At 70.5% G+C, this 56,945-nt stretch carries 55 protein-coding genes, 1 pseudogene and 1 riboswitch (2 of these 57 running past the window's edge); of the genes and pseudogenes, 39 read left to right on the plus strand and 17 right to left on the minus strand.

Features of this window, described 5'->3' with window-relative positions; all coding sequences use genetic code 11:
* Positions 1-164, minus strand: partial view of a DUF4326 domain-containing protein gene (locus ACICHK_RS28305; protein WP_151472149.1) — the beginning only. The gene continues 178 nt to the left of window position 1, outside the view; the window shows 164 of its 342 coding nt (coding positions 1-164); the start codon lies at positions 162-164; its stop codon lies beyond the left edge, outside the window.
* 329 nt (positions 165-493) lie between these two features.
* On the opposite strand from ACICHK_RS28305, the gene ACICHK_RS28310 reads away from it, so the two are divergent.
* Complete coding sequence (locus ACICHK_RS28310; RefSeq protein ID WP_406839059.1) at positions 494-1,912, plus strand: sugar porter family MFS transporter; 1,419 nt, start codon at positions 494-496, stop codon at positions 1,910-1,912.
* Between the two features lie 188 nt (positions 1,913-2,100).
* Here the strand turns inward: ACICHK_RS28310 and ACICHK_RS28315 are convergent, their stop codons facing one another.
* The gene (locus tag ACICHK_RS28315; protein WP_406839060.1) at positions 2,101-3,069 is read right to left on the minus strand and encodes an LLM class flavin-dependent oxidoreductase; all 969 of its coding nucleotides are present in this window, start codon (positions 3,067-3,069) and stop codon (positions 2,101-2,103) included.
* Positions 3,070-4,020: 951 nt separating this feature from the next.
* Between ACICHK_RS28315 and ftsY the strand changes: the two genes are divergently transcribed.
* Complete coding sequence (gene ftsY, locus ACICHK_RS28320) at positions 4,021-5,223, plus strand: signal recognition particle-docking protein FtsY (RefSeq protein WP_151472152.1); 1,203 nt, start codon at positions 4,021-4,023, stop codon at positions 5,221-5,223.
* 43 nt (positions 5,224-5,266) lie between these two features.
* On the opposite strand, the gene ACICHK_RS28325 is transcribed toward ftsY, so the two are convergent.
* Positions 5,267-5,929 carry a bifunctional DNA primase/polymerase gene (locus ACICHK_RS28325; protein WP_406839061.1) on the minus strand — a complete coding sequence of 221 codons (663 nt, stop codon included), beginning with the start codon at positions 5,927-5,929 and terminating at the stop codon, positions 5,267-5,269.
* A gap of 447 nt (positions 5,930-6,376) precedes the next feature.
* Between ACICHK_RS28325 and ACICHK_RS28330 the strand changes: the two genes are divergently transcribed.
* From ACICHK_RS28330 to ftsH, 6 genes are all read left to right on the plus strand, one after another.
* Positions 6,377-7,852: a hypothetical protein gene (locus ACICHK_RS28330; protein ID WP_406839062.1), complete on the plus strand. Its 1,476-nt coding sequence runs from the start codon at positions 6,377-6,379 to the stop codon at positions 7,850-7,852.
* A 435-nt stretch (positions 7,853-8,287) separates the two neighbouring features.
* Positions 8,288-9,625: an ammonium transporter gene (locus ACICHK_RS28335; RefSeq protein ID WP_406839063.1), complete on the plus strand. Its 1,338-nt coding sequence runs from the start codon at positions 8,288-8,290 to the stop codon at positions 9,623-9,625.
* The gene (locus tag ACICHK_RS28340; protein ID WP_037625082.1) at positions 9,622-9,960 is read left to right on the plus strand and encodes a P-II family nitrogen regulator; all 339 of its coding nucleotides are present in this window, start codon (positions 9,622-9,624) and stop codon (positions 9,958-9,960) included. The genes ACICHK_RS28335 and ACICHK_RS28340 overlap by 4 nt, the downstream gene beginning before the upstream one ends.
* 40 nt (positions 9,961-10,000) lie before the next feature.
* Positions 10,001-12,460, plus strand: coding sequence for a [protein-PII] uridylyltransferase (locus ACICHK_RS28345; protein WP_406839064.1), 2,460 nt, complete (start codon positions 10,001-10,003; stop codon positions 12,458-12,460).
* Between the two features lie 198 nt (positions 12,461-12,658).
* Positions 12,659-14,212, plus strand: coding sequence for a signal recognition particle protein (gene ffh, locus ACICHK_RS28350; RefSeq protein ID WP_151472157.1), 1,554 nt, complete (start codon positions 12,659-12,661; stop codon positions 14,210-14,212).
* A gap of 134 nt (positions 14,213-14,346) precedes the next feature.
* Entirely contained in the window at positions 14,347-16,281 is a 1,935-nt protein-coding gene (gene ftsH, locus ACICHK_RS28355; RefSeq protein ID WP_151472158.1) for an ATP-dependent zinc metalloprotease FtsH, read from the plus strand.
* Positions 16,282-16,510: 229 nt separating this feature from the next.
* On the opposite strand, the gene ACICHK_RS28360 is transcribed toward ftsH, so the two are convergent.
* A complete protein-coding gene (locus tag ACICHK_RS28360) occupies positions 16,511-17,368 on the minus strand; it encodes an SAM-dependent methyltransferase (protein WP_406839065.1) in 858 nt (285 codons plus the stop codon).
* Positions 17,369-17,567: 199 nt separating this feature from the next.
* Between ACICHK_RS28360 and proS the strand changes: the two genes are divergently transcribed.
* The 18 genes and pseudogenes from proS to ACICHK_RS28450 all read left to right on the plus strand — a co-directional run bounded on the left by proS (position 17,568) and on the right by ACICHK_RS28450 (position 32,649).
* Positions 17,568-18,983, plus strand: a complete 1,416-nt coding sequence (proS, locus tag ACICHK_RS28365; RefSeq protein WP_406839066.1) for a proline--tRNA ligase — start codon at positions 17,568-17,570, stop codon at positions 18,981-18,983.
* Between the two features lie 251 nt (positions 18,984-19,234).
* Complete coding sequence (locus ACICHK_RS28370) at positions 19,235-19,831, plus strand: hypothetical protein (RefSeq protein WP_037625093.1); 597 nt, start codon at positions 19,235-19,237, stop codon at positions 19,829-19,831.
* Between the two features lie 403 nt (positions 19,832-20,234).
* Positions 20,235-20,654: a 30S ribosomal protein S16 gene (gene rpsP / locus ACICHK_RS28375; RefSeq protein WP_103548578.1), complete on the plus strand. Its 420-nt coding sequence runs from the start codon at positions 20,235-20,237 to the stop codon at positions 20,652-20,654.
* A 2-nt stretch (positions 20,655-20,656) separates the two neighbouring features.
* Positions 20,657-20,896, plus strand: coding sequence for an RNA-binding protein (locus ACICHK_RS28380; RefSeq protein ID WP_003973401.1), 240 nt, complete (start codon positions 20,657-20,659; stop codon positions 20,894-20,896).
* A 192-nt stretch (positions 20,897-21,088) separates the two neighbouring features.
* Positions 21,089-21,676 (plus strand): ribosome maturation factor RimM, encoded by a 588-nt coding sequence (gene rimM / locus ACICHK_RS28385; RefSeq protein WP_406839067.1) that lies wholly within the window; start codon positions 21,089-21,091, stop codon positions 21,674-21,676.
* Entirely contained in the window at positions 21,676-22,497 is an 822-nt protein-coding gene (gene trmD / locus ACICHK_RS28390) for a tRNA (guanosine(37)-N1)-methyltransferase TrmD (RefSeq protein ID WP_151472162.1), read from the plus strand. Before rimM ends, trmD begins: the two co-directional genes overlap by 1 nt.
* A gap of 131 nt (positions 22,498-22,628) precedes the next feature.
* Positions 22,629-22,979 (plus strand): 50S ribosomal protein L19, encoded by a 351-nt coding sequence (gene rplS / locus ACICHK_RS28395; protein WP_037625104.1) that lies wholly within the window; start codon positions 22,629-22,631, stop codon positions 22,977-22,979.
* 80 nt (positions 22,980-23,059) lie between these two features.
* A complete protein-coding gene (lepB, locus tag ACICHK_RS28400) occupies positions 23,060-23,776 on the plus strand; it encodes a signal peptidase I (RefSeq protein ID WP_406839068.1) in 717 nt (238 codons plus the stop codon).
* A pseudogene (gene lepB, locus ACICHK_RS28405) lies at positions 23,769-24,857 on the plus strand (signal peptidase I); the annotation flags it as partial. The gene lepB (ACICHK_RS28400) and the pseudogene lepB (ACICHK_RS28405), both read left to right, overlap by 8 nt.
* Positions 24,745-25,689 (plus strand): signal peptidase I, encoded by a 945-nt coding sequence (gene lepB, locus ACICHK_RS28410; protein ID WP_406839069.1) that lies wholly within the window; start codon positions 24,745-24,747, stop codon positions 25,687-25,689. The pseudogene lepB (ACICHK_RS28405) and the gene lepB (ACICHK_RS28410), both read left to right, overlap by 113 nt.
* A gap of 155 nt (positions 25,690-25,844) precedes the next feature.
* The gene (gene lepB / locus ACICHK_RS28415) at positions 25,845-26,618 is read left to right on the plus strand and encodes a signal peptidase I (protein WP_406839070.1); all 774 of its coding nucleotides are present in this window, start codon (positions 25,845-25,847) and stop codon (positions 26,616-26,618) included.
* Positions 26,608-27,132, plus strand: a complete 525-nt coding sequence (locus tag ACICHK_RS28420; protein ID WP_406839071.1) for an NUDIX hydrolase — start codon at positions 26,608-26,610, stop codon at positions 27,130-27,132. Before lepB (ACICHK_RS28415) ends, ACICHK_RS28420 begins: the two co-directional genes overlap by 11 nt.
* Positions 27,133-27,187: 55 nt before the next feature.
* Complete coding sequence (locus ACICHK_RS28425) at positions 27,188-27,496, plus strand: DUF2469 domain-containing protein (protein ID WP_003965949.1); 309 nt, start codon at positions 27,188-27,190, stop codon at positions 27,494-27,496.
* A gap of 186 nt (positions 27,497-27,682) precedes the next feature.
* The gene (locus ACICHK_RS28430) at positions 27,683-28,054 is read left to right on the plus strand and encodes a YraN family protein (RefSeq protein WP_406839072.1); all 372 of its coding nucleotides are present in this window, start codon (positions 27,683-27,685) and stop codon (positions 28,052-28,054) included.
* Entirely contained in the window at positions 28,054-29,679 is a 1,626-nt protein-coding gene (locus ACICHK_RS28435; RefSeq protein ID WP_406839073.1) for a YifB family Mg chelatase-like AAA ATPase, read from the plus strand. The genes ACICHK_RS28430 and ACICHK_RS28435 overlap by 1 nt, the downstream gene beginning before the upstream one ends.
* The gene (dprA, locus tag ACICHK_RS28440) at positions 29,676-30,821 is read left to right on the plus strand and encodes a DNA-processing protein DprA (protein ID WP_406839074.1); all 1,146 of its coding nucleotides are present in this window, start codon (positions 29,676-29,678) and stop codon (positions 30,819-30,821) included. The genes ACICHK_RS28435 and dprA overlap by 4 nt, the downstream gene beginning before the upstream one ends.
* A 271-nt stretch (positions 30,822-31,092) precedes the next feature.
* Complete coding sequence (whiG, locus tag ACICHK_RS28445; protein WP_406839075.1) at positions 31,093-31,935, plus strand: RNA polymerase sigma factor WhiG; 843 nt, start codon at positions 31,093-31,095, stop codon at positions 31,933-31,935.
* A gap of 156 nt (positions 31,936-32,091) precedes the next feature.
* Positions 32,092-32,649, plus strand: coding sequence for a TetR/AcrR family transcriptional regulator (locus ACICHK_RS28450; protein ID WP_406841338.1), 558 nt, complete (start codon positions 32,092-32,094; stop codon positions 32,647-32,649).
* Between the two features lie 43 nt (positions 32,650-32,692).
* Here ACICHK_RS28450 and ACICHK_RS28455 read toward each other — a convergent pair whose 3' ends face one another.
* A complete protein-coding gene (locus ACICHK_RS28455; RefSeq protein WP_406839076.1) occupies positions 32,693-33,313 on the minus strand; it encodes a murein hydrolase activator EnvC family protein in 621 nt (206 codons plus the stop codon).
* 269 nt (positions 33,314-33,582) lie between these two features.
* Between ACICHK_RS28455 and rpsB the strand changes: the two genes are divergently transcribed.
* The 7 genes from rpsB (at position 33,583) to ACICHK_RS28490 (ending at position 39,520) form a co-directional block, all read left to right on the plus strand.
* Positions 33,583-34,479 carry a 30S ribosomal protein S2 gene (gene rpsB, locus ACICHK_RS28460; RefSeq protein WP_406839077.1) on the plus strand — a complete coding sequence of 299 codons (897 nt, stop codon included), beginning with the start codon at positions 33,583-33,585 and terminating at the stop codon, positions 34,477-34,479.
* A 96-nt stretch (positions 34,480-34,575) separates the two neighbouring features.
* Positions 34,576-35,412 carry a translation elongation factor Ts gene (tsf, locus tag ACICHK_RS28465; protein ID WP_406839078.1) on the plus strand — a complete coding sequence of 279 codons (837 nt, stop codon included), beginning with the start codon at positions 34,576-34,578 and terminating at the stop codon, positions 35,410-35,412.
* A gap of 183 nt (positions 35,413-35,595) precedes the next feature.
* Positions 35,596-36,366 carry a UMP kinase gene (pyrH, locus tag ACICHK_RS28470; RefSeq protein ID WP_151472173.1) on the plus strand — a complete coding sequence of 257 codons (771 nt, stop codon included), beginning with the start codon at positions 35,596-35,598 and terminating at the stop codon, positions 36,364-36,366.
* A 171-nt stretch (positions 36,367-36,537) separates the two neighbouring features.
* On the plus strand, positions 36,538-37,095 hold the full coding sequence (gene frr, locus ACICHK_RS28475; protein ID WP_151472174.1) for a ribosome recycling factor: 558 nt from the start codon (positions 36,538-36,540) through the stop codon (positions 37,093-37,095).
* Positions 37,095-38,234 (plus strand): phosphatidate cytidylyltransferase, encoded by a 1,140-nt coding sequence (locus ACICHK_RS28480; protein ID WP_151472175.1) that lies wholly within the window; start codon positions 37,095-37,097, stop codon positions 38,232-38,234. Before frr ends, ACICHK_RS28480 begins: the two co-directional genes overlap by 1 nt.
* A gap of 274 nt (positions 38,235-38,508) precedes the next feature.
* The gene (locus tag ACICHK_RS28485) at positions 38,509-38,982 is read left to right on the plus strand and encodes a carboxymuconolactone decarboxylase family protein (RefSeq protein WP_151472176.1); all 474 of its coding nucleotides are present in this window, start codon (positions 38,509-38,511) and stop codon (positions 38,980-38,982) included.
* Between the two features lie 217 nt (positions 38,983-39,199).
* Positions 39,200-39,520 (plus strand): GYD domain-containing protein, encoded by a 321-nt coding sequence (locus tag ACICHK_RS28490; protein WP_406839079.1) that lies wholly within the window; start codon positions 39,200-39,202, stop codon positions 39,518-39,520.
* Positions 39,521-39,830: 310 nt separating this feature from the next.
* Here the strand turns inward: ACICHK_RS28490 and ACICHK_RS28495 are convergent, their stop codons facing one another.
* The 4 genes from ACICHK_RS28495 to ACICHK_RS28510 all read right to left on the minus strand — a co-directional run bounded on the left by ACICHK_RS28495 (position 39,831) and on the right by ACICHK_RS28510 (position 43,973).
* A complete protein-coding gene (locus ACICHK_RS28495) occupies positions 39,831-40,397 on the minus strand; it encodes a hypothetical protein (protein ID WP_406839080.1) in 567 nt (188 codons plus the stop codon).
* Positions 40,398-40,512: 115 nt separating this feature from the next.
* Positions 40,513-42,324 (minus strand): IS481 family transposase, encoded by a 1,812-nt coding sequence (locus ACICHK_RS28500; protein ID WP_406839081.1) that lies wholly within the window; start codon positions 42,322-42,324, stop codon positions 40,513-40,515.
* 587 nt (positions 42,325-42,911) lie between these two features.
* Positions 42,912-43,136 carry a hypothetical protein gene (locus tag ACICHK_RS28505; protein WP_406839082.1) on the minus strand — a complete coding sequence of 75 codons (225 nt, stop codon included), beginning with the start codon at positions 43,134-43,136 and terminating at the stop codon, positions 42,912-42,914.
* Positions 43,137-43,427: 291 nt separating this feature from the next.
* Positions 43,428-43,973: a hypothetical protein gene (locus ACICHK_RS28510; protein ID WP_406839083.1), complete on the minus strand. Its 546-nt coding sequence runs from the start codon at positions 43,971-43,973 to the stop codon at positions 43,428-43,430.
* Positions 43,974-45,110: 1,137 nt separating this feature from the next.
* Between ACICHK_RS28510 and ACICHK_RS28515 the strand changes: the two genes are divergently transcribed.
* Complete coding sequence (locus tag ACICHK_RS28515; protein ID WP_406839084.1) at positions 45,111-45,401, plus strand: hypothetical protein; 291 nt, start codon at positions 45,111-45,113, stop codon at positions 45,399-45,401.
* 196 nt (positions 45,402-45,597) lie between these two features.
* Here ACICHK_RS28515 and ACICHK_RS28520 read toward each other — a convergent pair whose 3' ends face one another.
* The 6 genes from ACICHK_RS28520 to ACICHK_RS28545 all read right to left on the minus strand — a co-directional run bounded on the left by ACICHK_RS28520 (position 45,598) and on the right by ACICHK_RS28545 (position 48,631).
* Positions 45,598-46,032 (minus strand): NUDIX domain-containing protein, encoded by a 435-nt coding sequence (locus ACICHK_RS28520; protein ID WP_406839085.1) that lies wholly within the window; start codon positions 46,030-46,032, stop codon positions 45,598-45,600.
* Positions 46,033-46,556: 524 nt separating this feature from the next.
* Positions 46,557-46,859, minus strand: a complete 303-nt coding sequence (locus ACICHK_RS28525) for a hypothetical protein (RefSeq protein WP_406839086.1) — start codon at positions 46,857-46,859, stop codon at positions 46,557-46,559.
* Entirely contained in the window at positions 46,856-47,599 is a 744-nt protein-coding gene (locus tag ACICHK_RS28530; protein ID WP_406839087.1) for a GntR family transcriptional regulator, read from the minus strand. Before ACICHK_RS28530 ends, ACICHK_RS28525 begins: the two co-directional genes overlap by 4 nt.
* On the minus strand, positions 47,596-47,820 hold the full coding sequence (locus ACICHK_RS28535) for a hypothetical protein (RefSeq protein WP_406839088.1): 225 nt from the start codon (positions 47,818-47,820) through the stop codon (positions 47,596-47,598). Before ACICHK_RS28535 ends, ACICHK_RS28530 begins: the two co-directional genes overlap by 4 nt.
* A gap of 208 nt (positions 47,821-48,028) precedes the next feature.
* Entirely contained in the window at positions 48,029-48,211 is a 183-nt protein-coding gene (locus tag ACICHK_RS28540) for a hypothetical protein (protein WP_406839089.1), read from the minus strand.
* A gap of 141 nt (positions 48,212-48,352) precedes the next feature.
* Positions 48,353-48,631 carry a hypothetical protein gene (locus ACICHK_RS28545; RefSeq protein WP_406839090.1) on the minus strand — a complete coding sequence of 93 codons (279 nt, stop codon included), beginning with the start codon at positions 48,629-48,631 and terminating at the stop codon, positions 48,353-48,355.
* Between the two features lie 78 nt (positions 48,632-48,709).
* Between ACICHK_RS28545 and ACICHK_RS28550 the strand changes: the two genes are divergently transcribed.
* The 5 genes from ACICHK_RS28550 (at position 48,710) to ACICHK_RS28570 (ending at position 54,951) form a co-directional block, all read left to right on the plus strand.
* The gene (locus tag ACICHK_RS28550) at positions 48,710-49,465 is read left to right on the plus strand and encodes a GntR family transcriptional regulator (protein WP_406839091.1); all 756 of its coding nucleotides are present in this window, start codon (positions 48,710-48,712) and stop codon (positions 49,463-49,465) included.
* Positions 49,466-49,703: 238 nt separating this feature from the next.
* Complete coding sequence (gene rlmN, locus ACICHK_RS28555) at positions 49,704-50,810, plus strand: 23S rRNA (adenine(2503)-C(2))-methyltransferase RlmN (protein ID WP_406839092.1); 1,107 nt, start codon at positions 49,704-49,706, stop codon at positions 50,808-50,810.
* 87 nt (positions 50,811-50,897) lie between these two features.
* Positions 50,898-51,003, plus strand: a riboswitch (TPP riboswitch).
* 115 nt (positions 51,004-51,118) lie between these two features.
* On the plus strand, positions 51,119-52,177 hold the full coding sequence (locus ACICHK_RS28560) for a thiamine ABC transporter substrate binding subunit (RefSeq protein ID WP_406841339.1): 1,059 nt from the start codon (positions 51,119-51,121) through the stop codon (positions 52,175-52,177).
* Positions 52,153-53,883 (plus strand): ABC transporter permease, encoded by a 1,731-nt coding sequence (locus ACICHK_RS28565; protein ID WP_406839093.1) that lies wholly within the window; start codon positions 52,153-52,155, stop codon positions 53,881-53,883. Before ACICHK_RS28560 ends, ACICHK_RS28565 begins: the two co-directional genes overlap by 25 nt.
* Entirely contained in the window at positions 53,884-54,951 is a 1,068-nt protein-coding gene (locus ACICHK_RS28570) for an ABC transporter ATP-binding protein (protein ID WP_406839094.1), read from the plus strand. It abuts the gene before it with no gap.
* 72 nt (positions 54,952-55,023) lie between these two features.
* On the opposite strand, the gene ACICHK_RS28575 is transcribed toward ACICHK_RS28570, so the two are convergent.
* Together ACICHK_RS28575 and ACICHK_RS28580 are read right to left on the minus strand one after the other, a co-directional pair.
* Entirely contained in the window at positions 55,024-55,686 is a 663-nt protein-coding gene (locus ACICHK_RS28575) for an LAETG motif-containing sortase-dependent surface protein (protein ID WP_151472181.1), read from the minus strand.
* A 187-nt stretch (positions 55,687-55,873) separates the two neighbouring features.
* Positions 55,874-56,945: the 3' portion of an LOG family protein gene (locus tag ACICHK_RS28580; protein WP_406841340.1), read on the minus strand. It continues 41 nt past the right edge of the window; the window shows 1,072 of its 1,113 coding nt (coding positions 42-1,113); the start codon falls outside the window, past its right edge; its stop codon occupies positions 55,874-55,876.

The following is a 56,945-nucleotide window of genomic DNA, read 5'->3' on the forward strand; positions in this document are numbered from 1 at the left end:
ACCTCCTCCCGGGTGCCGTCGTGGCCCGGACGGAAGGGGCTCGCCAGCGGGGAGCCGGCCAGGTGCCAGCCGCCCCGGTGCATGGCGCGGCCGACGTACACCACATCGGCGTACGCGGGATCGTCGCGGTGACCCTTGAGGTTGACGACCGTGGTGGGCGGCATGACCGGATCCTCGTCGCCCGCGCCGTCCCGGGCAACGCGAACACGGCCGGGTTTCCACGACGGGACGAGGGGTAGCCGGGTGTGCCACGGGGCCTTCGCTGAATCATTCGGGCACTTGATGTTCAACTGTTGAACGCTATCGCGCGGACGTCTCGCCTGAAGTTCATGACTGCCCCGGGTTTGACTTCAAAACTTGAAGACATATTCTCTCCGACGTTGTTTTTGCCTTCAGGTGGTGGCCCACGTGAACCTGTGCGCCACTGGTAACCACCAGCGAAGGCTTTCGCCCCCACCCCCGGCAGCGAGGCCGGTGGCCCGAGGAGTCTTACGTGACCAGCGCATCGCAGGCACCTGTGCCAGAGGCCAGGCCGGTTCATCCCGAGCATCTCGGGCATGTCATCTTCATCGCGGCGGCGGCCGCGATGGGCGGCTTCCTGTTCGGCTACGACAGTGCCGTGATCAATGGCGCGGTCGAGGCCATCAGGGACCGTTACGACATCGGTTCCGCGGCGCTGGCCCAGGTCATCGCCATCGCCCTGATCGGCTGTGCCGTCGGCGCGGCGGCCGCCGGCCGCATGGCCGACCGCATCGGACGCATCCGCTGCATGCAGATCTCCGCGTCCCTCTTCACCGTCAGCGCGATCGGCTCGGCGCTGCCCTTCGCGCTGTGGGACCTCGCCTTCTGGCGCATCATCGGCGGGTTCGCCATCGGCATGGCCTCCGTCATCGGCCCCGCCTACATCGCCGAGGTCTCCCCGCCCGCGTACCGCGGGCGGCTCGGCTCGTTCCAGCAGGCCGCGATCGTCGTCGGCATCGCCATCTCGCAGCTCGTCAACTACGCCATCCTGAACGCCGCCGACGGCGACCAGCGCGGTCAGCTGCTGGGCGTGGAGGCCTGGCAGGTCATGCTCGGCGTCATGGTCATCCCGGCCGTCCTGTACGGGATGCTCTCCTTCGTCATCCCCGAGTCCCCGCGCTTCCTGCTCGAGGTGGGCCGCAGGGACCGCGCCCGGGAAGTGCTCGAGGAGGTCGAGGGCGACAAGATCGACCTGGACGCCCGTGTCGCCGAGATCGAGGCGGCCATGAGGCGCGAGACCAAGTCCACCTTCAAGGACCTGCTCGGCGGCAGCTTCTTCTTCCTGCCGATCGTCTGGATCGGTATCGGACTCTCGGTCTTCCAGCAGTTCGTCGGCATCAACGTCGCGTTCTACTACTCCTCGACGCTGTGGCAGTCGGTCGGCGTCGACCCGACGGACTCGTTCTTCTACTCGTTCACCACGTCGATCATCAACATCATCGGCACCGTGATCGCCATGATCTTCGTGGACCGCATCGGCCGCAAGCCGCTCGCCCTCATCGGCTCGGTGGGTATGGCCATCGGTCTCGGCCTGGAGGCCTGGGCCTTCTCCTACGACCTGGTCGACGGCAAGCTGCCGGCCACCCAGGGCTGGGTCGCCCTGATCGCCGCCCACGTCTTCGTCCTCTTCTTCGCCCTCTCCTGGGGTGTCGTCGTCTGGGTGTTCCTCGGCGAGATGTTCCCGAACCGGATCCGCGCCGCCGCGCTCGGCGTCGCCGCCTCCGCGCAGTGGATCGCCAACTGGGCCATCACCGCGAGCTTCCCGTCGCTGGCCGACTGGAACCTCTCGGCCACCTACGTGATCTACACGTGCTTCGCCGTGCTCTCCATCCCCTTCGTCCTGAAGTTCGTCAAGGAGACGAAGGGCAAGGCCCTGGAGGAGATGGGCTGACCATCCGTGTCACGGGCGGCCCCCCACGGCCGCCCGTGTGGCCGGCGGCTTCCCGCGGCCGCCGTGTCACCGGTGGCTCCCCACGGCCGCCGGTGACTCCCCCCGACTCGGGGAGGAGGGCCAAGTCCCCGCTGCCCTTCTCCCCGTACTCGTGAAGAGGGCGTGCCGCCCCGGCCCGGACCGTCAGGTCACGCGAGCCGGGGCAGCACGCTCTCGCAGAACAGCTGCAGACTCCGCCGGCCCTCTTCCACCGGCATCCCGCCGGCCAGCGGATGCAGGACGAGGTTGTCCAGGCCCTGCTCCACGCACTGGTCGGGCGTGAGGACGCGGTAGACGCCCTCGGCGCGCAGCTCCCCGACCGTCGTGGCCGCCGACCGCACCGCCGAGCGGATGTCGCCGGACTGCCAGGAGGCGTACGTCCGCGCCTCGTGCAGGAAGTGGCGGCCGTATTCGGCCCAGGCCCGGTCCGGGTCCTCGGCGATGTGCAGCAGCGGCGTCTCGGCGCCGGGCATCATGGTCCAGCCCTCGGTGCCGTACTCGATGAGCCGCTCCTTGTAATAGGCCTCCAGCTCGGGCAGGTGCGCGCTCGGGAAGAACGGCAGTCCGAGCCGGGCGGCGCGCCGGGCCGCGGCCCTGGAGGAGCCGCCCACCAGCAGCAGGGGGTGCGGGTCCGAGAACGGGCGCGGGGTGACCCGTACCGTGCGGCCCCGGTAGGTGAACTCCTCGCCGGTCCACGCCTTCAGCACCGTCTCCAGGAGCTCGTCCTGGAGCTTGCCGCGCCGTTTCCAGTCGACGTCGAACTGCGCGTACTCCTCGGGCCGGTAGCCGATGCCGGCCACGGTCACCAGCCGGCCGCCGCTGAGCAGGTCGAGCACGGCGATGTCCTCGGCGAGGCGCAGTGGATCGTGCAGCGGGCCGATGATCGCGGAGACGGTGACCGCGATGCGCCGGGTCGCTCCGAAGACGGCGGCCGCGAAGGCGAAGGGCGAGGGCAGCCAGTTGTTCGCGACCCCGTGGTGTTCCTCGGTCTGCACCGTGGTGATTCCGCGGTCGTCGGCGTACGCGGCCATCTCGACGGCGGCCCGGTAGCGGGCGCCGAGCGAGGCGGGGGTGGCGTCGGGTTCGACGAGGTTGAAGCGCACGACCGTCACGGGCATGGGGAGCCCCCCTTCGTGTGTGGAGGAGGACGGTAACTGACGGAGCGTCAGACAGCCATAGGCGCGCGACCGCCGCGAGGCCGCGACACGGGACGGTTCCCTTCACGGGGCCGGGTCAGAGGCGCGGGCCCTTCGCGGGGCCGGGTCAGAGGCGTGGGCCCTTCGCGGGGCCGGGTCAGAGGCGTGGGCCCTTCGCGCGGCCACGGCGGGCGGACCCGGACGCCACGTGCGTACGGCGTCCGCACCGCGCACGCGCGGCAGGGGCGGCACGGGGGCGACGGTGACGGCGACCGTGCCCCCGGTCCACCGCGCGGACCATGCCCCGCACCGGCCCGCCCTGCCCGGAGGCGCCCCCGTGCCCGCACGGTCGGGTGACGCCGCGCGAAGGCGCCCGCGCTCACCGTGCGGCTGGGTGACGCCGCGCCTTGGAGGTGCCCCCGCACTTGTACCGGTCGGGTGACGCCGCGCGAAGGCGCCCGCGCTCACCGTGCGGCTGGGTGACGCCGCGCCTTGGAGGTGCCCCCGCACTTGTACCGGTCGGGTGACGCCGCGCGAAGGCGCCCGCGCTCACCGTGCGGCTGGGTGACGCCGCGCCTTGGAGGTGCCCCCGCATCTGTACGGGGCCGGGCGATGCCGCGCGGAGGTGCCCCGCACCTGTACGGCCGGGCGATGCCGCGCCCGGAGGTGCCCCCGTGCCCGCACGGCCGGGTGGTGTCCTGCTCGGCGGTGCTCATGACGACCGTGCCCGGGGTGGCGCCGCGCGCACCTCCGCTCGCTTTCTGCCCGCTCGCGTCCTGCGCGGGAGAGCGGTCCCGGGGGAGGTGTCGCGGCTCCGTTCGGAGGCTTCCCGGAGGCGGCCGGCCGGGCGCCGGACCGGCCCGGCCGACGGGGCGCGCGGCCCCGCGCGGACAACGGCTGGCTGGACATGAGGTCACGCATACTGGACCCGTTATGGAAACCATCATCCTTGCTGTAGTCATCGCCGTAGTGGTGATCGCCGCGCTCGGTGGGCTCGTCGTCGGCAGTCGCAAGCGGAAGCAGCTGCCCCCGCCGCCCCCCGCCGCCCCCGACATCACCGCCCCCCCGGCCGAACCGCACGTCGGCGACGAGGCCGAGACGCCGCGCGAAGAACCGCGCCGCCCTCTGGAGGAGGTGGACCTCCCCGACGGCTCGGCCGGCCCGTCGGTCGTCGTCGAGGAACCCCCGGCCGCCCCCCAGATCGAGATCCCGGAACCGACCGCCGGCCGTCTGGTGCGCCTGCGCACCCGGCTCTCCCGCTCGCAGAACGCGCTCGGCAAGGGGCTGCTCACGCTGCTCTCGCGCGAGCACCTCGACGACGAGACCTGGGAGGAGATCGAGGACACCCTGCTCGTCGCCGACGTCGGCGTGCAGCCCACCCAGGAACTGGTCGACAGTCTGCGCGAGCGCGTGAAGGTGCTCGGCACCCGTACCCCGGCGGAGCTGCGCGGCCTGCTCCGCGAGGAGCTGCTCAAGCTGGTCGGCACCGACGTCGACCGCACGGTCAGGACCGAGCCCGAGGACCGCAAGCCGGGCATCGTGATGGTCGTCGGCGTCAACGGCACCGGCAAGACCACCACCACCGGCAAGCTCGCCCGCGTGCTCGTGGCCGACGGCCGCACGGTCGTGCTCGGCGCCGCCGACACCTTCCGCGCCGCCGCCGCCGACCAGCTCCAGACCTGGGGCGAGCGCGTCGGCGCCCACACCGTGCGCGGGCCGGAGGCGGGCGACCCCGCCTCCGTCGCCTTCGACGCGGTGAAGGAGGGCAAGGAGATGGGGGTCGACGTGGTCCTCATCGACACCGCCGGCCGGCTCCACACCAAGACCGGTCTCATGGACGAGCTCGGCAAGGTCAAGCGCGTCGTGGAGAAGCACGCCCCGCTCGACGAGGTGCTGCTCGTCCTCGACGCGACCACCGGCCAGAACGGTCTGGTGCAGGCGCGCGTGTTCGCCGAGGTCGTGGACATCACCGGCATCGTGCTGACCAAGCTCGACGGCACGGCGAAGGGCGGCATCGTCGTCGCGGTGCAGCGCGAGCTGGGCGTCCCGGTCAAGCTGATCGGGCTCGGCGAGGGCGCGGACGACCTGGCGCCGTTCGAGCCGGCCGCGTTCGTCGACGCCCTCATCGGCGACTGACCACCCGTATGAACGCGTAGGCGCACGAGGAAGCGCCGGCGGCTCAGGCCCGTGAGCGGTGCGCCACGTAGGCGAGGGTGCCCAGCAGCAGCCGGGCCGGCGGCGGCTTCGTGGCGGAGTCGAGGACGGGGGAGCGCAGCCAGCGGACCGGGCCGAGGCCCGCGCGGTCGGAGGGAGGGGCGGTGATGTACGTGCCCGGTCCCAGGCCGTGCAGGTCGAGGGAGGCGTCGTCCCAGCCCATGCGGTAGAGCAGCTCGGGAAGTTCGGCGGCGGAACCGGGGGAGACGAAGAAGTGGGCACGGCCGTCCGCGGTGGCCGTGACGGGACCGAGCGGCACACCCATGCGCTCCAGGCGGACGAGCGCGCGGCGTCCGGCCGCCTCGGCCACCTCGATCACGTCGAAGGCCCGGCCGACGGGCAGCATCACCGCGGCGCCGGGGAAGCCGGCCCAGACGCCGGTCGCCTCGTCCAGCGTGGTGCCCGCCGGGATCGTCGGGGCGAAGGCCAGGGGGTGCGCGCCCGGCACCGGGCAGTCGGCCCGGCCGCACGAGCACGCCCCCGCGGCGGCTCGGGCACCCGGGACGACGTCCCATCCCCACAGTCCGGTGAACGCGGCGACGGCGGTGCCCTCCGACGGGCGGCCGCGGCGACGAGCACCGGTCCGGATCTCGCGCATCGCCCGACTACTGCCGATCGTGAAGCCCATGCCCCCTCCAACGGGTCCGATGCGCCCGTGGTTACGTGACGAAACCGGATTGTCACCCTCTGTTCCTGGCTGCCCGGTATCGCGCGATCCAGACGGCGCCTTGCGGTGCGTGGGGTGGTGCACCCGGCTCCGTGCGCCCTGGAGTGCGTTTCTCCGCCCACCCGTGGTCGTCCTGTGTCAAGTGAATCGCGAGAGGGGCGACTGGAGTTCATTCGAAGGGGTGGCGAATGGTGGCGTTTCAGGGATCGCCATGGTTGGACGCGTGATCGTCGGATTACTTTGTGTGCACGAGTCCTGGGGTTTTGTTTACTCGTGAGTATGCCAAGGGCAAGCCGGGTTCCCGTTCGAAGGGTGTGAACTACCGGACACGCGGCCGCATTTACCGGCATTCTGATAGGGCTTGGCGCAGAGCGGCGACAAGTGTTCTCGGGGAGTGGGGGCGTTCCAGTGGGCGGCAACGGCGGAGGCGGGACGAACGCTGACAAGCGCCCCAACGAGCTTCTCGGCTCGTGGTTCGTGCGCAGCGGCTGGTCGAAGGGCGAGCTGGCGCGCCAGGTGAACCGCAGGGCCCGCCAGCTGGGGGCCAACCACATCTCGACGGACACCTCGCGGGTGCGCCGCTGGCTGGACGGGGAGAACCCGCGCGAGCCGATCCCGCGGATCCTGTCCGAGCTGTTCTCCGAGCGGTTCGGCTGTGTCGTCGCCGTGGAGGACCTCGGTCTGCGCGCGGCCCACCAGGCACCCTCCGTGTCCGGCATCGACCTGCCGTGGACCGGCCCCCAGACCGTCGCGCTGATCAGCGAGTACTCGCGCAGCGACCTGATGCTGGCGCGGCGCGGGTTCCTCGGCAGTTCGCTGGGGCTCTCCGCGGGCCCCGCCCTCATCGAACCCATGCAGCGCTGGCTCGTCCCCACGCCCCCGGCGCCGTACGAGACGTCCGAACCGCCGGTCTCGACGCGCCGCGGCGGCAAGCTCTCCCAGCCCGAGCTGGACCTCCTGGAGTCCACCACCGTGATGTTCCGTCAGTGGGACGCCCAGTGCGGCGGCGGACTGCGCCGCAAGGCCGTCGTCGGCCAGTTGCACGAGGTGACGGACCTCCTCCAGGAGCCGCAGCCCGCCGCCACCGCCAGGCGCCTGTTCAAGGTCGCCGCCGAACTGGCCGAACTGGCGGGCTGGATGAGCTACGACGTGGGCCTCCAGCCCACCGCGCAGAAGTACTTCGTGCTCGCCCTGCACGCCTCGAAGGAGGCGGGCGACAAACCGCTCGGCTCGTACATCCTCTCCAGCATGAGCCGTCAGATGATCCACCTCGGGCGGCCCGAGGACGCGCTGGAACTGATCCACCTCGCCCAGTACGGCAGCCGCGACTGCGCGAGCCCGCGCACCCAGTCGATGCTGTATGCGATGGAGGCCCGCGCCTACGCCAACATGGGCCAGCCCGGAAAGTGCAAGCGGGCCGTCCGCATGGCCGAGGACACCTTCGCCGACGTGCACGAGTGGGACGACCCGGACCCCGACTGGATCCGCTTCTTCTCCCAGGCCGAGCTGTACGGCGAGAACTCGCACTCCTACCGCGACCTGGCCTACGTCGCCGGGCGCAGCCCCACGTACGCCTCCATGGCCGAACCCCTGATGCGGGAGGCGGTCGACCGTTTCGGCAAGGACCCCGAGCACCAGCGGTCGTACGCGCTCAACCTCATCGGCATGGCCACCGTGCACCTCCTGCAGCGCGAGCCCGAGCAGGGTGCGGTCCTGGCCAAGGAGGCCCTGAGGGTCGGCAAGAAGGTGCGCTCCGAGCGCGTCAACACTCGTATCCGAAAGACGGTCGACACCGCGGTCCGTGACTTCGGGGACCTCGCCGAGGTCATCGACCTCACCGACCAGCTGGCCGTCGACCTGCCCGAGACCGCCGAGGCGGTCTGACACCCGGCCGCGGAAGCGGCCCCACCCGGTACCCCGGCCACGGTCGGCCGTCCCGAACTGCCCGACTCGGCTCCCCCATGCCAGGTCATCGGACGGCCGGCCGTGGCCGGTTCCGCTGTGCGCGGTCCCGGCCGGCGCCGCTCCCGCGGAGACCACCGGCCGCCGCGGGGACGTCCCCGCGGCGCCAGGACCGGCCCCGCCCCGGACGCCGTGAGCGCCCGGCAGGAGATTGCGTCACGATAACGATCGCTTCGACCGCAATCAGGCAGTTCATGAACGCGTAACACGCGGAGCGCCTTCGTCACTGGTGCGAAACATCGAGGGGCGTCCACGGAAACGGCGCTGCGTCAATCTCATGGCGCATAACCGGCCCACCCCTCACGACCCACTCAGGCTTCGCCCGCACGGGGCCGTACCAACGACGAGGAGACGCCGATGGCACCAGCCATCACCCTTGCCGCAGAGGCACCCAAGCTGTCTGCCGCCAACACAGGGTTCATGCTCATCTGTTCCGCCCTGGTCCTCATCATGACCCCGGGTCTCGCCTTCTTCTACGGAGGCATGGTCCGCGTCAAGAGCACGCTCAACATGCTGATGATGAGCTTCATCAGCATGGGGATCGTCACCATCCTGTGGGTGCTGTACGGCTTCTCCCTCGCCTTCGGCACGGACAAGGGATCGTTCATCGGCTGGACCTCGGACTGGGTCGGCCTCAGCAACATCGGCCTGACCGAGCTCTGGGACGGCTACACCATCCCGGTGTTCGTCTTCATGGTCTTCCAGCTGATGTTCGCGATCATCACGCCCGCCCTGATAAGCGGCGCCCTCGCCGACCGGGTGAAGTTCACGGCGTGGTCGCTGTTCATCACGCTGTGGGCCACGCTCGTCTACTTCCCGGTCGCCCACTGGGTCTGGGGCGCCGGCGGCTGGGCCTTCGAGCTCGGCGTGATCGACTTCGCCGGTGGTACGGCGGTCCACATCAACGCGGGCGCCGCGGCGCTCGGCGTGATCCTGGTCATCGGCAAGCGCGTCGGCTTCAAGAAGGACCCGATGCGCCCGCACAGCCTCCCGCTGGTGATGCTCGGCTCCGGTCTGCTGTGGTTCGGCTGGTTCGGATTCAACGCCGGCTCGTGGCTCGGCAACGACGACGGCGTCGGCGCGCTGATGTTCGTCAACACCCAGATCGCCACCGCGGCCGCCATGCTGGCCTGGCTCCTCTACGAGAAGATCCGGCACGGCGCGTTCACCACGCTGGGCGCCGCCTCCGGCGCGGTCGCCGGTCTGGTCGCCATCACCCCGTCCGGCGGCGCGGTCTCCCCGCTCGGCGCCATCGCGGTCGGCGCCATCGCCGGTGTCCTGTGCGCCATGGCCGTCGGCCTGAAGTACAAGCTCAACTACGACGACTCGCTCGACGTCGTCGGCGTCCACCTCGTCGGCGGTGTCATCGGCTCCCTGCTGATCGGCCTCTTCGCCAGCGGCCACGGCCAGTCGACGGTCGAGGGCCTCTTCTACGGCGGCGGCCTGACCCAGTTCTGGAAGCAGTGCGCCGGTGTCTTCGCCGTCCTCGGCTACTCCCTGGTCGTCTCCGCGATCCTCGCCTTCGTCATCGACAAGACCCTCGGCATGCGGGTCACCGAGGACGAGGAGATCACCGGCATCGACCAGGCCGAGCACGCCGAGACCGCATACGACTTCAGCGGCGCCGGTGGCGGCGCCGCCCGGACCGCCGTGCCCGCCCCGGCCGACACGGACGCCAAGAAGGTGGACGCATGAAGCTCATCACCGCCGTCGTGAAGCCCCACCGGCTCGACGAGATCAAAGAGGCACTGCAGGCCTTCGGGGTCCACGGACTGACGGTCACCGAGGCGAGCGGCTACGGTCGGCAGCGGGGACACACCGAGGTGTACCGCGGCGCCGAGTACACGGTCGACCTCGTACCCAAGATCCGCATCGAGGTCCTGGTCGAGGACGACGACGCCGAACAGCTCGTCGACGTCGTCGTGAAGGCGGCCCGTACCGGCAAGATCGGTGACGGCAAGGTGTGGTCCGTCCCGGTCGACACGGCCGTCCGGGTCCGTACCGGCGAGCGCGGCCCCGACGCGCTCTGACGGGCCGGCCCGTACGAACAGGAAAGACAGGAGTCGCTGGGTGACGAGCACGGACACGCGAGTGGAAGCAGAGGACTCGGGACCCAGCGGCTACGCGGCGGCCCGGCTGCGCCTCCTCCAGGAGGGGGCGCGGTCCGGGCCGCCGCGCCGTACGGCCCTCGCGGAACTGACGGACGACTGGCTGACCGGCCTGTTCACCGCCGGGACCCAGGGCCTGCGCGGGGTCTCCCTCGTCGCCGTCGGCGGCTACGGCCGCGGCGAGCTCTCCCCCCGCAGCGATCTCGACCTGCTCCTCCTGCACGACGGCTCCGACTCCGGCGCCGTCGCCGCCCTCGCCGACCGCCTCTGGTACCCGGTGTGGGACCTGGGTCTCGACCTCGACCACTCGGTCCGCACCCCGGCCGAGGCCCGCAGGACCGCCGCCGAGGACCTCAAGGTCCAGCTCGGCCTCCTCGACGCCCGGCACATCGCCGGCGACCTCGGCCTCACCGCCGGACTGCGCACCGCCGTCCTCGCCGACTGGCGCAACCAGGCGCCCAAGCGGCTGCCCGAACTCCAGGAACTGTGCGCCGAGCGCGCCGAACGCCAGGGCGAACTGCAGTACCTCCTCGAACCCGACCTGAAGGAGGCTCGCGGCGGACTGCGCGACGCCGTCGCCCTGCGCGCCGTCGCCGCCTCCTGGCTCGCCGACGCGCCCCGCGAAGGCCTCGCCGACGCCCGCCGCAGGCTCCTCGACGTCCGCGACGCCCTGCACCTCGCCACCGGCCGCGCCACCGACCGCCTCGCCCTCCAGGAGCAGGACCAGGTCGCCGCCGGACTCGGCCTGCTGGACGCCGACACCCTGCTGCGCCAGGTGTACGAGGCCGCGCGCGTCGTGTCGTACGCCAGTGACGTCACCTGGCGCGAGGTCGGACGCGTCCTGCGCTCGCGCGCCGTACGCCCGCGGCTGCGCGCCATGCTGGGCGGCGGCAGGCCCGTCGCCGAACGCTCCCCCCTCGCCGAGGGCGTGGTCGAACAGGACGGCGAGGTCGTGCTCGCCCGCGCCGCCCGTCCTGAACGCGACCCCGTGCTCCCGCTGCGCGCCGCTGCCGCCGCCGCGCAGGCGGACCTCCCGCTCTCCCTGCACGCCGTACGGCGCATGGCCGCCGCCGCGCGTCCCCTTCCCACGCCCTGGCCGGCCGAGGCCCGCGAACAGCTCGTCACCCTCCTCGGCTCGGGCCGCCCGACCATCGAGGTCTGGGAGGCGCTGGAGGCGGAGGGGCTGATCACCCGGCTGCTGCCCGACTGGGAGCGGGTGCGCTGCCGGCCGCAGCGCAACGCCGTCCACATCTGGACCGTCGACCGCCACCTCATCGAGACGGCCGTCCGCGCCTCCGAACTGACCCGCCGCGTCGGCCGCCCCGACCTCCTCCTCGTCGCCGCCCTGCTGCACGACATCGGCAAGGGCTGGCCCGGCGACCACTCCGTGGCCGGCGAGATCATCGCCCGTGACGTGGCCGCCCGCATCGGCTTCGACCGCGTGGACGTCGCGGTGCTCGCCACCCTCGTACGCCACCATCTGCTGCTCGTCGACACCGCGACCCGGCGCGACCTGGAGGACCCGGCCACCGTCCGCTCGGTCGCCGAGGCCGTCGGCTCCCAGGGCACCCTGGAACTGCTGCACGCGCTCACCGAGGCGGACGCGCTCGCCACCGGGCCCGCCGCCTGGTCCTCCTGGCGCGGCTCCCTCGTGGCCGACCTGGTCAAACGGGTCTCGGCCGTGCTCTCCGGGGACGCACCCGAGGAACCCGAGGCCGCCGCGCCGACCGCCGAGATGGAACGCCTCGCCATCGAGGCCTTCCGCACCGGCGGACCCGTCCTCGCCCTGCGGGCCCAGACGGAACCCCTCGACACCGAGGCCGGATCCGACACCGACCCGGAGGACCCGGAGCCGCTCGGTGTGGAACTCCTCATCGCCGTCCCCGACCAGCCCGGCGTGCTCCCCTCGGTGGCCGGCGTCCTCGCCGTGCACCGGCTGACCGTCCGCACCGCCGAACTGCGCGCCCTGGACCTGCCCGACGGTGTCGAGGGCTCGGTCCTGCTGCTCAACTGGCGCGTCGCCGCCGAGTACGGCTCCCTGCCGCAGGCCGCCCGGCTGCGCGCCGACCTCGTACGCGCCCTGGACGGTTCCCTCGACATCGCCGCCCGCCTCGCCGAGCGCGACGCCGCCTACCCGCGCCGCCGGGGCGTCGTCGCGCCCCCGGCCCGGGTGACCGTCGCGCCCGCGGCCTCCCGCCTGGCCACGGTCATCGAGGTCCGCGCCCACGACGCCCCGGGCCTGCTGCACCGCATCGGACGGGCCCTGGAGACGGCACGGGTGCGGGTACGGAGCATGCACGTCTCCACGCTCGGCGCGAACGCCGTGGACGCCTTCTACGTGACGGGCACGAAGGGGGAGCCCCTGCCGGGGGAGGAGGCGGCCTCGGTGGCGCGGACCCTGGAGGAGGCGCTGCGGGCGTGACCCGTGGTGGGGACTCCCCGGCGAGCGGATGTGATCTCCGCGACCCGGGGAGCCGTTCCGTCGTCCGAAGGCCGTCCGGCGGGGACGCGGACCCCGTTCCCGCTCGCCGAATGCGGTGTGCGGGGACGAATCGCTTGCGGGGGCGGATACCCTGGAGGGCAGCCCGAAACGACCCCGACTCCGAGGACCGAAGCCACCGTGTTCGATACCCTCTCCGACCGCCTCAGCGCGACGTTCAAAAACCTCCGCGGCAAGGGGCGCCTCAGTGAGGCGGACATCGACGCCACGGCCCGCGAGATCCGCATCGCGCTCCTCGAAGCCGACGTCGCCCTGCCCGTCGTCCGCACGTTCATCAAGAACGTCAAGGAGCGGGCGATGGGGAGTGAGGTCTCCCGGGCCCTCAACCCCGCCCAGCAGGTCCTGAAGATCGTCAACGACGAGCTCGTCACGATCCTCGGCGGTGAGACCCGCCGACTCCGGTTCGCCAAGAACCCGCCCACCGTGATCATGCTCGCGGGCCTCCAGGGCGCGGGCAAGACCACGCTCGCCGGAAAGCTCGGCAAGTGGCTCAAGGACCAGGGCCACTCCCCGATCCTCGTCGCCGCCGACCTCCAGCGTCCCAACGCGGTGAACCAGCTCAGCGTCGTCGCCGAGCGCGCGGGCGTCGCCGTCTACGCCCCCGAGCCGGGCAACGGCGTCGGCGACCCGGTCAAGGTCGCCAAGGACTCCATCGAGTTCGCCAAGGCCAAGGTCCACGACGTCGTGATCGTGGACACCGCCGGCCGCCTCGGCATCGACCAGGAGCTGATGCAGCAGGCCGCGGACATCCGCGACGCCGTCAGCCCCGACGAGATCCTCTTCGTCGTCGACGCGATGATCGGTCAGGACGCGGTCAACACGGCCGAGGCCTTCCGCGACGGCGTCGGCTTCGACGGCGTGGTGCTCTCCAAGCTCGACGGTGACGCCCGCGGTGGCGCCGCCCTGTCGATCCGGCAGATCACCGGCAAGCCGATCATGTTCGCCTCGAACGGCGAGAAGCTCGACGACTTCGACGCCTTCCACCCGGACCGGATGGCCTCCCGCATCCTCGACATGGGTGACCTCCTCACCCTGATCGAGCAGGCGGAGAAGACGTTCAGCCAGGAAGAGGCCGAGAAGATGGCCTCCAAGCTGGCGTCCAAGAAGGGCCAGGACTTCACCCTGGACGACTTCCTGGCCCAGATGGAGCAGGTCCGGAAGATGGGCAGCATCAGCAAGCTGCTCGGCATGCTCCCGGGCATGGGCCAGATCAAGGACCAGATCAACAACCTGGACGAGCGGGACGTCGACCGCGTCGGCGCGATCATCAAGTCGATGACCCCGGGCGAGCGTCAGGACCCGACGATCATCAACGGCTCGCGCCGCGCCCGTATCGCCAAGGGCTCCGGCGTCGAGGTCAGCGCCGTCAAGGGCCTGGTCGAGCGCTTCTTCGAGGCCCGCAAGATGATGTCCCGCATGGCCCAGGGCGGCGGGATGCCGGGCATGCCGGGGATGCCGGGCATGGGCGGCGGCCCCGGCCGCACGAAGAAGAAGCCGAAGGTGGCCAAGGGCAAGCAGCGCTCCGGCAACCCGATGAAGCGCAGGCAGCAGGAGGAAGAGGAGGCCGCTCGCCGCGAGGCGGGCGCGCAGGGCGGCAACGCCTTCGGCCTCCCGCAGCAGAACGCCCAGGACAACTTCGAGCTGCCGGACGAGTTCAAGAAGTTCATGGGCTGACGCCCGGGAACGGCCTCCCGTCCTGTACGGGGGCGCCGTCGTGACGCCCGCTGGGGGCGCTCCTCACCACGAGGGGCGCCCCCAGCGGCATGACCGCGGGTGCCGCTGTCCGCCATCTGTCGTAACGTCCCTTTATGAGCAATCCCGTGCCGCCCCGCAAGGCACCGGACCAGCCCTGGCGCACCGAGGGCACCCCGCCCGAGCCGACACCGCCGCCCGGCGGCCGACGGAAGCTGCCCGGCGGCTGGTGGAGCCTGGCGCTGGCCGCGCTCATCGTGTTCCTGATCGCCAACCTGGTGCTGTCCTTCTACAACAAGGGCAACGAGCCGACGATCTCGTACACGGAGTTCAGCCGGCAGGTCGACGACGGCAACGTCACCAAGATCTACGCCAAGGGCGACGCGATCCAGGGACAGCTCAAGACCTCGCAGGAGAAGCCCGACGGCGACGGGAAGTACACCAAGTTCAAGACCCAGCGCCCGGTCTTCGCGGACGACAAGCTCTGGGACAACCTGCAGAAGCACGACGTCACGGTGACCGCCTCGCCGGTGGTCCAGGAGCGCAGCTTCCTGTTCAACCTGCTGATCTCGCTCGCCCCGATGATCCTGCTCGTCGTCCTGTGGATCTTCATCGCCCGCCGGATGGGCTCCGGCATGGGCGGCGCGGGCGGCATGCTCGGCCGCAAGACGCCGCCGAAGCCGGTCGAACTCGTGCCCGGCGGCAAGCGCACGACGTTCGCGGACGTGGCCGGCATCGACGAGGTGGCCGGCGAGGTCGACGACGTCGTGGACTTCCTCAAGAACCCCGACGCCTATCGCAGGATGGGCGCGAAGATGCCGCGCGGAGTGCTGCTGGCGGGCCCGCCCGGCACGGGGAAGACCCTGCTCGCGCGGGCGGTCGCGGGAGAGGCGGGCGTCCCGTTCTTCTCCGCCTCCGCCTCCGAGTTCATCGAGATGATCGTGGGCGTCGGCGCCTCGCGCGTGCGCGAACTGTTCGCCGAGGCCCGCAAGGTGGCCCCGTCCATCATCTTCATCGACGAGATCGACACCATCGGACGGTCACGGTCGGGCGGCTCCGCCATGGGCGGCCACGACGAGCGCGAGCAGACGCTCAACCAGATCCTCACCGAGATGGACGGCTTCTCCGGTTCGGAGGGCGTCATCGTCATCGCCGCCACCAACCGCGCGGACATCCTGGACCCGGCGCTCACCCGTCCCGGCCGCTTCGACCGCGTCGTCAACGTCTCGCCCCCCGACCGCGGCGGCCGGAAGGCGATCCTGGAGATCCACACCCGCGAGATCCCGCTCGCCCCCGACGTGGACCTGACCCAGGTGGCCCGGACGACCCCGGGCATGACGGGTGCCGACCTCGCCAACCTCGCCAACGAGGCGGCCCTCCTCGCCGTCAAGCGCAAGCAGGCCGAGGTGACCCAGGGCGACCTCTCCGAAGCGCTCGAGAAGGTCCAGCTCGGCGCCGAACGCTCCCTGGTCATGCCCTACGAGGAGCGCCGCCGCACCGCGTACCACGAGAGCGGCCACGCCCTCCTCGGCATGCTGCGCCCCGGGGCCGACCCGGTCCGCAAGATCACCATCGTCCCGCGCGGCCGCGCCCTCGGCGTCACCCTCTCGACGCCGGACGCGGACCGGTACGCGTACACCGAGGCGTACCTGCGCGGCCGGATCATCGGCGCCCTCGGCGGCATGGCCGCCGAGCACGTCGTCTACGACGTCATCACCACGGGCTCGGAGAACGACCTGGAGCAGGTCACGAACCTCGCCCGCGGCATGGTGGCCCGCTGGGGCATGAGCGAACGCGTCGGCCGGCTGTCCGCGCTGCCCAACGACGCCCAGCAGGCCTACGGCCTCGCGGCCGCCCCGGCGACCCTCGACTCGATCGACCACGAGATGCGCCGCATCGTCGACGAGTGCTACGAGGAGGCCTGCCAGAAGCTCCGTGACCACAGAGGGCAGCTGGACGCCCTCGCGGAGGCGCTCCTCGCGAACGAGACGCTGGAGGAGGCCGAGGCGTACCGGATCGCCGGGGTGACCCGGATGGCCAAGGAGGTGTGAACTCCTCGTCCGGAATCGCCCCCGGGACCGCACCCGAGCCACCGATCGCCCGCAGCCGGGATCGGGCGGAAGGGGCCGTGCCGGTACGTCGATGCCCGTCGCCACCGACGGCCACGCCTCACCCGACGGCGACGGGCCGATGCACCGGCACGGCCCCGACCCGCCCACCGGTCTCAGGGCGTACGGACCCGCCCACCGGTCTCAGGGCGTACGGACCCACCCACCGGTCTCAGGGCGTACGGGCGATCAGGTACCGGAACACGTTCGGCATCCAGACGGTCCCGTCCCGCCGCAGATGGGGATGCAGCGCCTCGGCCACCTCCTTGTCGACCTGGTCCTGGTCGGTGGCCTCGACCGCGGCGTCGAACAGCCCCGTGGAGAGCAGCCCGCGTACGGCGCTGTCCGCGTCGGCGTAGCCGAACGGGCAGGCCACCCGCCCCGAGCCGTCCGGCCGCAGCCCGGCCCGCTGGGCGACCTCCTCCAGGTCGTCCCGGCAGGCGGCACGCCAGCTCGCCGCGCCGCGCAGGGGATCGGCCAGCTTGGTCGCCACCCGCAGCACGGCCGAGGTGGCGCACCGCTCCGGCGGACCCCACCCGACCAGCACCACGGGTGCTCCCCGGCCGGCGAGCGGTGCCGCCTGCGCGAGCAGCGAACCCAGCCCCTCGGAGTCGCCGGCCACGCACCCGATCGGCTCGAACGCGGTCACCAGGGTGTAGGCGGGACCTCCCGCGACCACCGTGTCCCGGGGGGACCCGGCCACGATCCGGGCCTCGGCGCGCGGGCCGGTGACCCCTTCCCGGGGCAGCAGGCGTTCGCGCGCGAGGGCCAGCCGTTCGGGCGACGAGGGGTCGACACCCGTGACCGCGGCGCCGCGGGAGGCCGCCATCAGCAGGGCGAGCCCGGATCCGCAGCCGAGCCCGAGCAGCCGTGTCCCGCCTCCCACTTCGAGCCGCTCGTAGACGGCCTCGTAGAGCGGCACCAGCATCCGCTCCTGGATCTCGGCCCAGTCACGCGCGCGTGCGCCCCGGTCCGCGCGGGGTGGTCGGCCCGCATGAGGAAGGTGCTGCCGCACGGGCGTAGGTGTCATAGAAAGTGCCCCAATCCGCCGAGAGTTGCCGCCGGGCCCCCTTCCTCCGCCCCCGCGCGCGAGGCCCGCACTCCCCCCGTATGTCAGGTAACTCCGCCCTCGACGTGCCGTCCAGGGGTCGCGGGGACCCGTTTGCGCCCGGAACGCGAAAGGCACAAGAATTCACATACCGGCAACGTGGCCCCGTAGCATCACCCGCATGGCGAAGGCATCCGTTCTCACGCCCCGGGCGGACGATTTCCCGCGCTGGTACCAGGACCTGATCAACAAGGCCGAGCTCGCCGACAACGGACCGGTGCGCGGCACCATGGTCATCCGTCCGTACGGGTACGGGCTGTGGGAGCGGATGCAGCAGGAGATGGACGCCCGCATCAAGGAGGCGGGTGCCCGGAACGCGTACTTCCCGCTGTTCATCCCGCGGTCGTACCTGACCCGGGAGGCGGAGCACGTCGAGGGCTTCGCCCCCGAACTCGCCGTCGTCACGCACGGCGGAGGCAGGGAACTGGAGGAGCCGGTCGTCGTCCGCCCCACCTCCGAGACGATCGTCAACGAGTACTTCTCCAAGTGGGTGCAGAGCTACCGCGATCTGCCGCTGCTGATCAACCAGTGGGCGAACGTGGTCCGTTGGGAGATGCGCCCGAGGGTGTTCCTGAGGACGACCGAATTCCTCTGGCAGGAGGGCCACACCGCGCACGCCACCTACGAGGACGCCCGGGACTACGCCGCGCACATTCACGAAGAGGTGTACGCCGACTTCATGGTGAACGTCCTCGGCATCGATGTCGTCCTTGGCCGGAAGACGGCGAGCGAGCGGTTCGCGGGCGCGGTCAACACCCTCACCCTCGAAGGGATGATGGGCGACGGCAAGGCGCTCCAGCTGGGCACCAGCCACGAGCTGGGGCAGAACTTCGCGCGGGCGTTCGACACCCGGTACCTGTCCAGGGAGGGGAAGCGGGAGCTCGTCTGGCAGACCTCCTGGGGGTCCTCGACCCGCATGGTGGGTGGCCTGATCATGTCGCACGGCGATGACAGCGGGTTGCGGGTCCCGCCCCGGCTCGCCCCGGTACAGGCCGTCGTCCTCGCGATCAAGGGGGACGGGGCGGTTCTGGCCAAGGTCCACGAGATCGGCGACCGGCTGACGGCGGCCGGTGTGCGGGTCCAGGTCGACGACCGCACGGACACCCCCTTCGGGCGCCGCGCCGTCGACTGGGAGCTCAAGGGCGTCCCCGTACGGGTCGAGGTCGGCCCCCGTGACCTGGAGAGCGGCACGGCGATGCTGGTCCGCCGCATCCCCGGGGGCAAGGAGCCGGTGGCCCTCGACGCGCTGGCGGCGCTGCTCCCCGCCGTCCTGGAGGAGGACCAGGCGCTGCTCCTGCGGCAGTCCCGCGAGCGCCGCGAGTCCCGTACGTCGGACGTGTCGACCGTCGACGCGGCCGTGGAGGCCGCCGCGGCCGGCGGCTGGGCGCGCATCCCCTGGGCCGACCTCGGCGAAGAGGGCGAGGCCAGGCTCGCCGAGCACGCGGTGACCGTACGATGTCTGGTCGCCGAGGACGGGTCGGTGCCCGACGCCGACGACGCACCCGGTAACGTCGCCGTCGTCGCCCGCGCCTACTGAGCGCGCGAACAGGGCGGCCGAAACACCTCTTGCGCATCCGCCGGCCCCAGGTGCCCCGGCGTGCGGATGTCGTCTACGCGCCGGGGCGTACGTGTGACTACGTACCGCCTTGATACGAGCTGTGAGGCTTCTCCGCAGATCAGCGCACCCGACCTCGTCGGTTCACATCAGTGGCAACTGACGGGTACGTGCAAATTATTTGGGATGCCCCGTAATAGGAACACGGAGGCACTCCCGCTCGTTGTCATTACGTGAGCACGACACCACCTGTTCTCGCCGCAGAGCTGGCAGGCGCGTGGGCCGACATTCAGCGGCACCACCCCGAACTGCCCGATCTTGCCGCGCCAGAGTCCCTGATCGGGGAATCGTCGTCCGCCTGCGGACACGAGCTCTCCTTCGAACGACTGCTTCACGAAGCGGTCCACGGCATCGCCGCCGCGCGAGGAGTCCGCGACACCTCGCGCGCCGGCCGATATCACAACCGCAGATTCCTGGCGATCGCCGAGGAACTGGGCCTCGACCACCCCGAGGAGCCGCATCCCAGCAGCGGTTTCTCCCTGGTCACGCTCAATCCCGAGGCGAAGCGCCGCTACCGTCCGACCATCGAGCGGCTCCAGCGCGCGCTGAAGGCCCACACGGCCGCCACGTCCGCGGACACCGCCCGTTCGTTCCGCGGCCCGGCCGCCCGCCACGGCTCCTCCGGAGGAGGTGTCCGCGTCAAGGCCGTCTGCGACTGCGGGCGCAACGTGCGTGTGGTCCCGTCCGTCCTCGCGCAGGCGCCGATCGTGTGCGGAGGATGCGGCAAGCCCTTCCGGATCCCGGAGGTGGTCGGGGCGGCGGCCGGCTGAGGTGCGCGCTCCACCGGCGTCTCGTGGGTGCCGGACGAGTTCGCGCGGCCCGTGAGCAGTCGTGCCTCCCCCACCGCCCTGGAGCAGGTGGGGGAATTCAGGAGGCACGAGTGCGCGCGGGCGGCACCTCGCCGAGGTCCCGCAGGCCGGCCCGCGCCGCCCCGTGCCCGACGGGCACCCGGAACGCCGGGTGCCCGTCAGGCATGCGCTCGTCCGGTCGGGGGCTCGGGCGCCCCCGGTCCGGGCGGACCGCAGGATGTGGCAGAATGGCTGGCTGTACTCGACAGCCGCATAGGACCCCTCTCTCCTCCGGCTGACGCGTCCATCGGGCACTCGGGTACCGCAACCCCACGCGGTCATCTCTGCGTGCCCAACCCCGTCAAGACCAGGAGACACCACTTCCGTGGCAGTCAAGATCAAGCTGAAGCGTCTGGGCAAGATCCGTTCGCCTCACTACCGCATCGTCGTCGCCGACTCCCGTACCCGCCGTGACGGCCGGGCCATCGAGGAGATCGGTCTGTACCACCCGGTGCAGAACCCCTCGCGCATCGAGGTCGACTCGGACCGTGCGCAGTACTGGCTGGGTGTCGGCGCGCAGCCGACCGAGCCCGTGCTCGCCATCCTGAAGCTGACCGGTGACTGGCAGAAGTTCAAGGGCCTGCCGGCCCCGGCTCCGCTGCTCGTCGCCGAGCCGAAGGCCGCGCGCCCGTCCTTCGACGCCCTCGGCGGCGAGGACACGGGCAAGGGTGAGGCCATCACCCAGAAGAAGAAGGCTGAGAAGAAGGACGAGGCTGCGGCCGAGTCCGAGTCGACCGAGGCCTGAGCATGCTCGAGGAGGCTCTCGAGCACCTCGTGAAGGGCATCGTCGACAACCCCGACGATGTGCAGGTCGCCTCGCGCAACCTGCGCCGCGGGCGCGTTCTCGAGGTTCGGGTCCACCCCGACGACCTCGGCAAGGTGATCGGCCGCAACGGCCGCACCGCGCGCGCTCTGCGCACCGTCGTGGGCGCCATCGGCGGCCGCGGTGTCCGCGTCGACCTCGTCGACGTGGACCACGTCCGCTGACGTAACAGGCAGCACCGGCTCGGGCCGGGGAGGGCTTACGAGCCGTCCCCGGCCCGTAGTCGTCTGTGAACCCGTCCGGGCGGCCCGGACCGCGTGGCCCCCGCACCCCGGACGGCCGCACCCCCGGACGGCCGCGCCCCCGCGGTCGTCCAAGAAGCATTGCCGTCGGCACACGACAGGAGATCAAGCACAGTGCAGCTGGTAGTCGCTCGCGTCGGCCGTGCCCACGGCATCAAGGGCGAGGTCACCGTGGAGGTCCGCACCGACGAGCCGGAGCTCCGGCTCGGCCCCGGCGCGGTCCTGCTCACCGATCCGGCCTCCGCCGGACCACTGACCATCGAGACGGGCCGGGTCCACAGCGGCCGTCTCCTGCTGCGCTTCGCGGGCGTGCGGGACCGCAACGCCGCCGAGGCCCTGCGCAACACCCTGCTGATCGCCGAGGTCGACCCGGACGAGACGCCGGAGGACCCGGACGAGTACTACGACCACCAGCTGATGGACCTGGACGTGGTCACCACGGAGGGCGTCGAGGTCGGACGCATCACGGAGATCTCGCACCTGCCCTCGCAGGACCTGTTCGTGGTGGAGCGCCCGGACGGGACCGAGGTGATGATCCCGTTCGTGGAGGAGATCGTCGTCGAGATCGACCTGGAGGAGCAGCGGGCCGTCATCGACCCGCCGCCCGGACTGATCGACGACCGGGCCGAGGTCGCCTCCGCCCGGGACGCGGAGGACGGCTCCGCCGACGGCGGCGAGGACACCACGGGGACCGGTGCCTGATGCGGCTCGACGTGGTCACGATCTTCCCTGAGTACCTGGAACCCCTGAACGTCTCGCTCGTCGGCAAGGCCCGCGCGCGCGGACAGCTGAACGTGCACGTGCACGATCTGAGGGACTGGACGTACGACCGTCACAACACGGTCGACGACACGCCCTACGGCGGCGGCCCCGGCATGGTCATGAAGACCGAGCCCTGGGGCGAGGCCCTGGACTCCGCCCTGGCGGACGGGTACGAGACGGGCGCCCACGGGCCCGTCCTGGTGGTCCCCACCCCCAGCGGACGCCCGTTCACCCAGGAACTCGCCGTCGAGCTCTCCGAGCGCCCCTGGCTGGTCTTCACGCCCGCGCGCTACGAGGGCATCGACCGCCGTGTCATCGACGAGTACGCCACCCGGATGCCCGTCTACGAGGTCTCCATCGGTGACTACGTCCTCGCCGGCGGGGAGGCGGCCGTCCTCGTCGTCACCGAGGCCGTGGCCAGGCTGCTGCCGGGAGTGCTCGGCAACGCCGAGTCCCACCGGGACGACTCCTTCGCCCCCGGAGCCATGGCCAACCTCCTGGAGGGCCCGGTGTACACCAAGCCCCCGCGGTGGCGCGGCCGCGAGATCCCCGACGTGCTGGTCAGCGGCCACCACGGGAAGATCGCCCGCTGGCGCCGCGACGAGGCACTGCGCCGTACGGCGGCGAACCGGCCCGACCTCATCGAGCGATGCGACGCCTCCGCCTTCGACAAGAAGGACCGCGAGATGCTCTCGATCCTGGGCTGGCGGCCGGCCCCCGACGGCCGATTTTGGTGCAGGCCCGACGCCGTGGAAGAATAGGCCGCTGCTCTACGTCGTCCGGCGTGCGCCCCTGCCACAGGGGGACACGACGCCCGTCCCGACGAGACAGCATCCTCTTCGAACCTCTCTCCCGTTGATGACCTGTGGCATCAGCGAAGAAAGCAGACAAAATGTCGCACCTGCTCGACTCCGTCGACGGCGCCTCGCTGCGCACCGACATCCCGGCCTTCCGCCCGGGTGACACCGTCAACGTCCACGTCCGCGTCATCGAGGGCAACCGCTCCCGTGTGCAGCAGTTCAAGGGCGTAGTCATCCGCCGCCAGGGCTCCGGTGTCCGCGAGACCTTCACGGTCCGCAAGGTCTCGTTCTCCGTCGGCGTCGAGCGCACCTTCCCGGTGCACACCCCGATCGTCGAGAAGATCGAGCTCGTCACCCGTGGTGACGTCCGTCGCGCCAAGCTGTACTACCTCCGTGAGCTGCGCGGCAAGGCCGCGAAGATCAAGGAGAAGCGCGACAACTGAGCTCGCGCCGCCGAGGTCACCCGTCGGTGACCGAGCCGGTAAGAAGGTGTCCCGGACGGGCCGGATAGCATCTGGCCCCGATGGACACCGAAGCACAGCCCGTGGAGCGCGACCGCTCCTCCCGCCCTTCCGCTTCCGAGGAGATCTCGGACACAGCGGGGCCGGAGGAGCGGTCGCGTTCTGCGTTCCCCGGCAGGGCCGCCGACTGGCTCCCCGGAGGCCGGATCACCCTGACCGTGCTGGCCTGCCTGGTGTTTCTGCTGCTGTTCAGCCGCTTCGTGATGCAGCCGTTCGAAATTCCCAGCGGCTCCATGGAGTCCGGATTGAGGATCGGGGACCGCGTTCTCGTAAACAAGTTGGCGTACCGTTTCGGTTCCGAGCCGCAGCGGGGCGATGTCGTCGTCTTCGACGGCACCGGTTATTTCGGGAACGCGGACTACGTCAAACGCGTCGTCGGGGTAGAGGGAGACCACGTGGTCTGCTGCGACAAGGAGGGGAGACTCGAAGTGAACGGCCGATCGGTCGACGAGTCGACATTTCTCTATCAGGGCGACAGCCCTTCCGAGGTGCCCTTCGACATCGTCGTGCCCGAGCGGTCCCTGTTCCTCCTGGGTGACCACCGCAGCCGCTCGCGCGACTCCCGTGATCACCTGGGTTCGCCCGGCGGCGGCATGGTCCCCGTCGGCGATGTCATCGGCAGGGCCGACTGGATCGCCTGGCCCGTGGGCCACTGGACCCGGCTGACGCGTTCCGACGCGTACGCGGGCGTGCCGGCCGCCGGGGGTGCCCATGGGTAACCGCGGAAGGGCGCGCGGGGTCTCCGCCAGCGCAGCCGACAACCTGCTGCCCACCGGGTCCCGGCGCGCCGCGGGAGGCGCCGCCCGGCCCAGCCGGGTCGAGCGCCGCAGGCTCGCGCGCAAGATCAAGCGGCGCAGGCGCCGCTCGGCGGTCAAGGAGATACCCCTCCTCGTCGGTGTCGCCGTGCTGATAGCCCTGGTCCTCAAGACGTTCCTCGTCCAGGCCTTCGTGATCCCGTCGGGCTCCATGGAGAACACGATCCAGATCGGTGACCGCGTCCTGGTGGACAAGTTCACCCCCTGGTTCGGCTCCCAGCCCAAGCGCGGTGACGTCGTCGTCTTCAAGGACCCCGGAGGCTGGCTCACCGCCGAGGAGACCCAGAAGAAGAACGACCCCGTGGTCGTCAAGCAGTTCAAGGAGGGGCTGACCTTCATCGGTCTGCTGCCCTCCGACAACGAGAAGGACCTGATCAAACGGGTCGTCGGCCTCGGCGGGGACACGGTCAAGTGCTGTGACGCCGAGGGCCGGGTGACCGTGAACGGCACCCCCCTGACCGAGCCGTACATCTACGCCGGGGACAAGCCGTCGGACTTCTCCTTCGAGGTGAAGGTGCCCGCGGGCCGGCTGTTCGTGCTGGGCGACCACCGGGGCAACTCCGCGGACTCCCGGTACCACCGCACCGACAAGTTCAGCGGAACCGTCTCCGAGGACTCGGTCGTGGGCCGGGCGATGGTCATCGGATGGCCCGTGGGCCACTGGACCCGGCTGCAGGAGCCGAACACGTTCTCGACGGTGTCCGACGCGCCCGGAGGGTCGGCTTCCGCTCCAGCTCTGTCGCATAGGGTGGGCTCTGCGGATCCAGATGGATTGATCCCGCTCCCGAGCCCTGCGGAACTCCCGCTCGTTATGGGAGTGGTGGGCCTGCGCCGAATACGGCACGGGCGGCGGCACGGAGTGAGGAGTGGATGTGGGGGATGTGGCGGTCGGCGCGCGTTCTGGGCACGAAGGGCCCGAGGGGCAGCCGGAAAGGCCCGAGGATGCGGCTGCCCCGGCCGTAGACCCCGGATCGGATTCCGGGAGCGGCTCCGAGGACGGTGACGCCTCGACCGGGCGTTCCGGACAGGACCCGAAATCCCCCAAGAAGCAGCGCTCCTTCTGGAAGGAGCTGCCGATCCTGATCGGCATCGCTCTGGTCCTCGCGCTGATCATCAAGACCTTCCTGGTGCAGGCGTTCTCGATTCCCTCGGACTCGATGCAGAACACCCTCCAGCAGGGTGACCGTGTCCTGGTCGACAAGCTGACCCCGTGGTTCGGCTCCGAGCCGGAGCGGGGCGAGGTCGTCGTCTTCCACGACCCGGACAACTGGCTGGCGGGCGAGCCCACGGCCAACCCGAACGCTCTGCAGACGGTGCTCAGCTGGATCGGTCTGATGCCGTCCGCCGAGGAGAAGGACCTCATCAAGCGGGTCATCGGCGTCGCCGGCGACACCGTCGAGTGCAAGGGCACCGGCCCGCTGAAGATCAACGGCAAGGCGCTGAACGAGTCGTCATACGTGTACGCCGGGAACACCCCGTGCAGCCAGGACGAGGACGGCGGCCAGTTCAAGGTCAAGGTTCCCGAGGGCATGATCTGGGTGATGGGCGACCACCGCCAGAACTCGCGGGACTCGCGCTACAACCAGACGGACGAGCACCACGGCATGGTGCCGGTGAAGGACGTCGTCGGCCGTGCCATCGTCAAGGCCTGGCCCATCAGCCGCTGGGGCACCCTCCCGGTCCCGGACACCTTCGACCAGCCCGGCCTGAGCGACCAGGCGGCCGCCGCGGTCACCTCTCCGGGCGCCGTGGCCCTCCTGGGGGCCGCGCCGCTCGTGCTGGTGCGCCGCAGGCGCAAGGCGTCCAAGGGCGACTGAGCCGCCACACGGCACTGGGGCCGGCCCCTCCGGACACGTCCGGGGCGGTCGGCCCCGTTCGTTCCCGGTACGAACCTCCGGATCCGGCCCCCTCCGGCGTCCGTGATCCGGAGGGGGCTGACCCCGGACCGTACCCCCGGGTAAGGTGCGGGCCCATGGGTGGCGAGAGCGCAACACGTACGGCCCCGCGCAGCGGCGGCACAGGCAGGGCCCCGGTGGGCAGCAGAACCGGACAGCGGTTGTCCGGGCTGGCCGTCGCGCTGGGCCTGGTGCTGTTCCTCGGCGGATTCGCCTGGGCCGCGGTGGTCTACCGGCCGTACACCGTTCCCACGAGTTCGATGGCGCCGACGATCAAGATCGGCGACCGGGTGCTGGCGCAGCGCGTCGACGGGAGCGAGATCCGGCGCGGTGACGTCGTCGTCTTCGAGGACAAGACGTGGGTCACGGGCTCGTCCGTGGTCAAGCGCGTGGTCGCCGTCGGCGGCGACACGGTCGCCTGCTGCACCGACGGCAAGCTGACCGTCAACGGCAAGAAGATCGACGAGTCGTACCTGCCCGAGGGAAGCCTCGCCGAGCTCACGGGGTTCCCGGCCGTCAAGGTCCCCCAGGGGCGGCTGTTCCTCCTGGGCGACGAGCGGCGGGGCTCCCTGGACTCCACCGCGCACCTGACGGACGCGGCCCGCGGCACCGTGGCGCGCGGCGCCGTGAAGGCCCGGGTCGACGCCGTCGCCTGGCCGATGAACGGCATGCTCGCCCGCCCCGACGGCTTCAAGGTGCTCGGCGCCCTGTCCCGGCCCGGACCGCTCCCCACGATGATCGCCCTGGTGATCGCCGGCGCCGTTCTCGTGCTGGGAGGAGCGGCCTACGGGCCCGTCGCCAAGCTGGCCGGGCGGTCCCGTGCGCGCACGGAGTCCGCCGGTGCCCGCTGAGGCGGCGGAACCGGACGAGGGCCCTGGCCCGGGCGGGCTGCGCAAGGTCGCCCGGGTCGTGCTGCTCGACCCGCAGGACCGCGTCCTGCTGCTGCACGGCCACGAGCCGGACGATCCCTCCGACGACTGGTGGTTCACACCCGGTGGCGGAGTGGAGGGCGACGAGACACGTGAACAGGCGGCTTTGCGGGAACTCGTCGAGGAGACCGGGATCACCGAGGTCGAACTGGGCCCCGTGCTGTGGCGGCGGATCTGCTCGTTCCCGTTCGCCGGAAGGCGCTGGGACCAGGACGAGTGGTACTTCCTGGCCCGTACCGCCCAGACCGCGACGGCGGCCACGGGGCTGACGGAGCTGGAGCGGCGCAGCGTCGCCGGAGCGCGCTGGTGGACGTGCCGGGAACTGGCCGAGGCACATGAGACGGTGTATCCGACCAAGCTCGCCGGGCTGCTGCGCAGGGTGCTCGACGAGGGTCCCCCGGCCACGCCCGAGGTCCTCGACACGGAAATCGTCTAGGGGCTCCCGGGGCTGACGCACAATAGGGGGACGCACGGCTGAAGGGGAACATGCCATGAGCGCCGAGGACCTCGAGAAGTACGAGACCGAGATGGAGCTGAAGCTCTATCGGGAGTACCGCGATGTCGTCGGTCTGTTCAAATATGTGATCGAGACCGAGCGGCGCTTCTATCTCACCAACGACTACGAGATGCAGGTGCACTCGGTCCAGGGCGAGGTGTTCTTCGAGGTCTCCATGGCGGATGCCTGGGTGTGGGACATGTACCGGCCCGCCCGCTTCGTGAAACAGGTGCGTGTCCTTACGTTCAAGGACGTGAACATCGAAGAGCTGAACAAGAGCGATCTGGAGCTGCCGGGCGGCTGAGGGCCGGGTGACTGAGGGCCGGGTGGCTGAGGCCGGGCGGCCGGTCCGCGCGCCTGCCGGGGGTCAGCGGCGAGCGTGGTGATGACTCGTACGGGTGACGGGGTTCTCCACAGTCACCCGCTCGTCCACCAAGATCCAACGGCTGTGCGGTGTGGCCTCAGTGTCGGTGCCGGAGGTGGTGCCGACATGAAGACATCCGAGGCACGCAACGCACTGGGCGCCTACGGCGAGGAGCTGGCCGTACGGCGGCTGACCGAGGCCGGCATGACGGTCCTGGCGCGCAACTGGCGCTGTGGCAGGACCGGCGAGATCGACATCGTGGCCCGGGACGGCGACGCGCTGGTCGTCTGCGAGGTCAAGGCCCGCGGGGCGGGCGCGTTCCAGCATCCGATGGAGGCCGTCACACCGGCCAAGACGCGCCGGCTGCGCGGCCTGGCCGAACGCTGGCTCCAGGAACACGGCGGGGCTCCGCCCGGCGGTGTCCGCATCGACCTGGTCGGCGTCCTGATCCCCGAACGCGGCGCGCCCGTGGTCGAGCACGCGCGGGGGGCGGCCTGATGGGATTCGCGCGTACGTGCTCGGTGGCACTGGTGGGCGTGGAGGGTGTCGTCGTGGAGGTCCAGGCCGACCTGGAGCCGGGCATCGCCGCCTTCACGCTGGTCGGGCTCCCCGACAAGAGCCTGACGGAGAGCCGGGACCGGGTCAGGGCCGCGGTGGTCAATTCCGGCGCTTCCTGGCCGCAGAAGAAGCTGACGGTGGGGCTGAGCCCGGCCTCCGTGCCCAAGGGCGGTTCGGGTTTCGACCTCGCCGTGGCGTCGGCGGTCCTCGGTGCCGCGGAGCGGATCGATCCGCGCGTGCTCGCCGACATCGTGATGATCGGGGAGCTGGGGCTCGACGGTCGGGTGCGGCCGGTCCGGGGCATCCTGCCGGCCGTCCTCGCCGCGGCGGACGCCGGTTACGAACAGGTGGTGGTGCCGGAGTGCGCGGCGGCCGAGGCCTCCCTCGTGCCGGGCGTCTCGGTGCTCGGGGTCCGCAGCCTGCGCCAGCTGATCGCGGTGCTGGCGGAGGAACCGGTGCCCGAGGAGGACCCTGACGAACGGGGCCGCCCGGACCCGCTGTCGGCCGGCCTGCGCCTGCCCGGCACGGGCGAGGCCACCGGCCTGTGCGGCGTCTCCGTGCCGGAACACGACCGGGGCCACGACCTCGGTGACGTCGTCGGCCAGCTGTCGGCACGCACCGCGATGGAGGTGGCAGCGGCCGGCGGCCACCACGTCTTCCTCCAGGGGCCGCCCGGCGCGGGCAAGACGATGCTGGCCGAGCGGATGCCGCTGATCATGCCGCGCCTCACCCGCCAGGAATCGCTGGAGGTGACGGCGATCCACTCCGTCGCGGGCCTGCTGCCGCCCGGCAAACCGCTGGTGGACGTCGCGCCGTACTGCGCGCCCCACCACTCCGCGACCATGCAGTCGCTCGTCGGCGGCGGCAAGGGGCTCGCGCGGCCCGGCGCGGTGTCCCTGTCGCATCGTGGCGTGCTCTTCCTCGACGAGGCGCCGGAGTTCAGCGGCTTCGCGCTGGACGCCCTGCGGCAGCCGCTGGAGGCGGGACACGTGGTGATCGCGCGCAGCGCCGGTGTCGTGCGGTTCCCCGCCAAGTTCCTGATGGTGCTGGCCGCCAACCCCTGCCCCTGCGGCCGCTTCAGCACGACGAACGACTTCTGCGAGTGCCCGCCCTCCGTCATCCGCCGCTATCAGGCGAGGCTCTCCGGACCACTGCTCGACCGGGTCGACCTGCGGGTGGACGTCGAGCCGGTCACCCGGGCCGAACTCACCGCGCGCGGCGCGCGGGGCGAGTCGACGAGGACGGTCGCGGACCGGGTGCTCGCCGGCCGTGAGCGGGCCGCCGAACGCCTGAAGGGAACCCCCTGGAGCATCAACAGCGAGGTGCCGGGACGCGAGCTGCGCGGCCGCTGGCAGGCGCGGGCGGGAGCGATGGACGAGGCCGAGCGGGGCCTGGAGCGCGGGCTGCTGACGGCCCGGGGGCTGGACCGGGTGCTCCGGGTGGCTTGGACGGTCGCGGACCTGTCGGGGCACGACCGGCCCGACGCCGGGGACGTCGCCCTTGCCCTCCAGCTGCGCACCGGAATCCCGCGCGGGGTGCCGATGGCGATCGGCTCGCCGGCATGACGGCCGCCGAGCGCGGAGCCCGCGTCACGCTGTCCCGGGTCGTCGAACCGGGTGACGAGGTCTGCGGGCGCTGGATCCGGGAGGTCGGGGCCCCGGAAGCGGTCCGGTGGCTGTACGGGGACCTGGGGCAGCCGCGGGGGATGCCCGACGGAAGGTGGGCCGGACTGCGGGCCAGGGCCGCGCGGGCCGACCCGGAGCGCGACCTCGCCCTCGCCCGGGACGCCGGGGTGAGGTTCGTCTGTCCCGGTGAATCCGAATGGCCCGCGCAGCTCGACGACCTGGGGGATGCCCGGCCGGTCGGACTGTGGGTGCGGGGGCGGGCCGGGCTGCGGCTGTGGGCGCTGCGGTCCGTCGCCGTCGTCGGCGCCCGTGCCTGTACGGAGTACGGCGCGCACATGGCCGCCGTCCTCGGTGCCGGGCTCGCGGAGCGGGGCTGGGTGGTGGTGTCCGGCGGTGCCTACGGCATCGACGGCGCCGCGCACCGGGGCGCCCTCGGCGCGGGCGGTGCCACCGTGGCGGTGCTCGCCTGCGGCGTCGACCGGCCCTATCCGCGCGGACACGCCCAGCTGATCGCAAGGATCGCGGAACAGGGGCTCGTGGTGGGCGAGTTGTCACCGGGAGAGCATCCGACGCCGAGCAGATTCATCCTCCGGAACCGGGTCATCGCGGCGCTCACCCGGGGCACCGTGGTCGTCGAGGCGGCCTACCGCAGCGGGGCGCTCGTCACCGCCCGCGCGGCACAGCGGCTGGGCAGGTTCACGATGGGCGTGCCGGGACCCGTCACCAGCGCACTGTCGGCCGGGGTGCACGAACTGCTGCGCGGGGAGGCCGTCCTCGTGTCCGACGCCGCGGAAGTCGCCGAACTGGTGGGCGACATGGGGGAGCTGGCCCCGGACCGGCGTGGTCCCGTACTGCCGCGCGATCTGCTGGAGCCGGGGGCGGAACGCGTCCTGGCCGCCCTGCCGGCGCGGGATCCTGCCGGGACCGAGGAGATCGCCCGGCGGGCGGCGACCAGCCCGGACGACGCGGTCGGGAGACTGTACGAACTCCGGGCACTTGGATTCGTCGAACGACATGGCGACGGCTGGAAGTTGACACGCCAGGCGACGGCCCCCGTCCGAGGTGATCGGGAGAGATGCTGACCGAGCGTGTTCGGCCGTCCGGGGGAACGCCGACACGCCTGGGAATCCTCGCAGTTGGCGACCCCGGCGATCACACAGGGCGACCGTGGTGACTCCGGGAGACGTCCCGGGGAAAGGTTTCGCGTGCGGGTGACAGCCCACCCTTCGCACACTGCGACAGCCCAGTCACGCTACGCTCACAAGAATCCGAAGCACGCGACGCGATCTCGGCATGAGGCCGACAGGGCGCCCAGGCAATCCCAGTCCACGGCAGAACGGCACAAGGCGACGAATGCCCCAGCACACCTCCGGGTCCGACCGGACGGCGATCCCGCCAGCCGCCCGCGACGGCGGCAGCGTGCGCCCGCCCGCGCCCTCGACGCTCGACGAGCTGTGGCGGTCGTACAAGTCGACCGGTGACGAGCGGCTGCGGGAGCAGCTGATCCTGCACTACTCGCCGCTGGTGAAGTACGTGGCGGGCCGCGTCAGCGTGGGGCTGCCGGCCAATGTCGAGCAGGCCGACTTCGTCTCGTCGGGGGTGTTCGGACTGATCGACGCGATCGAGAAGTTCGACATCGAACGGGAGATCAAGTTCGAGACGTACGCGATCACCCGCATCCGCGGCGCCATGATCGACGAGCTGCGGGCGCTGGACTGGATCCCGCGGTCGGTGCGGCAGAAGGCGCGCAACGTGGAGCGCGCCTACGCCACGCTGGAGGCGCGGCTGCGGCGCACCCCCTCGGAGGGCGAGGTCGCCGCGGAGATGGGCATCGCAGTGGAGGAACTCCACGCGGTGTTCAGCCAGTTGTCGCTGGCCAACGTGGTCGCTCTGGAGGAGCTGCTGCACGCGGGCGGCGAGGGCGGCGACCGGCTGAGCCTGATGGACACGCTGGAGGACACCGCAGCCGACGATCCGGTCGAGGTGGCCGAGGACCGGGAGCTGCGGAGGCTGCTGGCGCGGGCGATCAACACGTTGCCCGACCGGGAGAAGACCGTGGTCACGCTGTACTACTACGAAGGACTCACGCTCGCGGAGATCGGCAACGTGCTCGGGGTGACCGAGAGCCGGGTCAGCCAGATCCACACCAAGTCGGTGCTCCAGCTGCGCGCCAAGCTGGCCGGTTTCGGGCGCTGAGCCGGGCGGTGCCGTGACGCGGGGCGGTGCCGCCGTGCCGTCCCGGCGGCGGCAGTGCCGCGGCGGACGCCGGCGCGGCCGGGTCGGCGGAGTGGTTCCCGTCCGCGGCGCCGCGTCCGTACAGTGGTTGACGTGCCAAGGATTCGAGCGGCCTCCGTGGCCGAGCACCGGTCGATGCAGCGAGCCGCCCTGCTGGACGCGGCGCGGTCCCTGTTGTCCGAGGGCGGGACGGAGGCGCTGACCTTTCCCGCGCTCGCCGAGCGCACGGGGCTCGCGCGTTCCTCCGTGTACGAGTACTTCCGGTCCAGGGCGGCCGTCGTCGAGGAACTGTGCGAGGTCGACTTCCCCGTCTGGGCGGCCGAGGTCTCGGCCGCCATGGCCGCGGCGGACGGTCCCGAGGCCGCGGTCGAGGCCTACGTCCGCAGCCAGCTGGCCCTGGTCGGCGACCGGCGGCACCGGGCCGTGGTCGCCATCTCCGCCAGCGAGCTCGACGCGGGCGCCCGGGAGAAGATCCGGGCCGCGCACGGCGGGCTGGTCGCGATGATCGGTGAGGCGCTCACCGAGATGGGGCACGCGGAGCCGAGGCTGGCCGCGATGCTCCTCCAGGGAGTGGTGGACGCCGCGGTGCGGCGCATCGAGCTGGGTGCCGCCGAGGACCCCTCCATGATCACGGAGGCGGCCGTGGCGATGGCCCTGCGGGGCGTCCGGGGCTGAACCCCACCAACCCCGGTCACGGGCCCCCTGCCTCGCCGGGGCGTCAGGAGTGTGCGTCCGGTGTCGGCGGGGTGAGCGGCAGCAGGCGGGACGGGCCCGTGTCCAGGAGCCACGGGGGAAGCAGGGACAGCGGGTTCAGGTAGGCCGTTCCTCTGAGCAGACCCCAGTGCAGACAGGCCGTCGGCCCGCAGTGCGCGCCCCCGGCCTCCAGGGTGCCGACGGCCTCGCCCGCGAGGACCTCGTCGCCCTCGCGCACCGATGCCCGCACCGGGCCGTACGTCGTCCGCAGCGGGGGCGTCCCCGTGCCCGACAGCTCCACCGAGACGATCCCGCGGTCCGCGACCCGGCCCGCGAAGAACACCCGGCCGGGCGCGACGGCCCGCACCGGGGCGCCCGGGGCGGCCGCGAGGTCGACCCCGCGGTGCCCCCGGGAGTAGGCCGTCGCCGGGGGTTCCCAGCCCCGTACGACGAACGGCCGGACACCCACGGGCCAGGCGCGGGCGAGCGCCGGCACGGAGGGGTCGGCCGTCGGCGGGGAGGGCGGGACCGCGGGCGCGGGGCCGGCACCCCGGGCCAGTGCCGGCGGGGGCGGGGCGCACAGGACGGCCACGGCCAGGCCCGGCAGGACCATCCGCCACGTACGCGCACATCGGTTCACTCGCATGCGGGAACCGTCCCGCATCGAGCAGATCATGGCCGGGATCTGTGGAGTACCGGCCGGTTGTGGACAGCGACGTCACCCGGTCCCTCCCGGGTCCCGTACACTTCTGGAGGCGACCCGGGTCATCGGGTCGACTTCGCACGCCCCGACATCTGGTCGCACAGACCGGTGTCAGCGCCTCTCGGTCCTCTGTGGCAAGGCGCGTCGCGGGCGTCAGGCGCGAGTGCCGTCCGGCACACGCGGCACAACCGAGAAAACCGAGGAGAACGGCCATGGCCGTCGTCACGATGCGGGAGCTGCTGGAAAGCGGCGTCCACTTCGGTCACCAGACCCGTCGCTGGAACCCGAAGATGAAGCGCTTCATCTTCACCGAGCGCAACGGCATCTACATCATCGACCTGCTCCAGTCGCTGTCGTACATCGACCGCGCCTACGAGTTCGTCAAGGAGACCGTCGCCCACGGCGGCACGGTCATGTTCGTCGGTACGAAGAAGCAGGCGCAGGAGGCCATCGCCGAGCAGGCCACCCGCGTCGGCATGCCCTACGTCAACCAGCGCTGGCTGGGCGGCATGCTCACCAACTTCTCCACCGTCTACAAGCGTCTGCAGCGCCTCAAGGAGCTCGAGCAGATCGACTTCGAGGACGTCGCGTCCTCCGGTCTCACCAAGAAGGAGCTTCTCGTGCTCTCGCGCGAGAAGGCCAAGCTGGAGAAGACCCTCGGCGGTATCCGCGAGATGCAGAAGGTGCCCAGCGCCGTCTGGATCGTGGACACCAAGAAGGAGCACATCGCGGTCGGTGAGGCCCGGAAGCTCAACATCCCGGTCGTCGCCATCCTCGACACCAACTGTGACCCGGACGAGGTCGACTACAAGATCCCGGGCAACGACGACGCGATCCGCTCCGTCACCCTGCTCACCCGCGTGATCGCCGACGCCGTCGCCGAGGGCCTCATCGCCCGCTCGGGCGCCGGCAAGGCCGCGGGCGACAAGGCCGCGGGCGAGCCGCTCGCCGCGTGGGAGCGCGACCTGCTCGAGGGCGAGAAGAAGGCCGACGAGGCCGAGGTCCAGACCTCCGCCGAGACGGAGAAGGTCGCCGACGCCGAGCAGGCCGAGGCCCCGGCCGCCGAGGCTGCTGCCGAGGCCCCCGCCGCGGACGCCGAGCAGGCCTGACCCCTCACCCCTTCGGGTTTGTGAACGGCGGGGGCCCACGAAGCCCCCGCCGTTCGTCCCGTAGATCTTCAGACTTCGAGAGAGACTCCAGGAATCATGGCGAACTACACCGCCGCTGACGTCAAGAAGCTCCGCGAGCTCACCGGCGCCGGCATGATGGACTGCAAGAAGGCGCTGGACGAGGCCGACGGCAACGTCGACAAGGCCGTCGAGGCGCTGCGGATCAAGGGCCAGAAGGGCGTCGCCAAGCGCGAGGGCCGCTCCGCCGAGAACGGCGCCGTGGTCTCCATCATCGCCGACGACAACACCTCCGGTGTCCTGGTCGAGCTGAAGTGCGAGACGGACTTCGTCGCCAAGGGCGCGAAGTTCCAGGCCGTCGCCGACGAGATCGCCCAGCACGTCGTCAAGACGTCGCCGGCCGACATCGAGACGCTGCTCGGCTCCGAGATCGAGCCCGGCAAGACGGTTCAGGCGTTCGTCGACGAGGCCAACGCCAACCTGGGCGAGAAGATCGTCCTGGACCGCTTCGCCCAGTTCTCCGGCGCCTTCGTGACCTCGTACATGCACCGCACCATGCCCGACCTGCCCCCGCAGATCGGTGTTCTGGTCGAGCTGGACAAGGCCGACGCCGACCTCGCCAAGGGCATCGCGCAGCACATCGCCGCCTTCGCGCCGAAGTACCTCTCCAAGGAGGACGTCCCGGCCGAGGTCGTCGAGAGCGAGCGTCGCGTCGCCGAGGAGACCACCCGCGCCGAGGGCAAGCCCGAGGCCGCCCTCCCGAAGATCGTCGAGGGTCGCGTCAACGGCTTCTTCAAGGAGGCCACCCTCCTCGGTCAGCCGTACGCGCTCGACAACAAGAAGTCCGTCCAGAAGGTTCTGGACGAGGCCGGTGTCACCCTGAAGCGCTTCTCGCGCATCAAGGTCGGCATCTGAGTCCGTACAGCGATCGACGCGCGACCCCGATAGGGTCGACAGCAGTCGTCCGCGTACGCCGGCACTCACACGTGTGTGCCGGACGACAGCAGATCTGACGAGGAGGCCATTGCCGAGCATGGGATGCGAACGACACCCCACCGGCAATGGCCTTCTTCGTATGTGCACCATGAGGAGATCTCCATGACCACCAGCCAGGCCGACAACGGCGAGAAGAGCGACGACGGCAAAGGCGCGGGCCGCTTCCTGCTGAAGCTTTCCGGCGAGGCGTTCGCCGGTGGCGGGGGACTGGGCGTCGACCCCGACGTGGTGCACAAGATCGCCCGCGAGATCGCGGCCGTCGTGCGCGGCGGCGCCCAGATCGCCGTCGTCATCGGCGGCGGCAACTTCTTCCGCGGGGCCGAACTCCAGCAGCGTGGCATGGACCGGGCGCGCTCCGACTACATGGGCATGCTCGGCACCGTCATGAACTGCCTCGCCCTCCAGGACTTCCTGGAGAAGGAAGGCATCGACAGCCGCGTCCAGACCGCCATCACCATGGGCCAGGTCGCGGAACCGTACATCCCGCTGCGCGGCGTGCGGCACCTGCAGAAGGGCCGTGTGGTCATCTTCGGCGCCGGTATGGGCATGCCGTACTTCTCCACCGACACCACCGCCGCCCAGCGGGCCCTGGAGATCGACGCCGAGGCGCTCCTCATGGGCAAGAACGGTGTGGACGGCGTCTACGACTCCGACCCGAAGACCAACCCCGAAGCGGTCAAGTTCGACTCGCTCAGCTACGGCGAGGTCATCACCCGGGACCTCAAGGTCGCCGACATGACCGCCATCACGCTGTGCCGGGACAACAAGCTGCCGATCCTGGTCTTCGAACTCCTGGCGGAGGGCAATATCGCGCGGGCCGTCAAGGGTGAGAAGATCGGCACACTCGTGGGCGACCAGAGCGGCCGAGCCTGACGGGGAACGTCCGGGACCGGATACGCCTTCCGGTCCCGGACGGACCCCGGCCGGGGGATGGACAATGTCCTGCCGGTCCGGAACCGTGCAGGAACAAGACGCGACGCAGCCGGCCGCCGAACCGACGAGGAAACAGCAGCCGGGCCTACTCAAGACACGCAGGAGCAAGTGGTGATCGAAGAGACCCTCCTCGAGGCCGAGGAGAAGATGGAGAAGGCCGTCGTGGTCGCCAAGGAGGACTTCGCCGCGATCCGCACCGGCCGTGCGCACCCGGCGATGTTCAACAAGATCGTGGCCGACTACTACGGCGCGCTGACGCCGATCAACCAGCTGGCCTCGTTCTCCGTCCCGGAGCCGCGCATGGCCGTGGTGACCCCGTTCGACAAGAGCGCGCTGCGCAACATCGAGCAGGCGATCCGCGACTCCGACCTGGGCGTCAACCCCAGCAACGACGGCAACATCATCCGGGTGACGTTCCCCGAGCTGACGGAAGAGCGCCGCAAGGACTACATCAAGGTCGCGCGGACCAAGGGCGAGGACGCCAAGGTCTCGATCCGCGCCGTGCGCCGCAAGGCCAAGGACGCCCTCGACAAGCTGGTCAAGGACAAGGAGACCGGCGAGGACGAGGTCCGCCGTGCGGAGAAGGAACTCGACGACACCACGGCGAAGTACGTCGCCCAGGTGGACGAGCTCCTGAAGCACAAGGAAGCGGAACTTCTCGAAGTCTGATGAACGACTCTTCCTGGGGGGCGCCGCCACAAGCCGGGTACTGGGGGCCGTCCGAGCAGGGGCCTGCCCAGGGGGCGGCCCCGGCGGGTCCCACGTACGATGCGCATGACGCGCAGCACACTCGGCCCATGCCCACCGCGCCCGACGTACCCGCTCATGGCGGAGACCAGGATGACGACAGGGGGGCCGCTCGGCTGAGCGGCCCCTCGGTCCACAACGACACGCCGCAGGCGGCGCCCTACGGGGATCCGTCGCACGACCCGCAGAGCCCGCAGGAGCCCATGCCCAGCGCCGCACCCGAGCCCGCCCCCGCACCTCAGAAGAAGAGTGCGGGACGCGACCTGGGCGCGGCCATAGGAGTGGGCGTCGGACTGGGCGCCGTGATCGTCGCTTCGTTGTTCGTCGTCAAGGCCGTCTTCGTCGGAGTGATAGCGGTCGCCGTGGTGGTGGGGCTCTGGGAGCTCACCTCACGGCTGGAGGAGCGCAAGGGCATCAAGGCGCCCCTCGTGCCGCTCGCGCTCGGCGGGGCCGCCATGGTCGTCGCCGGGTACGTGCGCGGTGCCGAGGGCGCCTGGGTGGCCATGGCGCTCACCGCGCTGGCCGTCCTGGTCTGGCGGATGACGGAACCGCCCGAGGGCTACCTCAAGGACGTCACGGCGGGGGTCTTCGCGGCCTTCTACGTGCCGTTCCTGGCGACCTTCGTGGCCATGATGCTCACGGCCGACGACGGCCCGCGCCGCGTGCTGACCTTCCTGCTCCTGACGGTCGTCAGCGACACGGGCGCGTACGCCGTCGGCTGGCGCTTCGGCAAGCACAAGCTGGCTCCGCGGATCAGTCCCGGAAAGACCCGCGAGGGTCTGTTCGGAGCGGTCACGTTCGCGATGGCGGCGGGTGCGCTGTGCATGCAGTACCTGATCGACGGCGGCACCTGGTGGCAGGGTCTGATCCTCGGCCTCGCGGTCGCGGCCAGCGCCACGCTCGGTGACCTCGGCGAGTCCATGATCAAGCGGGACCTGGGCATCAAGGACATGGGCACCCTGCTCCCGGGCCACGGCGGCATCATGGACCGGCTGGACTCCCTGCTCCCGACGGCTCCGGTCGTCTGGCTGCTGCTCGTGCTCTTCGTCGGATCCGGCTGATCGTTTTTCCGCACGCGTTTGCGACGCGCGCATCCGTTTCGAGCACATCCACGACACCACCCCTTCGGGTCACCCGATCACCTCACCGTGATCTCCGTGACCCGGAGGGGTGGTGTCGTATGCGCGGGGCCGTCCGTCCTGCCGTTCCACCCGGCGCGGGACGCGGCCACGGCGGCACCGGAGGGAGACGCAGGTCACATTCGCGTCGGTCACATCGTGGCGGGCCGTTCCGTCAATGAGGTGTAGCCACGGGAAACGACACAGGGAGCACACCATGGAAGCCCGTCTGAACCTCTACGCCAGCCCGGTCGCGGCCAAGTTCATGAAGCACATCGTGGCCGCGGGCAGGCCGCTCGCGGAATCGACGCTGCCGCTCGCGACGCAGGAACTGGTGAAGCTCCGCGCCAGCCAGATCAACGGCTGCGGTTTCTGCACCGACATGCACAGCAAGGACGCGGAGGCCGCGGGCGAGACCTCCGTACGGCTCAACCTGGTCGCGGCCTGGCGGGAGGCGACGGTGTTCACCGACGCCGAGCGCGCCGCCCTGGAACTGACGGAGCAGGGCACGCGCATCGCCGACGCGGCCGGCGGGGTCACGGACGAGTGCTGGGCGAACGCCGCCAAGTACTACGACGAGGAGCAGCTCGCCGCCCTGGTGTGCTGCATCGCGCTGATCAACGCCTTCAACCGCGGGAACGTCATGATCCAGCAGCCCGCCGGCGACTACCGGCCCGGCCAGTTCGCGTAACGGGCGGCGGGGCCGGACCGGGGGGCGTCTCCTCCCGGTCCGGTCTCCCGCCGGTCCGGGCGCTGTCCCGCGCGGGCGTGTGCGGGCGTGTGCGGGCGTGTGCGGGCGCGTGCCGAGTGCCGTACGGGTGAATCCGGGCGTTCCCCGGTCGGCGTCGGACGCGACAGCGGGAAGGCCACCCCCGTACCGGACACGTCACGGGCAGGGAGTACCCCTTATGCCGAAGTTCCTCATCCATGCCCGCTACACGCCCGAAGGGGCGAAGGGCGTGCTCAAGGAAGGCGCGAGCGGGCGTCGCGCCGCCGTCGACCACGTCGTCGCGGGCCTCGGCGGAACGGTCGAGGCCATGTACTTCGCCTTCGGGGAGGACGACCTCGTGTGCATCCTCGACTTCCCCGACGCGGTCTCCATGGCCGCCGTCAGCCTCAGGGTGAAGGCCAGCGGCGCGCTCCACACCCGGGCCACGCCGCTCCTCACCCTGGACGAGATCGACGAGGCCGCCCGCAGGGAGGTCGCCTTCCGCCCGCCGGGCGCGTAGACCGGACCGACCGCCGTGGCGCCCGGCGGCGACGGCCGGCTCCCGCCCACGACAGCCGCCGCGAGCGACGGACGCAGGTCACACGAATGGATATGCGACGCTCGCCATGCCCAAGCCCTGTCGAGTCCCAGTTGATGGTTGACGGGTTGGCGTCGGGTGATGCTTGACGTCTGCCCTGGACGATCTTCCGGCGGTTGTGTTCGCCGGACTTGCGGATGACCACCTTCTTCCTGGTCATGCGCGGGACGGTGGTGATCAGCTCGGGGCCGTGGAAGACGCGGATGACACGGATGACGTCCTATACAGGTAGTCAGCCTTCCGGCTGGTCGAAGGTCTCCACTGCCGAGCGGAAGGTGTCCTGTTCCGGCAAGGCGGGGTTGACGAGGACGACGAAGTCGGAGAGTGCAGTCTCGGACGGAGTGCCGTCCTCGTTGACGCTGCCCGGTTCGTCCTCCCACGCGATCAAGTGGATCACTACCGAATAGCGGTCAGCGGGCAGATCACACTGGACGGTACCGGGCCACGCTTCGGCACCCACCGCCTCGATGCCGCTGAGCCACATCTGCCCCGACGAATGGAGAAGGTAGGCGTCTGAAGTGACCAGGCAGTGCCTGCTCTCTCGCTCCGTGAGCTGCGCGAGCCGGCCGACTTCCCCAGTGCGGACCAGCACCCCGAAGGCACCGTCGCTTCGGATGTTGATGGGCACGAAGGCACCGATACGGATGTGCCGCTCAACGTCCTCGTCCTCACCGAGCTGAGGGTCCCAGGTGTCGTAATCGACGATGCCGGTGAAGCGCCGAGGGTCCCACAGAGCCAGCATTCCGGCATCGGTCGCCACCGTGGAGACAGTTTCGACGGTGCGCGGGAAAGCAGTCATCCAGGAATCCTGCCATGCGCCCCGACCATGGCAGACCTCGCTGCCCCAACGCATGCGGTGTCGGATCCCAGCTGATGCCTGACGTTCTGGTCCCAGGTGATGCTTGACGGTGGACCTAGCCAACATGGGAAGCCCCGTGGGGCTTGTTCGCTTTCACGTTACGGACCGGGACGTCGGTCGTGCGCCGGATCACCCGGACCTGCCCGTCCAGATCGACGGTGATCGTCGTGTCCGAGACGTGCACGGTGACGGTCTGCCCTGCGTAGGGGCGGCCGAGCGAAACGACCTGCCGGCAGACCATGACCGTGCCCACCGCACTGACCCGCCGCTGCACCCGCACCGGCTCGATGCCCGGCCGCGGCGGCGGTCCGGCCGGACGCAGGCCCCGCAGCCTGCGGATTTCATCGCTGGTCAGCGGGTTGGGCCGCACCCGCAGCAGTTCCCGCGAGGACAGGTCGAAGAACGACAGCGTCTCGCCGTCGATGCGGATGCCGACCTGGCGGCCGCCGAGGATCTCCGCCGCCAGCACCTGGCGCCCGCCCAGGCCCACCAGGCCGCAGTTGTTCACCACCCGGTCCACCTCGAACGCCACCCCGTCACCGGCAGGCAGCGGAGCCGGACCGGCCACACGTCCACCCCGGGCCGTCAGCCGCCCCAGATCCGCCACCGACAGGTGTGAGCGCACGGTCTTGATCCGCGTCCCAGCGATCAGCAGATGGATCACCAAAGTGTCCGCCCAGAACGTCACCGTCAGCCCCGAGCGGGACGGGCCGAGCCAGAACTGCTTGCCCGCGACCTGCAGATTCCCACTCGCAGGCACCACCCGCTCGAACTCCACCGGCCCGCCCTCCTCCACCCGCACCACCTCGGGCAAAGGGGCAGCAACAGGCGCCGCCCCGACCGGATCGGGCACCGCGGCAGGAGCCGTCCGCTGCTGCGGCACCAGCGCCAGCACTCCGGGAATCCTCAGGCCCAGCACGTCCCGCTCCGACTCGGGAACCGGGGCGAACCGGTCGCCCGGGGACTGCATGTCCAGGGCCTGATGCGGACGCTCGGAGTTGTACTCCCCAACCCAGCGATCCAGCGCCGCCTGAGCCTCCTCGATGCTCTCGAACGCACCGCAGTCGTCGAGGAGTTCGCGCCGCAGCGTCTGATGGAACCGCTCGACCTTGCCCGTCGTGGTCGGAGAGGCCGGCTGGGTCAGGCGGTGCGCGATCCCGTTCTCCCGGCAGATCCGGTCGAACAACACCTCACCACCATGCCCGAACCGGTCGGTGAACTGCTTGCCGTTGTCGGTCAGCACCTCCTCCGGCACCCCGAACGCCTGCAGGGCCCGGGCGAACGCCGCACACACCGCCCGCCCGGTCGCCCGCTCGACCACCGACGCGATCACGCAGAAGCGGGAGTGATCGTCCACCCCGGTCACGACCTTGGCCTCGGTCAGCTCACCGGTCACCGCATCGACCAGCATCACCCCGCCGACGATGTCCATCTGCCACAGCTGCATCGCACGATCCCGCTGCCAGCGCTTGTAATCCGACCGCTTCCGGCGCCGCACCCCCGGTTCCACCAGCCCGTGACGGACCAGGATCCGATACACCGTCATCCGCGACGGCACCGGCATCACCGTCCCGGACCGCTCCAGCACATGAGCGATCCGCCGCGGACCCCACCGCGGGTGCTTGCGCCGCAGCTCACACACGGCCGCCTCGACCTCGGCAGAAGCCTGATGCGGACACGAGGCCGGCCTGCGCGACCGGTCCGCCAGCCCGGCCAGGCCCGAGGCCTGATACCGGGACTTCCAGCCGCTGACCGTCTGCCGGGACACCCCCAACGACGCCGCGACCTCCGTCACCGTCGCACCCGCCAGCACCGCAAGCACAGCCCGGTATCTCTGCTCGACAACCGACAACTCCACCAGCGCCAATCCCGGCCTCCCGCCACACGCCGCAACGACGCGCACAGAAAACCCGATCACGGCCACTGTCAACCATCAGCTGGGACCGAACTGTCAAGCATCACCCGGGATCGGACACGATCAATGCCGGCTCGGCTGGGTGGAATCGCCTTATACCTACGAGGGCTACAAGCGCCACGGCCTGGCCTCAGCCGCTCTCCGGTCTCTGCGCCGCGCGTATCCCGGGCTCCAGTGGCACACGGGAGGTGGGCACTTTAGGGAGTCCGAGCCCTTCTGGGATTCCGTCAGCGTGAACGTTCCCGGGGGCTATGCCCGACGGGAAAGGTGTCATCACGTGGAACCGCGGCGAGCACGCTAGGCGTGAGCACGACCTCACGCCAGGGGGTAGAAGGAGCCGCTGATTAAGCAGTTCGGCGACACGGGCTGCACCACAACCGCACCACAACGAGCGGGGAACAAGGGGGAGTCACGGTGAATGCAAGCGTCGCTTACAAGGCCACAGTTCAGCCGTTCGCCCAGGTCAGCCACCGAATCAGCCCGAAATGCCCTCAGCTTCCCAAGCTGAGGGCGCGAGCCTCGGTGCTGGCGCCCCGCGCTCAGCTGATGACCAGCCCCGCGATGCCGAAAGCGAGTGTGAGGACGAAGCAGATTAGGCTCACTACCGTTGCAAGGCGCGGGACCTCGTCGGTGCGACGGAAGTTGGCCATGACGCCGTTAGACCAGAAGGCGCAGATCGCGACGATTACCGCTGGAACGAAGAGCGGCGTTCCGTGACACACGTATGCGGCACCCACAGCCAACCCAATGAGAACGATCAGCACTTTGTCCCCCTGCTGTCTGCGGCGGCTCCCCAACCCCGCGCGGTGGCCACAGACTAGGGAAGTACTGGGCAGTAGTGACCGGCTTCTGGCAGAGCTCCCGAGATCGGGCTCGTCTGGGCCGTCTCTGGGCCGTCCGAGGTTGCTCAACAGCGGCCAATGACGACCAACGTCGACCACCGGGCGCACGAGCCCACCGCCCCTGAGCTGGGAAGCAGCAGGTCACCAAGATCTCCGGCAAGACCCAGGGCAAGAAGACAGATCATCACTTGCCCCTTGCGACTCTGCCGACTGCTACGACCGCCGCGGGTCTGTCCCCAGGACGGCGGGGTCCTCGGACCGCAGGCGAAACTTTGTGGTTACGCCCAAGCTCTTTCGAGCGGTGAGGTAGAACATGTCACGTTTCTCCTGGAACTGTCTGAAAGCCCGCGTCCAGTCCTCCGGTGTTCCCGAACGCTGGTCACGAGCGAACTGCTCCAGCACCCAGGCATGGCGCTGCAGCGCCCTGGCCGCCGAGATGGTTTCAGCGTCCCCCATGAGGAGGACGGCCTCGAACGCGTAGCCCCGCTCCAGTTCGGCGTCAGCCAACATCGTCAAGCCAGCTTCCTGTGCGAGCGGCTGGGGAAGATCAAACAGCCCTTTGCCTGCAGCCAGGCGCCCCGCCAAGGACGTGAATCTCTTGATCGCGTCTGCGTACCGGAGGTAGGACTCCAGACGACGTTCATCCCATCGCGTCGAGAGTTGGCGACGCCAGCGCGACCTTTCCATGAGGGCTCCGCCCACGTAGGACGCTGCGGCACCAACGAGCACGCCTATCAACGTGAACAGTTGCCCCGACATGGCCCCCCTGTCGATCGGTTCGTTCCCGGGACGACCTTACTGTCAGCTTTGATCGGCTACCCGCTGGCGAGCCAGTGGGTTTCCTCTCTGCAGGCATGCCGTGTCAGTCGCATGTCCGAGCGGATGAGAGCCGTCGTCAAGGTGCCCTGGACTCGGAGGTGTCTGGGGCGTGCTGAGTGTCTAACTGCGTGACAACGCTGACGGACAGCGGCGGACGAGTACGGACGTCAGCGGACCGTCAGCGCAGGTGAGAGCCGAGCCGACCCAAGCAGGCAGCTCCACCCAAGTTGCTTCGGGACGAAGAGGTCACCGCGCCATAGCCATGCCCGATGCGGCAGTGGTCAGTAAGGATCGCCAGTGGATGCATTCCGCGCCCGCTAGCTCGGCAGGGCCGACACGTGAACTACGGCGTACTCAGCTCCCAGCAGTCACCAACATCGCCTGTCTCAGGGTCTTGGGCGCACTCCCAACCGGGGGCGAAGCTCGTGGAGGTGGGTGAGTCCGTTGGCCGCCGTGGCCCGTCATCGGGTGACACCAACATGATCACGGCCGCGAACGCAGCGACCACCAGGATCGCGGCCGGGATGAGCAACAGTCCCTTGAAGGTGAACTCCTCGAAGAACCACCTCACCGACTTCACAGCGATCCCCTCTACGCCGGAATGATGAACAGGCGCGCCTTTGAGGCGGTGCATGGGAGGCGTGGCGAGGTTCTAGCACTTACGGCGCATAGGCTCACCCCCCTCTACGCCTACATTTCAAGAGCTCGCGATCAGCGTACGCCTCAGGCTCCCCAACGTTACTGGCCGCTGCGACGCCGCGAGAGACGCCGCCGCGGGGAGGGGTTGAGCACTGCGCGCACCGCGTTTCCGAAGTCGGCGGCTGAGGTTCGGACGGGGCTGTCGAAGGTCCCGTCAGTCGAGTGCGCCAGGGCTGGGCCGTCCCTGGGCCGTCCGAAGGTCGCCGAGGCCACCGGTGACGACCGACAGTGACAGGTGGGTCGCAAAGATCAGCGGCAGATCCCCAGGTCACAGCCCCCCGACCCAACGGGTTTTCCCCAGGGGCTAGCCGTCAGGCAAGATGGGGCGCTTCTTTCCGCCGGACAGCAGCGCAGTCCGGCACGTCCTGGGGGACTTTCGTGATCATCGCTGTCTCGGACGGGCATGACCCGGCCTACCAGCTCCAGACGAGCTTGCTCACGCTGTTCTTTGGCATAGCACTCATCAGTGTCGGACGGACGCTACGGCGAACCGGACGGCTGCCTGCGTATCTCGACTTCAGACAGCAGGCGTCGGGTTCGCTTGTGCCGCAAGAGGGCAAGAGTGCCGGCGCTATGAAGCTCGGAGCAGCCGCGATAGTCATGGGTGGGTTCTTCCTCTTCGGCACTGTGTGCCTCGTACTCGGCGCGCTGGATGTGTTTGGTCCCTGAGGGCCAGGCCCCGCCAGAGCGCGCGCCAGCCTCAGGTGAGTGTCTAACTGCGTGACAACGCCAGCAGCAGACAATGACGGACGGATGCGAACGCCAGTGGACTGGCAGCGCAGGCACCAGCCCAAGGCCGAACACTCACCCAAGTTGCTTCGGGACGAAGCAGTCATCGCCCAAGGTCTGACCATCGCGTCAGCCCTCAAGCTCCCCAATTCTCGGCGTGCTCCCTTAGGTAGTCGGCGAGTTCGGGCGGATGGAGTTCGAGCCTTCTCACCACTGACGTCTCCAACGCGACTCGCACCGGCGAGAAGTCGCCTATGTCAGGATCATCAAGCTCAGGGCCGCTGCGGCGGTTGAGATCCATGTGCAGCACGTCAGCACGAAAGAAGTGCTGTATGACGGTGACCTTGTCGCCCGGCTCGATCAAGGTCAGGAACTCGCTTGCCGGGCCGATCGTGGCACCGATCTCTTCCATCACTTCACGGCGTAGAGCCGCTTCAAGGTCGGCATCCTCAGCTTCGACGCCCCCACCAACGGTCGTGTAGTAGGAGGTGCCGCCCGGCCATCCTCGGCGCAGGAACACCAGCTGACCGCCATCGAGTAGAACCGCACGTACGTTGTGACGGACCTTCATACGCTGACGGTAGTGCGCCCACGCCGACGAGGAGGCCCGAACCGAACAGACACGAACGGGGATGGGCCCGGCGTACCACTGGCGCACCAGAACGAGCGGGGAACAGTGGGGAATCACGAGGAAGGGTCCCAAGCCCAGCAGGGCCGCTCATCCACCGTTCACACAGGTCAGCGCCCGTACCGTCCCCAAATGCTCACAGCTTCCCAAGCTGATGGCTCAGGCATCGTTGTCCCGGATCGGCCGTCGAAGCATGCGCTGGTCGACGGGCGATGACGTGGCTGAGCCTGGTGGGAGTACAGCGAGGCTACGCGCGCCTGGTCGGTCGGCGCGCCCGCCGTCGTGGCTGACTTTCGGTGGCTGAGGTTCAGGCGGTCGCAAAAGGGTTCGTCTCTGCCTCGGTGTGCGATGCGTCTGCACCGGGTCGGCGCAGCGCGACGGGGAGGGGGCCCGGGTTGGTCTTCGGGCTCCCTCCCCGTATAGAAGGGAGGAGCGTCATCGGCAAGCGTCGTTGTACGGCCGCTTCTTCAGATGCTGTGCGGTTCGTTTACCGCCAGTAGGTGACCGCGGCTGATTGCGACGCGGAGGACGTCTCGTAGGGCCCCGGTCAGTTCCTTCGCCAGCCGTTGTTTTTCCTCCGGGTCCGCGTCCTGGTCGTCGAGGGTTTCGGAGGCTCGCTCCAGCAGCTTGGCGGCCGTGCCGAGTTGGACCGATTCGATGTTGTCCGCCAGGCGGGACATGAAGCCGTCCCGGTCGTCGGTGCTCAGGTAGCAGGGGTTTCCGCCGGGGCCCGACCACGGGAGGAGTCGCAGTTCGTCTTGTGCCGTCATCCTTGCGTCTGCCCTTCGTCGATCATGTGGTGGGTGGTGAAGGCCGCGTCAATGCGGTCGCCGGGGAAGGCCAGCAGTGCGGCTTCAACAACGCGCCCGGCGGAGTCTGTCGCGGTGCGCGTGATGGCGAGGATGGGCACGGTGGAGCCGATCCGAAGGGCCCATACCTCATCCGGTGTCGGTGGGCGGGCGCATACCGTCTCCCGGACAACGGCCGGCGCAGGACCGAGCACGGCGAATCTCGTGGCTGCTTCCCCGTACGTGGATTCGTTGCCGAGTGTTCCGGCCGGTGCCAGGTCGCGCGGGATGTAGATGCGAGCCAGTCCGTGCGGTGACGCTCCTTCGAAGCTGAGGCACGAGAACTCGGTGAGAGGGCTGCCCGCAGGGACGTTGAGCAAGGTCGTGAGCTGTCCGTGTGCTGGAACCGGGGTGGTGCGAACGGTGACACGCAGGGCCGCTTCGGCGGCGGTCCACGGGTCCAGGGTTCCCCAGCCGCCGACGTACATGATCTTGCGAAGGGGGAGGCGGACGAAGTTGCCCTTGCCGTGGATCTTCTCGACGAGGCCCTCTCCCTGAAGCACGGAGAGAGCTCTTCGTAGCGTCACTGTGCTGACCTTGTACCGGTCGGCCAAGTCGGCTTCGGACCGCAGGCGTTCACCGGGCTGGATACGGCCGGTCGCGATCTGGCGGCGGAGGTCGTCCGCGATGTTGTGGTGACGAGAGGGCACGGACATGGTCACCGCCTTCTCAGCGAGCGCACGGCGAGGAGCCGGGTGCGTGCGTGGATGGTCAGCAGTTCGCCCGACTCGAAGACCAGTTGCTTGGCCCCCTGGGGGAGTTGGAAGAGGTCTCTCACCCGGGCGGCGTGGCCGCCGACTTGGATGACGTCGCCGCGCTGCACGGTGGCCGCGGTGACCTCGACGCTGGCGACCAGCGCGCCGCCGGGGGCCCATGCACTCATCGCTCCACCTCTGCGGCAGGGAATCGGTCGGCTGACGGGTGGCACGGACAGTCGCATGCCTCATAGATCACCGGGAGGTCGACCGGGGCCGCAGCCGGGGAGGACTCCGCGCAGGCCGGGTGCGTGCCGATGCGACAGGCGGTCGAGCGGTAGGGGACGGCCGAGGCGTCCGCGATGCCGAGATGTCGGCGGGACCGCATTGAGGGCATCAGTGGACCCCCGCGAGGGCCGACCACGCGCTGTTCGGCAGATGGGGAGCGACGACCACCGAGCGCGTGCGCACACGCTTCTCCCGGGCCAGCACGTACGGGCGGACGAGTGCGATGTCTTCAGCCGCGAGCGAGTGTCGGCGGTCTGAGTCGGTGGAGGTCCGCCCCAGGATGGCCGTCACCGTGTCAGCGGATGCGGGGAGAGCGGAAGCGGTCGGCCGGTGGACGGCCGTTAAGGGGCGGCTGTGCCTGCCCTTGGCGGAGTGACGCGCCCTGGTGCGGGAGACGGCGCGGCGGATACGGTTGAGCACGCTGGTCAGCTCCTATCGCTGATGGCCCGGTCCCCAGACATCGCCCGTCGTGGGGACCGTTCTGCGTACGACCGCCCAGAGGGTGCGGCCGTTCAAGCTGGTGGCTAGGAGCCCGAACCGGTCGGCCTCGGCCACCACGTCCAGGACCTCCCGCCATGACTCGGCGGAGAGCCCGTCCGGAACCTCTGCTTCTACCGACGTGTGACGGCGGTGTTCCTCCACTCGCGCGGGAAGCCCGAGGGCGGACAGGCGGGCGGCGATGGCCGCCGCGCTAACTCCCGAAGCGGGCACAGGACAGCCTCCGTCACCAGCGATCACTTTCAGTGAAGCTAGTTAACTAGATTAGGGCTAGTGGACTAGATTTTCCATATGCCTGAGCAGCCGCCCTATCTCCGCATCGCCGACGAACTCCGGCGCCGGATCGCGGAGCACGTATGGGAGCCGGGTGACCGTCTGCCCTCCCGCACCCAGATCGGCCAGGAGTGCGGCGTGGGCGAGAACGTGGTCCGCCGGGCGCAGGAGCTGTTGATCTCCCAGGGGTTGCTGGAGGGACGCGCCGGATCCGGCACCTACGTCGCCGAGCCCCGGCAGCGGGTGCGGGTGGTCCGGTCGGCGGCGCGGGAGCGGCGCGACGGGTCACCGTTCCGGGCAGACATGCGAGACATCGGCAGGGCGGGGGACTGGGAGAGCCGGACCGACGCCAAGGTGCCGGCGCCCGCCGACATCGCCGCGCGGCTCGGGATCGACGAGGGTGAGCTGTGCGTCCGGACGACGTACGAGTTCCTGGCCGACGGCAGGCCGGTGCAGCTCTCGACGAGCTGGGAGCCGTACGACCTCACCGCAGGCACGCTCGTCGTCCTCCCCGAGGGAGGGCCGCACGCCGGAGCCGGTGTCGTGAACCGCATGGCCGCGATCGGTGTCACCATCAGCCACGCCGTGGAGCAGCCGGAGCCGCGGACGGCGACCGCCGAAGAGGCGTCGCTGCTCGGCATCCAGAAGGCCGCGCTGGTCACGCACATCCGGCGGACGTACTACAGCGACGACGGACGGCCCGTCGAGACGGCGGACATCGTGGTGCCCGTCGCTCACTGCGAGATCGTCTACGAGATTCCGATCAATCGTTGATCGTTGATCGTTGATTGTCGGTGGAGGCGGGGCGTCGCGGGTGTCGATGCCCCTCGTCCGTCCCCGACTCTTCCCTGCCCTCGTTCGTAGCTGGTCAGGGGTCCCGTCCAAGATCATTCCTGGGCCGTCCCTGGGCCGTGCGAGGTCGACGGAAGCTGACAGAGGCCGCCCAGGGGTGACCGTCCCTACCCCTCTCTGGCCTGGGGCCCCGCGGATGATCTGCGACACTGGAAGGGTTATGCCTGCACCCGGAGAACTCACCTTTGTCGCGCCGCGCGGAGCCAAGAAGCCGCCGCGGCACCTCGCCGATCTCACGCCCGCCGAGCGCAAAGAGGCGGTTGCCGCGATCGGTGAGAAGCCGTTTCGTGCCAAGCAGCTCTCGCAGCACTACTTCGCCCGGTACGCGCACGACCCCGCCCAGTGGACGGACATCCCGGCCGCCTCGCGCGGCAAGCTCCAGGAAGCGCTGCTTCCCGAGCTGATGACGGTCGTGCGGCACCTGTCGACCGACCAGGACACCACCCGCAAGACCCTGTGGCGGCTCTTCGACGGCACGCTCGTCGAGTCCGTGCTGATGCGTTACCCGGACCGGGTGACCATGTGCATCAGCTCGCAGGCGGGCTGCGGGATGAACTGCCCGTTCTGCGCCACCGGACAGGCCGGCCTCGACCGGAACCTGTCGACCGGCGAGATCGTGCACCAGATCGTCGACGGCATGCGGGCGCTGCGTGACGGCGAGATCCCCGGCGGGCCGGCGCGGCTCAGCAACATCGTCTTCATGGGGATGGGCGAGCCGCTCGCCAACTACAAGCGGGTGGTCGGGGCGATCCGGGCCCTGACCGACCCCGAGCCGGACGGGCTGGGGCTGTCGCAGCGCGGTATCACCGTCTCGACGGTCGGCCTCGTTCCCGCGATCAACCGCTTCGCGGACGAGGGCTTCAAGTGCCGGCTCGCGATCTCCCTGCACGCCCCGGACGACGAGCTGCGCGACACCCTCGTCCCCGTGAACACGCGGTGGAAGGTGCGCGAGGTGCTGGACGCCGGCTGGGGATACGCGGACCGGTCCGGGCGCAGGCTGTCCATCGAGTACGCGCTCATCCGCGACATCAACGACCAGGCGTGGCGTGGTGACCGGCTCGGGCGGATGCTCAAGGGCAAGCCCGTGCACGTCAACCTCATCCCGCTGAACCCGACCCCGGGCTCGAAGTGGACCGCGTCGCGGCCCGAGGACGAGAAGGCGTTCGTCGAGGCGATCGCGGCCCACGGCGTCACGGTGACCGTCCGGGACACCCGGGGCCAGGAGATCGACGGAGCGTGCGGCCAGCTCGCCGCGACCGAGCGGTAGTCTGAGTCGAGTCGGCCCGTCCGGTAGTCCGACATCATCATGGTCGGACGACTCCGTCGTCCGGCATCTCCACCGTCCGACATCTTCATATTCCGACAGGGGAGCGCCACAGCGCTGAGAGTGCGGGACAGACCGCAGACCCTCTGAACCTTGCCCAGGTCATTCTGGGTAGGAAGTTCGGTCGTTACTCAAGCTGTTGCGCCCTGCCCGGGAACCGTCAGAGGTCCCGGGCGGGGCCGCGTCTCTTCCTGGTCACCCAGGAGGAATCAGTGATCACCAACATCAGCGGCGGCAGACGGCTCGCGGTCATGGCCGCCGGGCTCGGTCTCGTCGCGCTGCCCGTGCTGACCGCGTGCAGTTCGTCCGAAGCCTCCGGCTCGGGCGGATCCAAGACGGTCACGCTCGTCAGCCATGACTCGTTCGTCGTGTCGAAGAGCGTGCTCAAGGACTTCGAGAAGCAGTCCGGGTACAAGGTCCGCGTCCTCAAGGACGGCGACGCCGGGCAGGCGGTGAACAAGGCGATCCTGACCAAGGACAACCCGCAGGGCGACGTGTTCTTCGGCGTCGACAACACCCTGCTCTCCCGCGCGCTCGACAACGGACTGTTCCAGCCGTACGAGGCGAAGGGAGCGGACCTGGTCCTGCCCGAGTACCGGATCGACCAGGACAAGCACCGGGTCACGCCCATCGACTCCGGCGACATCTGCGTCAACTACGACAAGGCGTACTTCAGCGAGCACAAGCTGAAGCCGCCGCAGTCCTTCGACGACCTGGTCGATCCCGCGTACAAGAACCTCCTCGTCACCGAGAACGCCGCCACGTCCTCGCCGGGCCTCGGCTTCCTGCTCGGCTCCGCCGCCCACTACGGCGACAAGGGCTGGGAGGACTACTGGAAGAAGCTCAAGGCCAACGGGGTCAAGGTCGTCGACGGCTGGGAGCAGGCGTACAACGAGGAGTTCTCGGGGTCCGCGGGCGGCAAGAAGGCCAAGGCCGACCGGCCGCTCGTCGTCTCGTACGCCTCCTCGCCGCCCGCCGAGGTCATCTACGCCGACCCGAAGCCCGCCACGGCCCCGACCGGGGTCGCGACCGGCACCTGCTTCCGCCAGGTGGAGTACGCGGGGCTGCTCAGCCACGCCGGGAACGCCAAGGGCGGCAAGGCGCTCCTCGACTTCATGATCGGCAAGGAGTTCCAGGACGACATGCCGCTCAGCATGTTCGTCTACCCGGTGCGCGAGGCCGCGCAGGTGCCGCCGGAGTTCACGCGGTACGGTCCGCCGGCCAAGGATCCCGAGACCCTGGCGCCCGCGAAGATCGCCGCCGACCGCGACCAGTGGGTCAAGTCGTGGACATCGCTCGTACTGAAGTAGCGGACGGACCGGCGCGGACCGGCGGACCGGGCGGAGCCGCCGGGCGGGCCGGTGCCGGCCGGGCTCCGCGCCGGGCCCGTCGGCAGGACGCGGCGCGGTTCGCCCTGATGGCGGGGCCCGTCGCGTTCTTCGCGGTGTTCTTCGCCTATCCGGTCGCGGCCATCGTCTCGCGCGGGCTCCACGGGGACGGCGGCTGGCAGCTCGGCCGGATCTGGGACGTCGCGACCCGGTCCGACATCCGGCACGTGCTGTGGTTCACCACCTGGCAGGCGCTCGCCTCGACGGCGCTCACGCTGCTGGTCGCGCTCCCCGGCGCGTACGTCTTCGCGCGCTTCGACTTCCGGGGCAAACAGGTCCTGCGAGCCGTGGTGACGGTGCCCTTCGTGCTGCCGACCGTGGTCGTCGGCACGGCGTTCCTCGCGCTGGTCGGCCGGGGCGGGCTGCTCGACGAGCTGTGGGGCCTGCGCCTGGACACCACGGTGTGGGCGATCCTGCTCGCGCACGTCTTCTTCAACTACGCGGTCGTCGTACGGACCGTCGGCGGGCTCTGGTCGCAGCTCGACCCGCGCCAGGAGGAGGCCGCGCGCATGCTCGGCGCCTCGCGCCTCGCGGCCTGGCGCAGGGTGACGCTGCCCGCGCTCGGCCCCGCCGTGGCCGCCGCCGCCCTCATGGTCTTCCTCTTCACCTTCACCTCGTTCGGTGTGGTGCAGATCCTCGGCGGTCCCACCTTCTCGACCCTGGAGGTCGAGATCTACCGGCAGACCTCCGAGATCTTCGACCTCACCACGGCCGCGGTGCTGACGATCGTCCAGTTCACGGCGGTCGGCGCGATCCTCGCCGTGCACGCGGCGACCGTACGCCGGCGGGAGACCGCCCTGCGCCTGGTCGCCCCGGGCACCACCGCGCACCGGCCGCGCGGTGCCGCGCAACGGTCGCTCCTCGCGGGCGTGCTGGTGAGCATCGCCGTCCTGCTCGTGCTGCCGCTCGCGGTCCTCGTCCAGCGGTCCTTCGACGCCCCGGGACTCGGCTACTACCGGGCGCTGGCCGACGACGACGGAGGCGTCTTCCTCGTCGCCCCGATCGAGGCGGTCGGCAACTCGCTGGAGTACGCGCTCGCCGCCACCGCCATCGCGGTGCTGATCGGCGGCCTGGCCGCCGCCGCCCTCACCCGGCGGGCCGGCCGGCTGATGCGGGGCTTCGACGCGCTGCTGATGCTGCCGCTCGGCGTCTCCGCGGTGACCGTGGGCTTCGGGTTCCTCATCGCCCTGGACGAGCCGCCGCTCGATCTGCGCGCGAGCTGGATCCTGGTACCGCTGGCGCAGGCGCTGGTGGGCGTCCCCTTCGTCGTACGGACGATGCTGCCCGTGCTGCGCGCGGTGGACGGGCGGCTGCGGGAGGCCGCGGCCGTGCTCGGGGCCTCGCCCTGGCGGGTGTGGCGCGAGGTCGACCTGCCGATGGTGCGGCGGGCGCTGCTGATCGCCGCCGGGTTCGCCTTCGCCGTCTCCCTCGGGGAGTTCGGGGCGACCGTCTTCATCGCCCGGCCCGACAACCCGACGCTGCCGGTCGCCGTGGCCCGGCTGCTCGGGCGCGCCGGTGATCTCAACTACGGCCAGGCGATGGCCCTTTCGACGATCCTGATGGTGGTGTGCGCGGTGGCGCTGCTGCTGTTGGAGCGGGTACGGACCGACAGGACCGGGGAGTTCTAGATGCTGCTGAGCCTCGAGGGCGCGACCGTGCGCTTCGGCGGGCGGACCGTGCTCGACGCCGTCGACCTCGACGTCGCCGAGCACGAGACCGTGTGCGTGCTCGGGCCGAGCGGCAGCGGCAAGTCCACGCTGCTGCGGGCGGTGGCCGGACTGCAGCCGCTCGACGCGGGCCGGGTGGTGCTGGACGGACGGGACCAGGCGGCCGTCCCCGCGCACAAGCGGGGCGTCGGCCTGATGTTCCAGGACCACCAGCTCTTCCCACAGCGGGACGTGGGCGGCAACGTCGCCTTCGGACTGCGGATGCACGGCACGTCGAAGGACGGACAGGCCGCGCGGGTGGGGGAGCTGCTGGACCTCGTCGGTCTGCCCGGGGCCCGGGACCGCGCCGTCGCCTCGCTCTCCGGCGGCGAACAGCAGCGCGTGGCGCTGGCCCGCGCGCTGGCGCCGCGTCCCCGGCTGCTGATGCTCGACGAACCGCTCGGCCAGCTGGACCGCTCGCTGCGCGAACGGCTCGTCGTCGAACTCCGCCACCTCTTCGGTGAGTTGGGTACGACGGTGCTCGCCGTCACGCACGACCAGGGCGAGGCCTTCGCGCTCGCCGACCGGGTCGTGGTGATGCGCGACGGGCGGATCGCCCAGTCCGGTACGCCGCTCGAGGTCTGGCAGCGGCCCGCGGACGCCTTCGTGGCCCGTTTCCTCGGCTTCGACAACGTGGTCGAGGCGACGGTGAGCGGGACGGCGGCCGACACCCCGTGGGGCGAGGTCCCGGTGCCCGAGGGGGCGGCCCAGGGGCCCCGCACGCTCCTCGTGCGGCCCGCCGGCGTACGGCTCGTGGCCGCGGCGGACGGGCTGCGCTGCACGGTCGCCGCACGCACCTTCCGGGGCACGCACGTCGCGGTGCGGCTCCAGCCGGAGGGCGCGCCCCGCCTCGAGGCGGCGTGCGCGCTGCGGGACGCGCCGGAGCCCGGGGACGTGGTCGGGGTGCGGTTCGACGCCGCCGAGACCGTCGTCCTCGGGGCTCCCGCGGCGCAGCCCGCCGTGAAGGGCCCGGTGCCGGGGGCGGGCTGAGCGGAACGTCCGGACAGCCGTGTGGCCCGCCCCCTCGACGGGGGCGGGCCACACGGTCGTTCAGGAGGTGGTTCAGCTCGCCTTCGAGGCGCCACGACGGCGCATGCCGAAGAAGACCGCTCCGCCACCGACGAGGACGAACGCGCCGGCGATGCCGGCGATCATCGGGGTGTTGGAGTTCGCACCGGTCTCGGCGAGGTTGGACTCACCGGCGGCCGCGGACGGCTGGTTGTCGCCCGGGGTGGCCGGGGCGGCGCTGCTCTCCGACTCGGAGGGGCCGGCGGCCGGGGCCGAGGGGGCTTCCGAGGAGGCGGACTCCGACGGCTCGGGGCTCGCCGACGGGGACGGCGACTCCGACTTCGTGGAGCAGGCCTCGTCCTTCGTCACCAGGTTCGGAGAGATGTCCTTGTCCACGATGCCCGGGACGCTGACATGGATCCGGTACTCGGCCTTGGGGGCCCAGTCCTCCGAGAAGGAGATGGTGGCGCCGTCCTTCTTGCCGATGACCTTCTGGGCGTCTCCGACCTGGTGGTCGTCGGCGCCGTTACGCTCCAGGAAGACCGTGATGGTGGCTTCCTTGGCGGAGGGGTCGACGTCGGTCACCGTGATGATGCCCTTCCCGTTGCCGTCACAGGTGGCGGCGGCCGAGAAGTCCTTGATGCTGCAGGCGAGTGCGTTGCCGGCGACGCCGAGCGCGAGCGCGGCAGAGGCGGAGGCAACGCCGAGGATTCGCACGGAACGTGCGGTGCGTCGAGATATGGACACGATTGCCCTTCACAGGTTGCGCAACTGCGGGGGGTGTTGGGGGATTTGCTGTGAATCATTCCAGCAACAGGGCCCCCAGCGGTTTCACAGGTTTATAAGCGTGACCTAAGGGCTGTCAATGTGTATGCCCCGCCTCGCCATTGGCTTTGCCGAGTTGTTAACCTCCGAGGTGTTTGAGCGCCTGCGGAGCGTCATCGACCCCGTCGACGAGGGCGATCCGCGACTCCATCGCACGCTCCCGGGCCAGCGACTTGAGCAGTTCCCAGGCCGGGAACCTCTCGGTCCAGTGCGCACGGTCCACCAGGACCATGGGGGTGGGCTCGCCCCTGGACCCGTAGTAGTTGGGGGTCGCGTTGTCGAAGATCTCCTGGACGGTCCCGGCGGCGCCCGGCAGGAAGACGACCCCCGCGTTCGCGCGGGCCAGCAGTCCGTCCTCACGGGTCGCGTTGGCAAAGTACTTGGCGATGTGCGCGGCGAAGGCGTTCGGCGGTTCGTGGCCGTAGAACCAGGTGGGGACGCCGATCGAGGGGCCGCCCGAGGGCCAGCGCTCGCGCACCTCGAACGCGGCGCGGGCCCAGTCGGTGACGGACGGGGTGAACGACGGGACGGCGGCCAGCACGCGCAGCGCCTCGTCGAGCATGCCGTCGTCGAACGGGGCGGCGTACGCGCCGAGGTTCGCCGCCTCCATGGCGCCGGGGCCACCGCCGGTGGCGACCGTGAGTCCGGAGCGCGCGAGGGTGCGGCCGAGTCGCGCGGCTCCCGCGTAGGCCTCGGTGCCGCGTGCCGTGGCGTGGCCGCCCATCACCCCGACCACCCGTACGCCGACGAGGAGTTCGTCGAACGCGTCCGAGACGGAGTCGTCGTGGAGGGCGCGTATCGTCGAGGCGAATATGTCGCCGTCGGCCCTGGTCCGCCGGAACCAGTCGTACGCGCGGGCGTCGGGCGTCGACTCGTACCCGGCGTCGAGCGAGGCGAAGAGTTCGGCGGGGGAGTAGAGACGGCCCCGGTAGGGATCGAGGGGAAGGCCCGGCACGGGCGGGAAGACGAGGGCACCCGAGAGCCGGACCCGCGCGGCCGCCTCGGGCTCCATCGGGCATCCGAGGAAGACGGCGTCCGTGGTGTCCACGGCGAGCAGGTCCCGCGTACGGCCCGTCAGATCGACCGCCTGGACGCGGAAACCGGCGAGAGAGCCGCCGGCCGAGACGACCTCGTCGAACTCGGCGAGGGAT

Origin of the sequence: Streptomyces sp. AHU1, assembly GCF_045343905.1 — a bacterium.
Classification (GTDB): domain Bacteria; phylum Actinomycetota; class Actinomycetes; order Streptomycetales; family Streptomycetaceae; genus Streptomyces; species Streptomyces triticiradicis.

Coding starts and splice junctions, on each gene's coding strand:
- rlmN (WP_406839092.1), top strand. CDS start 49,704: ATGCCTGCACCCGGAGAACTCACCTTTGTCGCGCCGCGCGGAGCCAAG.
- rplS (WP_037625104.1), top strand. CDS start 22,629: ATGTCGCACCTGCTCGACTCCGTCGACGGCGCCTCGCTGCGCACCGAC.
- ACICHK_RS28525 (WP_406839086.1), bottom strand. CDS start 46,859: ATGACGGCACAAGACGAACTGCGACTCCTCCCGTGGTCGGGCCCCGGC.
- ACICHK_RS28550 (WP_406839091.1), top strand. CDS start 48,710: ATGCCTGAGCAGCCGCCCTATCTCCGCATCGCCGACGAACTCCGGCGC.
- pyrH (WP_151472173.1), top strand. CDS start 35,596: ATGACCACCAGCCAGGCCGACAACGGCGAGAAGAGCGACGACGGCAAA.
- dprA (WP_406839074.1), top strand. CDS start 29,676: ATGACGGCCGCCGAGCGCGGAGCCCGCGTCACGCTGTCCCGGGTCGTC.
- rpsB (WP_406839077.1), top strand. CDS start 33,583: ATGGCCGTCGTCACGATGCGGGAGCTGCTGGAAAGCGGCGTCCACTTC.
- ACICHK_RS28360 (WP_406839065.1), bottom strand. CDS start 17,368: ATGACACCTACGCCCGTGCGGCAGCACCTTCCTCATGCGGGCCGACCA.
- ACICHK_RS28490 (WP_406839079.1), top strand. CDS start 39,200: ATGCCGAAGTTCCTCATCCATGCCCGCTACACGCCCGAAGGGGCGAAG.
- ACICHK_RS28520 (WP_406839085.1), bottom strand. CDS start 46,032: ATGAAGGTCCGTCACAACGTACGTGCGGTTCTACTCGATGGCGGTCAG.
- trmD (WP_151472162.1), top strand. CDS start 21,676: ATGCGGCTCGACGTGGTCACGATCTTCCCTGAGTACCTGGAACCCCTG.
- ACICHK_RS28455 (WP_406839076.1), bottom strand. CDS start 33,313: ATGCGAGTGAACCGATGTGCGCGTACGTGGCGGATGGTCCTGCCGGGC.
- ACICHK_RS28560 (WP_406841339.1), top strand. CDS start 51,119: ATGGCCGCCGGGCTCGGTCTCGTCGCGCTGCCCGTGCTGACCGCGTGC.
- ACICHK_RS28510 (WP_406839083.1), bottom strand. CDS start 43,973: ATGTCGGGGCAACTGTTCACGTTGATAGGCGTGCTCGTTGGTGCCGCA.
- ftsH (WP_151472158.1), top strand. CDS start 14,347: ATGAGCAATCCCGTGCCGCCCCGCAAGGCACCGGACCAGCCCTGGCGC.
- ACICHK_RS28485 (WP_151472176.1), top strand. CDS start 38,509: ATGGAAGCCCGTCTGAACCTCTACGCCAGCCCGGTCGCGGCCAAGTTC.
- ACICHK_RS28535 (WP_406839088.1), bottom strand. CDS start 47,820: ATGAGTGCATGGGCCCCCGGCGGCGCGCTGGTCGCCAGCGTCGAGGTC.
- lepB (WP_406839070.1), top strand. CDS start 25,845: ATGGGTGGCGAGAGCGCAACACGTACGGCCCCGCGCAGCGGCGGCACA.
- proS (WP_406839066.1), top strand. CDS start 17,568: ATGGCGAAGGCATCCGTTCTCACGCCCCGGGCGGACGATTTCCCGCGC.
- ACICHK_RS28430 (WP_406839072.1), top strand. CDS start 27,683: ATGAAGACATCCGAGGCACGCAACGCACTGGGCGCCTACGGCGAGGAG.
- ACICHK_RS28435 (WP_406839073.1), top strand. CDS start 28,054: ATGGGATTCGCGCGTACGTGCTCGGTGGCACTGGTGGGCGTGGAGGGT.
- ACICHK_RS28480 (WP_151472175.1), top strand. CDS start 37,095: ATGAACGACTCTTCCTGGGGGGCGCCGCCACAAGCCGGGTACTGGGGG.
- tsf (WP_406839078.1), top strand. CDS start 34,576: ATGGCGAACTACACCGCCGCTGACGTCAAGAAGCTCCGCGAGCTCACC.
- ACICHK_RS28315 (WP_406839060.1), bottom strand. CDS start 3,069: ATGCCCGTGACGGTCGTGCGCTTCAACCTCGTCGAACCCGACGCCACC.
- ACICHK_RS28570 (WP_406839094.1), top strand. CDS start 53,884: ATGCTGCTGAGCCTCGAGGGCGCGACCGTGCGCTTCGGCGGGCGGACC.
- ACICHK_RS28335 (WP_406839063.1), top strand. CDS start 8,288: ATGGCACCAGCCATCACCCTTGCCGCAGAGGCACCCAAGCTGTCTGCC.
- ACICHK_RS28340 (WP_037625082.1), top strand. CDS start 9,622: ATGAAGCTCATCACCGCCGTCGTGAAGCCCCACCGGCTCGACGAGATC.
- whiG (WP_406839075.1), top strand. CDS start 31,093: ATGCCCCAGCACACCTCCGGGTCCGACCGGACGGCGATCCCGCCAGCC.
- ACICHK_RS28495 (WP_406839080.1), bottom strand. CDS start 40,397: ATGACTGCTTTCCCGCGCACCGTCGAAACTGTCTCCACGGTGGCGACC.
- ACICHK_RS28425 (WP_003965949.1), top strand. CDS start 27,188: ATGAGCGCCGAGGACCTCGAGAAGTACGAGACCGAGATGGAGCTGAAG.
- lepB (WP_406839068.1), top strand. CDS start 23,060: ATGGACACCGAAGCACAGCCCGTGGAGCGCGACCGCTCCTCCCGCCCT.
- ACICHK_RS28325 (WP_406839061.1), bottom strand. CDS start 5,929: ATGGGCTTCACGATCGGCAGTAGTCGGGCGATGCGCGAGATCCGGACC.
- ACICHK_RS28380 (WP_003973401.1), top strand. CDS start 20,657: ATGCTCGAGGAGGCTCTCGAGCACCTCGTGAAGGGCATCGTCGACAAC.
- ftsY (WP_151472152.1), top strand. CDS start 4,021: ATGGAAACCATCATCCTTGCTGTAGTCATCGCCGTAGTGGTGATCGCC.